The organism is Marinobacter sp. R17, from assembly GCF_003789045.1.
GTDB classification, from domain to species: Bacteria; Pseudomonadota; Gammaproteobacteria; order Pseudomonadales; family Oleiphilaceae; genus Marinobacter_A; species Marinobacter_A mangrovi.
In genome coordinates this window covers 230,064-283,942 of the sequence record NZ_RHGZ01000002.1, presented here as the reverse complement: position 1 = coordinate 283,942, position 53,879 = coordinate 230,064, and the positions used below count along the sequence as shown (strand labels likewise).

The 53,879-nt window shown below is 61.1% G+C and carries 40 protein-coding genes, 4 tRNA genes and 2 pseudogenes (1 of these 46 only partly in view); 9 read left to right on the top strand and 37 right to left on the bottom strand.

Annotated elements, in window-relative coordinates; all coding sequences use genetic code 11:
- The 4 genes and pseudogenes from EB809_RS03280 to zwf form a co-directional block, all read right to left on the bottom strand.
- Positions 1–400, bottom strand: a pseudogene (locus tag EB809_RS03280) (group II intron reverse transcriptase/maturase); the annotation flags it as partial.
- A 502-nt stretch (positions 401–902) separates the two neighbouring features.
- Positions 903–1,556, bottom strand: a complete 654-nt coding sequence (locus tag EB809_RS03270; RefSeq protein ID WP_123633367.1) for a bifunctional 4-hydroxy-2-oxoglutarate aldolase/2-dehydro-3-deoxy-phosphogluconate aldolase — start codon at positions 1,554–1,556, stop codon at positions 903–905.
- Between the two features lie 29 nt (positions 1,557–1,585).
- Positions 1,586–2,305 (bottom strand): 6-phosphogluconolactonase, encoded by a 720-nt coding sequence (gene pgl, locus EB809_RS03265; RefSeq protein ID WP_123633366.1) that lies wholly within the window; start codon positions 2,303–2,305, stop codon positions 1,586–1,588.
- Positions 2,292–3,767, bottom strand: a complete 1,476-nt coding sequence (gene zwf / locus EB809_RS03260) for a glucose-6-phosphate dehydrogenase (RefSeq protein ID WP_123633365.1) — start codon at positions 3,765–3,767, stop codon at positions 2,292–2,294. Before zwf ends, pgl begins: the two co-directional genes overlap by 14 nt.
- 408 nt (positions 3,768–4,175) lie before the next feature.
- Between zwf and EB809_RS03255 the strand changes: the two genes are divergently transcribed.
- The 3 genes from EB809_RS03255 (at position 4,176) to pulA (ending at position 10,012) form a co-directional block, all read left to right on the top strand.
- On the top strand, positions 4,176–5,048 hold the full coding sequence (locus EB809_RS03255; RefSeq protein WP_123633364.1) for a MurR/RpiR family transcriptional regulator: 873 nt from the start codon (positions 4,176–4,178) through the stop codon (positions 5,046–5,048).
- Positions 5,049–5,339: 291 nt separating this feature from the next.
- The gene (lamB, locus tag EB809_RS03250; RefSeq protein WP_223807790.1) at positions 5,340–6,626 is read left to right on the top strand and encodes a maltoporin LamB; all 1,287 of its coding nucleotides are present in this window, start codon (positions 5,340–5,342) and stop codon (positions 6,624–6,626) included.
- A gap of 227 nt (positions 6,627–6,853) precedes the next feature.
- Positions 6,854–10,012 (top strand): pullulanase-type alpha-1,6-glucosidase, encoded by a 3,159-nt coding sequence (pulA, locus tag EB809_RS03245; RefSeq protein ID WP_123633363.1) that lies wholly within the window; start codon positions 6,854–6,856, stop codon positions 10,010–10,012.
- A gap of 82 nt (positions 10,013–10,094) precedes the next feature.
- Here the strand turns inward: pulA and EB809_RS03240 are convergent, their stop codons facing one another.
- The 10 genes from EB809_RS03240 to EB809_RS03195 form a co-directional block, all read right to left on the bottom strand.
- Positions 10,095–11,963 carry a SurA N-terminal domain-containing protein gene (locus EB809_RS03240; protein WP_123633362.1) on the bottom strand — a complete coding sequence of 623 codons (1,869 nt, stop codon included), beginning with the start codon at positions 11,961–11,963 and terminating at the stop codon, positions 10,095–10,097.
- 311 nt (positions 11,964–12,274) lie between these two features.
- Complete coding sequence (locus EB809_RS03235) at positions 12,275–12,547, bottom strand: HU family DNA-binding protein (RefSeq protein WP_123633361.1); 273 nt, start codon at positions 12,545–12,547, stop codon at positions 12,275–12,277.
- Positions 12,548–12,784: 237 nt separating this feature from the next.
- Positions 12,785–15,178: an endopeptidase La gene (lon, locus tag EB809_RS03230; RefSeq protein ID WP_407944040.1), complete on the bottom strand. Its 2,394-nt coding sequence runs from the start codon at positions 15,176–15,178 to the stop codon at positions 12,785–12,787.
- Positions 15,179–15,484: 306 nt separating this feature from the next.
- Positions 15,485–16,771 carry an ATP-dependent Clp protease ATP-binding subunit ClpX gene (gene clpX, locus EB809_RS03225; RefSeq protein WP_123633359.1) on the bottom strand — a complete coding sequence of 429 codons (1,287 nt, stop codon included), beginning with the start codon at positions 16,769–16,771 and terminating at the stop codon, positions 15,485–15,487.
- A 193-nt stretch (positions 16,772–16,964) separates the two neighbouring features.
- On the bottom strand, positions 16,965–17,600 hold the full coding sequence (clpP, locus tag EB809_RS03220) for an ATP-dependent Clp endopeptidase proteolytic subunit ClpP (RefSeq protein WP_123633358.1): 636 nt from the start codon (positions 17,598–17,600) through the stop codon (positions 16,965–16,967).
- Positions 17,601–17,854: 254 nt separating this feature from the next.
- Positions 17,855–19,168 carry a trigger factor gene (gene tig / locus EB809_RS03215; protein ID WP_123633357.1) on the bottom strand — a complete coding sequence of 438 codons (1,314 nt, stop codon included), beginning with the start codon at positions 19,166–19,168 and terminating at the stop codon, positions 17,855–17,857.
- A gap of 226 nt (positions 19,169–19,394) precedes the next feature.
- A tRNA-Leu gene (locus EB809_RS03210) sits at positions 19,395–19,479 on the bottom strand.
- A gap of 80 nt (positions 19,480–19,559) precedes the next feature.
- Positions 19,560–19,635, bottom strand: a tRNA-His gene (locus EB809_RS03205).
- 122 nt (positions 19,636–19,757) lie between these two features.
- Positions 19,758–19,834, bottom strand: a tRNA-Arg gene (locus EB809_RS03200).
- A 39-nt stretch (positions 19,835–19,873) separates the two neighbouring features.
- A tRNA-Pro gene (locus EB809_RS03195) sits at positions 19,874–19,950 on the bottom strand.
- A gap of 299 nt (positions 19,951–20,249) precedes the next feature.
- Between EB809_RS03195 and folD the strand changes: the two genes are divergently transcribed.
- Positions 20,250–21,110 (top strand): bifunctional methylenetetrahydrofolate dehydrogenase/methenyltetrahydrofolate cyclohydrolase FolD, encoded by an 861-nt coding sequence (gene folD / locus EB809_RS03190; protein ID WP_123633356.1) that lies wholly within the window; start codon positions 20,250–20,252, stop codon positions 21,108–21,110.
- Positions 21,111–21,197: 87 nt separating this feature from the next.
- On the opposite strand, the gene EB809_RS03185 is transcribed toward folD, so the two are convergent.
- The 3 genes from EB809_RS03185 to EB809_RS03175 all read right to left on the bottom strand — a co-directional run bounded on the left by EB809_RS03185 (position 21,198) and on the right by EB809_RS03175 (position 26,631).
- Positions 21,198–23,378 carry a malate synthase G gene (locus EB809_RS03185; RefSeq protein ID WP_123633355.1) on the bottom strand — a complete coding sequence of 727 codons (2,181 nt, stop codon included), beginning with the start codon at positions 23,376–23,378 and terminating at the stop codon, positions 21,198–21,200.
- 152 nt (positions 23,379–23,530) lie between these two features.
- Entirely contained in the window at positions 23,531–24,913 is a 1,383-nt protein-coding gene (gene cysS, locus EB809_RS03180; RefSeq protein ID WP_123633354.1) for a cysteine--tRNA ligase, read from the bottom strand.
- Between the two features lie 41 nt (positions 24,914–24,954).
- Complete coding sequence (locus EB809_RS03175) at positions 24,955–26,631, bottom strand: glutamine--tRNA ligase/YqeY domain fusion protein (protein WP_123633353.1); 1,677 nt, start codon at positions 26,629–26,631, stop codon at positions 24,955–24,957.
- A gap of 182 nt (positions 26,632–26,813) precedes the next feature.
- Between EB809_RS03175 and EB809_RS03170 the strand changes: the two genes are divergently transcribed.
- The gene (locus EB809_RS03170) at positions 26,814–27,323 is read left to right on the top strand and encodes a peptidylprolyl isomerase (RefSeq protein WP_123633352.1); all 510 of its coding nucleotides are present in this window, start codon (positions 26,814–26,816) and stop codon (positions 27,321–27,323) included.
- Positions 27,320–28,048: a UDP-2,3-diacylglucosamine diphosphatase gene (locus EB809_RS03165; protein WP_123633351.1), complete on the top strand. Its 729-nt coding sequence runs from the start codon at positions 27,320–27,322 to the stop codon at positions 28,046–28,048. Before EB809_RS03170 ends, EB809_RS03165 begins: the two co-directional genes overlap by 4 nt.
- A 78-nt stretch (positions 28,049–28,126) precedes the next feature.
- On the opposite strand, the gene EB809_RS03160 is transcribed toward EB809_RS03165, so the two are convergent.
- Positions 28,127–28,897, bottom strand: coding sequence for a ferredoxin--NADP reductase (locus EB809_RS03160; protein WP_123633350.1), 771 nt, complete (start codon positions 28,895–28,897; stop codon positions 28,127–28,129).
- Between the two features lie 131 nt (positions 28,898–29,028).
- On the opposite strand from EB809_RS03160, the gene EB809_RS03155 reads away from it, so the two are divergent.
- Positions 29,029–29,910: a LysR family transcriptional regulator gene (locus EB809_RS03155; RefSeq protein WP_123633349.1), complete on the top strand. Its 882-nt coding sequence runs from the start codon at positions 29,029–29,031 to the stop codon at positions 29,908–29,910.
- Between the two features lie 40 nt (positions 29,911–29,950).
- Here the strand turns inward: EB809_RS03155 and EB809_RS03150 are convergent, their stop codons facing one another.
- Positions 29,951–30,565, bottom strand: coding sequence for a tRNA-(ms[2]io[6]A)-hydroxylase (locus EB809_RS03150; protein ID WP_123633348.1), 615 nt, complete (start codon positions 30,563–30,565; stop codon positions 29,951–29,953).
- Between the two features lie 411 nt (positions 30,566–30,976).
- Here EB809_RS03150 and EB809_RS03145 point away from each other — a divergent pair, with 411 nt between their 5' ends.
- Both EB809_RS03145 and EB809_RS03140 read left to right on the top strand, forming a co-directional pair.
- On the top strand, positions 30,977–33,571 hold the full coding sequence (locus EB809_RS03145) for a bifunctional aconitate hydratase 2/2-methylisocitrate dehydratase (RefSeq protein ID WP_123633347.1): 2,595 nt from the start codon (positions 30,977–30,979) through the stop codon (positions 33,569–33,571).
- Between the two features lie 97 nt (positions 33,572–33,668).
- Entirely contained in the window at positions 33,669–34,130 is a 462-nt protein-coding gene (locus EB809_RS03140; RefSeq protein ID WP_123633346.1) for a YchJ family protein, read from the top strand.
- On the opposite strand, the gene EB809_RS21225 is transcribed toward EB809_RS03140, so the two are convergent.
- The 18 genes and pseudogenes from EB809_RS21225 to EB809_RS03055 all read right to left on the bottom strand — a co-directional run.
- The gene (locus EB809_RS21225) at positions 34,127–34,312 is read right to left on the bottom strand and encodes a hypothetical protein (RefSeq protein ID WP_317848695.1); all 186 of its coding nucleotides are present in this window, start codon (positions 34,310–34,312) and stop codon (positions 34,127–34,129) included. The genes EB809_RS03140 and EB809_RS21225 overlap by 4 nt on opposite strands.
- A 65-nt stretch (positions 34,313–34,377) precedes the next feature.
- A pseudogene (locus tag EB809_RS21220) lies at positions 34,378–34,890 on the bottom strand (phytanoyl-CoA dioxygenase family protein); the annotation flags it as partial.
- A 405-nt stretch (positions 34,891–35,295) separates the two neighbouring features.
- Entirely contained in the window at positions 35,296–36,735 is a 1,440-nt protein-coding gene (gene nuoN / locus EB809_RS03130; protein WP_411711039.1) for an NADH-quinone oxidoreductase subunit NuoN, read from the bottom strand.
- A complete protein-coding gene (nuoM, locus tag EB809_RS03125) occupies positions 36,732–38,279 on the bottom strand; it encodes an NADH-quinone oxidoreductase subunit M (protein ID WP_123633344.1) in 1,548 nt (515 codons plus the stop codon). Before nuoM ends, nuoN begins: the two co-directional genes overlap by 4 nt.
- 41 nt (positions 38,280–38,320) lie before the next feature.
- Entirely contained in the window at positions 38,321–40,177 is a 1,857-nt protein-coding gene (gene nuoL, locus EB809_RS03120; RefSeq protein ID WP_123633386.1) for an NADH-quinone oxidoreductase subunit L, read from the bottom strand.
- 8 nt (positions 40,178–40,185) lie between these two features.
- Entirely contained in the window at positions 40,186–40,494 is a 309-nt protein-coding gene (nuoK, locus tag EB809_RS03115) for an NADH-quinone oxidoreductase subunit NuoK (RefSeq protein WP_123633343.1), read from the bottom strand.
- Positions 40,494–41,018, bottom strand: a complete 525-nt coding sequence (gene nuoJ / locus EB809_RS03110; protein WP_123633342.1) for an NADH-quinone oxidoreductase subunit J — start codon at positions 41,016–41,018, stop codon at positions 40,494–40,496. The genes nuoK and nuoJ overlap by 1 nt, the downstream gene beginning before the upstream one ends.
- 35 nt (positions 41,019–41,053) lie before the next feature.
- Complete coding sequence (nuoI, locus tag EB809_RS03105) at positions 41,054–41,593, bottom strand: NADH-quinone oxidoreductase subunit NuoI (RefSeq protein WP_123633341.1); 540 nt, start codon at positions 41,591–41,593, stop codon at positions 41,054–41,056.
- Positions 41,594–41,607: 14 nt separating this feature from the next.
- Positions 41,608–42,588: an NADH-quinone oxidoreductase subunit NuoH gene (gene nuoH, locus EB809_RS03100; protein WP_123633340.1), complete on the bottom strand. Its 981-nt coding sequence runs from the start codon at positions 42,586–42,588 to the stop codon at positions 41,608–41,610.
- Positions 42,585–45,350 (bottom strand): NADH-quinone oxidoreductase subunit NuoG, encoded by a 2,766-nt coding sequence (gene nuoG / locus EB809_RS03095; RefSeq protein WP_123633339.1) that lies wholly within the window; start codon positions 45,348–45,350, stop codon positions 42,585–42,587. Before nuoG ends, nuoH begins: the two co-directional genes overlap by 4 nt.
- A gap of 4 nt (positions 45,351–45,354) precedes the next feature.
- On the bottom strand, positions 45,355–46,725 hold the full coding sequence (gene nuoF / locus EB809_RS03090) for an NADH-quinone oxidoreductase subunit NuoF (protein ID WP_123633338.1): 1,371 nt from the start codon (positions 46,723–46,725) through the stop codon (positions 45,355–45,357).
- Positions 46,722–47,222 carry an NADH-quinone oxidoreductase subunit NuoE gene (gene nuoE, locus EB809_RS03085; RefSeq protein ID WP_123633337.1) on the bottom strand — a complete coding sequence of 167 codons (501 nt, stop codon included), beginning with the start codon at positions 47,220–47,222 and terminating at the stop codon, positions 46,722–46,724. The genes nuoF and nuoE overlap by 4 nt, the downstream gene beginning before the upstream one ends.
- A gap of 20 nt (positions 47,223–47,242) precedes the next feature.
- Positions 47,243–49,027, bottom strand: a complete 1,785-nt coding sequence (gene nuoC, locus EB809_RS03080) for an NADH-quinone oxidoreductase subunit C/D (RefSeq protein WP_123633336.1) — start codon at positions 49,025–49,027, stop codon at positions 47,243–47,245.
- A gap of 41 nt (positions 49,028–49,068) precedes the next feature.
- Positions 49,069–49,749 carry a NuoB/complex I 20 kDa subunit family protein gene (locus tag EB809_RS03075; protein WP_123633335.1) on the bottom strand — a complete coding sequence of 227 codons (681 nt, stop codon included), beginning with the start codon at positions 49,747–49,749 and terminating at the stop codon, positions 49,069–49,071.
- A 50-nt stretch (positions 49,750–49,799) separates the two neighbouring features.
- A complete protein-coding gene (gene ndhC, locus EB809_RS03070) occupies positions 49,800–50,204 on the bottom strand; it encodes an NADH-quinone oxidoreductase subunit A (protein ID WP_123633334.1) in 405 nt (134 codons plus the stop codon).
- A 249-nt stretch (positions 50,205–50,453) separates the two neighbouring features.
- Entirely contained in the window at positions 50,454–51,443 is a 990-nt protein-coding gene (locus EB809_RS03065) for a zinc-dependent alcohol dehydrogenase family protein (protein WP_223807796.1), read from the bottom strand.
- 29 nt (positions 51,444–51,472) lie between these two features.
- Positions 51,473–52,219 (bottom strand): sulfite exporter TauE/SafE family protein, encoded by a 747-nt coding sequence (locus tag EB809_RS03060; protein WP_123633332.1) that lies wholly within the window; start codon positions 52,217–52,219, stop codon positions 51,473–51,475.
- A 7-nt stretch (positions 52,220–52,226) separates the two neighbouring features.
- On the bottom strand, positions 52,227–53,879 hold the 3' portion of the coding sequence (locus tag EB809_RS03055; RefSeq protein WP_123633331.1) for a TRAP transporter permease. The gene runs 510 nt beyond the window's last position; only the last 1,653 of its 2,163 coding nucleotides appear in the window; its start codon lies off the right edge, out of view — the gene reads right to left on this strand; the stop codon is at positions 52,227–52,229.

Below are 53,879 nucleotides of genomic sequence, written 5' to 3'. Positions count from 1 at the left end.
GGCCCGGACGGAAGCCGTAGCTGTGCTCGCTGAAGGTGGGATCGATCAGAGGTTGCAGCACCTGCAGTAGTGCTTGCTGGATCAGACGGTCGGTCACGGTGGGAATACCCAGTTCCCGTTCACGGCCGTCCGCTTTCGGGATACCGACCCGGCGGACCGGTTGTGGCCGGTAGGCGCCGTCCAGCAACTGCTGACGGAGTTCTGGCCAGGCCCATTGCAGGTGTTCGGCGGTCTGGGCAATGTCCAGACCGTCGATACCCGCCGCTCCCTTGTTGGCCTTCACGCGCTTCCATGCCCGTTGCATATTCTCTCGTGCGAACGCCTGCTCCAGCAGGCTTCGCCCTGCGCCCTCCGGTTCTCGTCGCGGGAGCCCGGTTTCATCGCTGGTTACGGTCGGCAAGGCTTCACCTCTTCGTTCGCAACCCGCCCCGCCGGTGCGGGCATCTGATGCATGACAGGGTTCATCGACAAGGCGTTTGACGCTCCTTCTCGTTCGGCCCTTCGTTCCATACCGGAACTACTATGGCCTCTGCTGACTTCTCGCTCCGCGTTGCCACGTCACCCTTTCAGGCACAAGGCGAGATCTCCCCGGGTAAGAACACACTCCTTCACCGCACAACCGCCGGATATACGTCACCTCGCCTTGGCCACAAGAGCTTCGCGGCTTCTTGCCCGCTCGCCCTGCTCGGCAGCGCCTCGTATCCGATTCTTGTTCATCGGCTCACGGTTTACGCTCCACGCTTCCTCCCCACGGTCGGTCGCCCTTCCGCAGTTGCGCTTCACTTCGCTCGCTGTGGCCAGCTCACGGGAGGATTTGCACCTCCAGGAGTGCGCCCGTGCCGGGCGCACAAAAAAAGGGCGCCCGAAGGCGCCCAACCCAACTACTCTTTACAACCACCCAGTCACTTCAGCAGAGCCAGACTCTCCCGGGAGATTTCGGTCACTCGTTCCCAGTCACCGGCCTCGATCGCGTCTTTCGGTGTCAGCCAGCTACCGCCAACGGCTGCGACGTTGCTCAGCGCCAGGTAGTCCTTGGCTGTATCCTTACCGATACCGCCGGTGGGACAGAACACTACGTCCGGGAACGGACCGGAGAAGGCCTTCAGGGCCGCCTTGCCACCGGACGCTTCGGCCGGGAAGAATTTGAAGTGACGGAAACCGCGCTGATAACCCATCATCATCTCAGAGAGGGTCGACACGCCCGGCAGTAACGGCGCCTTGGCGGTAATCGCGTAATCCAGCAGCGCCTCAGTCAGACCCGGCGTAATCACGAATTGCGCACCCGCTTCCTCAACCTGCTTGTATTGCTCAACCGTGGTCACGGTACCCGCACCCACCCACACATCGGGCAGCTCGGCGCGCAGCTCACGAATGGCGTCGAGACCATAGGGCGTACGCAAGGTGATTTCGAGGATGTTGATGCCGCCGGCCACCAGCGCCTTACCCAGCGGCAGCGCGTCTTCCGGCTTGTTAATAGCAATCACCGGTACCAGCGGGCAGGCTGCCAGCAGCGCCTGAACCTGTTGCCGATGAGCTTCTGTCAATAATGAAGGCATTGCAGATCGTCTCTCTGTATACGGGGAATTCAGGGGCTCCAGAACAGATTGAGCCCCAGGCTGAGGAATAACCGGATCGGCATCTCGCGCACGGCAGCCATGTCGTCCATGGCCGCGCGCAGGGTGTCCATCTTGTCCTCGCCTTTCAGGTGAAGGGCTATCCAGCCCGCGTTCTCCAGGGCCCGCCGGGTCAGCGACAGGCGCGCCTGGGACTGGGAGGCCGGATGCAACGCCATACAACGGTCTGGCTGACTGACATCCAGCGCCCGATCAATTTCAGGCGCATCCGGGAACAGGGAAGCCGTGTGGCCATCGCTCCCCATCCCCAGCACCAGCACGTCCAGTGGCCAGGCCAGTTCGGACAGGGCCTGCTCGGCCAGCGGCTGACCCGCATTGGCGCTTTCATGCGCCTGCTTCATGCCGATAAAGCGGGCCTTGGCAGCGGCGCCCTGCAGGAAATGCTCACGCAGCAGGCGCTCATTGCTGTCGCTGGATTCGAACGGCACCCACCGCTCGTCGGCCAGGGTGACGTCCACCCGCGACCAATCCAGCGGTTTGTCCCGCAGCCTTTCAAAAAACGGCTTGGGCGTACTGCCACCAGACAGGGCTATGCTGGCCCGGTCGCGACTCGCCAGCGCCTGTTCGAGCCTTTCGGCAACCGCATCTGCCAGCTTGCCCGCCACCTCTTCGGCACTCTCTCCAATGACGGGATTCACGGTGGACGGCCAATCGATATCAGGCATCTTCATACCAGCTCCTGCCGTCACGGGTGATCAGGGCAATGGAAGCGACCGGCCCCCAGGTTCCAGCCGCGTAGCGCTTGGGCGGCGACGCGTGCTCTTCCCAGTTGGAGATGACCTGGTCCACCCAGCGCCACGCGTACTCCACTTCGTCTCGACGCACGAAGAGGTACTGGTTCCCCTTCATGGTTTCCCACAGCAGTCGCTCGTAGGCGTCGGGGATGCGGGCCTGCTTGAAGGCTTCGGAGAACGTCAGCTCCAGCGGGCCCTGGCGCAGGCGCATGCCTTTGTCCAGCCCCTGATCCTTGGTCAGGATCTGCAGTGACATCCCCTCATCCGGCTGCAGACGGATAATGAGCTTGTTATTGGCCAGATGCTTCTGGTCCGGGTCAAAGATGTAATGCGGCGCCGGCTTGAAGTGGATGATGATCTGCGAAAGCTTCTCCGGCATCCGTTTGCCGGTCCGGATGTAGAACGGAACCCCGGACCAGCGCCAGTTCGAGATTTCCGCCTTCAGGGCCACAAAGGTCTCGGTGGTGCTGCCACGCACTGCATCTTCTTCTTCGAGATAACCCGGCACCGGTTTGCCCGCTGCCGTACCGGCCGTGTACTGGCCACGAACCAGGTGGGTTTCCACCAGATCCGGCGTAATCGGACGCAGCGCCTTGAGCACTTTGACCTTCTCATCCCGGATACTGTCCGCAGACAGGTCCGACGGCGGATCCATGGCGATCAGGCACAGCAGTTGAAGCAGGTGGTTCTGGATCATGTCCCGCATCTGACCGGCCTGATCGAAATAGCCCCAGCGGCCTTCGATGCCGACACTTTCCGCCACGGTGATTTCGACGTGGGAGATGTGGTCCTGGTTCCACTGCGAGGCAAACAGGTTGTTGGCGAAACGCAGGGCGATCAGGTTCTGGACGGTTTCCTTACCCAGGTAATGGTCGATCCGGAACAGCTGGTTTTCGTTGAAGACTTCGGCCAGTTGATCGTTGATCTCATAGGACGACTCCAGGTCGTGACCGATCGGCTTTTCGACGACCACGCGAGTGGCCGCGTCAATGCAGTCGGTCTCCCTCAGGTTGCGGGCAATCATCCCGTACAGGGCGGGCGGTGTGGCCATATAGACAATCAGTGCCCCGCCACCGGACTCACGCCACTGACGCAGGCCGACGTAATCATCGGCGGTGCCGAAATCCAGCTTGAGATAGTCGATGCGCGAGAGAATGCGAGTCATGACCTTCTCGTCCATCTCGGCCGGCTTCACGTGCTCCTTGAGCTTGGCACGCAGCTGCTCACGGGCGCCATCGGTGTCCAGATCCTGCCGCGCCAGGGCGAGAATGCGTGTCTTGGGCGCCAGCAGACCGGCCGCTTCCAGTTGGTAGAGCGCAGGAAACAGTTTACGCTGCGCCAAATCCCCCAGCGCGCCGAACATGATCAGGTCACACTGGTTCTCGTTTTTCCGGCTCATTCTTGTGACAGTCCTTCAACCTGGTTTCTGAGGGATTCCGCGGCTGATTAATCGCAGACGACACCGTTACTTTCAGACGGTAGCGTTGCTCGGGCGCCGCTATGTAGTAATTTTGACAAAATAATCGCATTAAAAAGGACGGATTCCAAGATTTTTTCGGATCTTTTGACTACTTTACTACACATGAGGCCGGTTAAAACCGGTATAATTCGCGCCCTTAACGGTCGCAAAGGCCCGGGACAGACTCCATCTGTCGGGGCGAGAGAGCAACGACCGGCGCAGCTCATGCTGAGCCAGCGATCAGCGGTTCGGAATGGCACGCACGATGAATGGCAACGCAGTACCGCGGAGCATCGTCGATTAATAACGCACTTTCAGTGAAGCAGAGTGATAGCGGGATAGCCAAACATGACGACAACAAACGAGACAGCCACGCCCAATCTGCTGGAACAGATCCAGGGCAAACTGGACACCCTGAACAAGTCCGAGCGCAAGGTCGCCGAAGCCATCCTGCGTGACCCCACCGCCGCCACTCGCTACAGCATTGCCGCCCTGGCCCGGGCCGCAGACGTCAGCGAACCGACCGTGAACCGGTTCTGCCGCGGCTTTTCCACGTCCGGCTTCCCGGATTTCAAGATTCAACTGGCCCAGAGCATCGCAACCGGAACCCCGTACGTCAGTCAGAACGTGAGGCCGGACGATGACGTCGCCACCTTCTCCGACAAGATCGTGCTGAGCACCATCGCCAGCCTCGACAAGGCTCGACAGGTGCTGAACCCGGTCGCCCTGGGTGCCGCCATCGATTACCTGATCCAGGCCAAGCAGATCAATTTTTTCGGCATGGGCGGCTCGGCCCCCGTTGCCCTGGATGCGCAACACAAGTTTTTCCGCTTCAATATTCCGGTCATCGCCTATGACGATGCGCTGATGCAGCGGATGGTCGCTGCCGGCAGCCATACCGGGGACGTGATCGTGGTGATTTCCTATACCGGCCGCACCCGGGAGCTGGTCGATATTGCCGAAGCGGCCCGCAGCAACGGGGCCACCGTCATCGGCATCACGGCGCCGGACTCTCCTCTGTCCCGCGCCTGCACGGTAGCACTGGAAGTCACGGCCCCGGAGGATACGGAGGTCTATATGCCCATGACCTCGCGCATCATCCACCTGATGATCATCGACATCCTGGCCACCGGCGTGACCCTCAAACGCGGTGCCGACTTCCAGAGCCACCTGAAGAAGATCAAGGACAGCCTCAAGCCGACGCGCTTCAGCGCCGAGTAAGCAGCCCGAAAGCGGCGGCCGCCCCCGGTCGTCGCTGCCCCATCCAACGCTACGCCCCTCCTCCCCCCTGACACTCCCCCCCTAATTCTCCGCCCCCGGATGATGCGGCACCGTTGTGCATTACGGAGTATGAATACGGGTTTCCCGATATATGGGCCGGAAGCCGACCAAGCGTGCCCTACCGCGCGCTTCAGGCGGGTTCCGTTGCCTGGCCTGTCGGCCGCTGACCCGGCCGTCACGACGGTGACGGGACCCTGGCGCTCAAACAAGACAAAAATGCACAGGATACAAATGATGCAAAACAACAAGAGAGCAATCTTCAGACTGACTCCGATTGCCGCAGCCATCGCATCCGCTGCGCTGGCCACACCCGCTGCCGCTGTCGACTTCACTGGGTATGCCCGCGCGGGCGCTTCCACCAATCTCCAGAGCGGCGGCGAGCAGACCTGTTTCGGTAGCGGTGCAGCCGGGCACTATGTGGGTCGTCTGGCCGATGAGTGCGACACCTACGCCGAAATCGGGCTGGGCGACGAACTCTATAACGAAGACGGAAAAACCTTCCGTTTTGATTCCATGGTGTCTTACGGCGCCGACAATCAGGGCAACGACTTCCAAAGCTATAGCTACAATGAATCCGGCGGCGGCTATGACGGCGGTAACACTTCACTCCGCCAGCTGTATATCTCCGGCAACAACGTGATCGAGTCGCTGCCCGGCGCCACTTTGTGGGCGGGTAAACGCTACTACCAGCGCCACGACGTCCATCATCTGGACTTCTATTACCTGAACGACTCCGGTTACGGCGGTGGTGTCGAGAACATCCAGGCCGGTGCCGGCAAGCTGTCCCTGGCGTTCATCAACCACGACAACCCGGACGGCGACGAATTCGTCCAGAACAACAAGCTGGATGTGCGATACGCATTCCCGGTTGGTTCCAGCACCCTCATGCTGGCAGGCATCTACGGCATGGCCGACCTGACCGACCAGCAGGAAGACGCTGGCTTCAACGACGAGAACGGTTATTTCCTGACCGCGGAACTCTCCACCGGCATCATGGGTGGGTTCAACAAGTTCGTCCTGCAGTATGGCGCCGATTCCATGGGCTTCGCGGCCTTTGAAGCCGGCGGTGGTGGCCGTGTCGACAACGAAAATGATTCGAACGGAAGCTACATGGACAGCAGTTGGCGCATCCTGGATCACGGTGTGATTACCCTGGGCGGCAACTGGGAAATGGGCTACTCCGCCCTCTATCAGCAAGGCTCCGCGTCCAACAGCAATCAGGACGATGCCGAGCGCACCAGCATTGTCATCCGTCCGACCTACAAGTGGTCACCGGTTCTGAGCACGGCGGTTGAAGTCGGTTACGACGACGCCCAGTTCATCGGTGAGGACGAGTCCTCCAACCTGCAGAAGGTCGCCATTGCCCAGCAGTGGTCCGCCGGTGGCAACTACTGGGCCCGCCCGGTGATCCGTGCCTACGCCGCCACCTTCTTCGGTGACCGCGCCGAAGCAGCCCGTGCTGGCGAGGGCGTTGACGGTGACATCCAACTGGGCGTCCAGATGGAAGCCTGGTGGTAATACCCGCCTGACACCCGGCCGGCCCTTCCTTCCCGGCCGGGAACTCGGTAGCCGAAAACCTCCGCACCTTCGGGCCCGGAGGTTTTTTCTTGCCCTCCACCCCCCCGTTACGCCCCGCCTTCTACGCCGCAATGAATCGTCCTCCAGAGGATGTGGAGAGACACTACAACCGGCGACCATTTCCTTGCGCAGTACCAAAAACAACAACCGTACAAGGAATGCTTCTCATGAATCAGCGCAAAACCCTTCCGCTGGTCCTGGCCTTCGCCCTTGCGGCGGGTCTGACCGGCTGCAAGACCGATCAGGGCAATGACGGGTCGTCCGACGGCGACACCACCGAGCCCCTGATCGACCCCGGTGCCAACGAGGCAGTGCTCTACTACAAACGACCCGACGCCACCTACGACGGCTGGGGACTGCATCTGTGGAACACCGACAGCTGCTCCGGCGTTGCAAACCCGACCGAGTGGACCAGCGCTCATGTCGCGGATGGTGTCAGCGACACTTACGGCGCCTACTACCTGATCGACCTGACCGACGAGGCCGGGTGCATCAACTTCATCATGCACAACGGAGACAGCAAGGACCTTGGTGGCAACGACATGATCTGGCATCTGGACGAGCTGGGCCGCCGGGTCTTTACCCTCAGCGGCTCCGGTGAGATCTACACCAGCCCGGTCAGCAGCGACATCACCATCGACGGCGCCAGTGCCCACTGGGTCGATCGGCAAACCCTGGTCTGGGACGATGCCGGGAACGCCGCTCGGGTCGAGTTGCGTTACGACACCGATGCCGGTATCCACGTCAGCGACGGCGCACTCGTTGGCGGGCAGTCGGTCGAACTCACCGCCGGCACGCTATCCAGCGATGCAGCGGAGGCCTTTCCCCACCTGGCCGATTGGCCGGCCTACTCGGTGCCCCTGGACGCCGGCTCTCGCAAAGCAGCGTTAAGGGGCCAACTGGTCGCGGCGGCCTACAACAGCAATGACGAGCTGATGAGCGCCACGAAGGTGCAGATTCCCGGTGTGCTGGATGACCTGTATCGCTACGACGGACCGCTCGGGGCCACCGTCACCGGCAGCGGAGTCACGTTCCGGGTCTGGGCTCCGACCGCCCAATCCGTGCGCCTGCACGTCTTCGACAACGCGAAAACCGCGCTCACCGGCTACCCCGTCGATATGACAAAGGACGACGCTCATCCCGGTGTCTGGGAATACTCCGGACCACTCTCGCTGGACCGCCAGTATTACCAGTATGAGGTCACGGCCTATCATCCGGAGACCGGCAACGTCGAAGACGCCTTTGCCACGGACCCATACGCCCTGAGTCTCTCCACCAATGGCCAGTACGCGCAGGTAGTGGACCTGGACGACGCCGACCTCAAACCCAGCGGCTGGGACAGCCTGACCCCGCCCGCCGTCGACCAACCGGAAGACGTTGTGGTGTACGAAACCCACATCCGCGATTTCAGCGCCGGCGACAGTTCGGTACCGGCGGACGATCGTGGTAAGTACGCCGCCTTCAGCGACAGCGGCGGTGCCGGCGTGCAGCACCTGCAGCAACTCGCCGCGGCTGGGGTCACCCACATTCATCTGCTGCCCACGTTCGACTTTGCCACGGTCAATGAAGATCCGTCGCAGGTGGTCGATATCGACGACGATTTCAGTCGCCTGTGTGACCTGTCCGACGCCGCGGCGACCGAGTGGGCGGACCAATGCAGTGCCGGCAGCATCCGCTCAGTGCTTGAATCCTTCGACCCGACCACCGGCAATGCCCAGGCTCTCTATGACACCCTGCGCGGGCTGGACAGCTTCAACTGGGGCTACGATCCGGCGCACTACACCGTGCCGGAAGGCAGCTACGCCTCAGACGCCGAAGGCGTTCCCCGCATCCTGGAATTCCGTCAGATGGTCAAGGCATTGACCGACATGGGATTCAACGTGGTGATGGACGTGGTCTACAACCACACCAACGCTTCGGGCATGGCCGATAAGTCGGTACTCGATAAACTGGTGCCCGGCTATTACCACCGCCTGGATCCGCAGACCGGCGCCGTGGAACAGTCCTCCTGCTGCGAGAACACCGCGTCTGAACACGCGATGATGGAAAAGCTGATGACCGACTCCCTGGTCACCTGGGCCGACGCCTATGACATCTCGGGCTTCCGCTTCGACCTGATGGGCCATCACATGCTGCGCAACATGACGCACGCGTTGGCAGCCGTTCAAGCCGTCGACCCGGACACCTATTTCTACGGAGAGGGGTGGAACTTTGGCGAAGTGGCCGACAATGCCCGCGGCGTGAACGCGATCCAGGCCAATCTCGGTGGTTCCGGCATCGGCTCCTTCAACGATCGCCTGCGGGATGCCGTGCGAGGCGGCGGTCCGTTCGACGGGGGCGATGCCCTGCGTCAGAACCAGGGGTTCGCCAACGGCCTGTACACCCTGCCCAACGAGATGAACAGCGGTTCCGACGACGAGAAGCAGACCCTGCTCTCGACCCTCGACTGGATCCGTGTGGGCATTACCGGTGGTCTCAAGGACTTCAGCTTCGAGACGGCGTCCGGCGACGTCCGCACCGGCGCGGACATCGACTATAACGGTCAGGCAGCCGGCTACACCGAGGATCCACAGGAACTGGTGAACTACGTGTCCAAGCACGACAACCAGACGCTTTGGGACAACAACCAGTACAAGATCGCCACCTCGGTCTCCAGTCACGACCGCGCCAGCATGCAGGTGATTGGCCTGGCGGTGCCGCTGCTGAGTCAGGGCATTCCCTTCATGCAGATGGGCGCGGATATCCTGCGTTCCAAATCCATGCAACGGGACAGCTACGACTCGGGCGACTGGTTCAATGCGGTGGACTTCAGCTATCAGGACACTGCCTGGAATCGCGGTCTGCCCCGGGAGGACAAAGACGGCGACAACTGGGACCTGATCGGTGACATCATCGCCAATCCCAACGCCGAACCCACGCAGGCGGACATTGCCTATGCCCGTGACGCCGTGGCCGACCTGCTGCGTATCCGGCGGGATTCACCGCTGTTCCATCTAACCACCGGCGCCGACGTCAAGCAGCGCCTGTCGTTCCACAACACCGGGCCGGACCAGATTCCCGGCCTGCTGGCCTTCAGTCTGGACGACGGCACTGGCGCGGGCGCCGATCTGGACAGCGCACGGGACGCACTGATGGTCATCATCAATGCTTCGCCCGATGCACAGACCCTGTCCACATCCCTGTCCGGCTTTTCGCTGCACACCGAACTCAACGGCGATGTCGCTGCCACCTTCTCGGGCGGTGACTTCAACGTGCCGGCGCTGTCGGTCGCCGTCTTCGAGCAGGTCCAGTCGGGCGCCCAGGGTGCTGGCGTCCCTGTGAACTGATCGCCTTCCCATCCATACTGCGCAGACACAAAAAAGGCAGGGCCTAGGCCCTGCCTTTTTCATGGTTTGAAACCCACCCGGATCAGGGGCGCTCCACCTCGGCACTGTCACGCAGTGACTGCACGTAGGCGGCGTATTCACGCTGGCCACGCTGGTTGTTCAGGTACTGGGTCAGGGCCTTGATCTGGTCCTCCTTGCCCTCGACCTTGCCGTCGGTAACCTTGTTCAACTCGATGACCACGGCACGCTGGGCACCGTTCACCCAGTCGTAGGTGCTGCTGTCATCACTGGCCGGGCGCGGCATGCTGAAGGCGGACCGGATCACGTCAAACTCAACGTCGCCGGCATTACGGCTGACCGCATCGTGGCTTTGCCATTCACCGTTCACCGCAGCGGCTACGTCACCGGGCGCATCGCCCTGCTTAAGACGCTCAACCAACGCCTTGCTCTTGTCGGCCAGTGCTTCGCTGATCCGTTTGGCGCGCAGCTGATCGTGTATACGATCCTTGACCGCATCCAGCGACAGCTGCTCTTCCGGATGGTGCTTACGCACATGTGCGACCACCGACGTACTCTTGTCCACGTCGATGACTTCGGTGTTGAACTCGCCGCTGAGTACGTCGTCGCTGAACAGCTGGCGCAGCAGGCCTTCGTGATCGAACGGTGCCTTGTTGCCCTTACGCTTCACATCGTCGCGAGTCTGGATGGTCAGGTTCAGGTCCTTGGCCGGACCTTCCAGGCTGGGATCGGAATAGGAAATGTCCGCCAGTTTGGTCCGAATTTCGGAGAAGGTCTTACCCGCTTTCTGGCGAGCCAGTTCCTGGCGCAGGTCGTCCTTCATCTCATCAAACGAGGGCGCTTCCGTCTTGCGGACGCCGGTCAGCTTGATGATGTGGTAACCGTACTGGGTCTTGACCGGATCGGAGATCTCGCCGTCTTTCAGGCTGAACAGTGCCTTCTCGAACGCGCTGTCGTAGACGCCTTTGCCGGCGTATCCCAGATCGCCGCCCTGCTGGGCGGATGCCGGATCCGCCGAGTATTCCTTGGCCAGCTTGGCGAAGTCGGCTCCGTCGGCCAGCTTCTTCTCGACTTCCTGCGCCGTTTTCTGGGCGTCATCCCCATCCTCGATCAGGATGTGGGAGGCCCGGCGCTGCTCTTCGCCACCGAGGTCCTGCTTGCGCTGCTCATAGAGATCGCGCACCGCGTCCTCGCTGATGTCTTCCTGCTTGGCCAGGTCATCAATGGACAGGGTGATGTAGGACACATCGACGCTTTCCGGCTGAACAAAATCCGCCTTGTGCTCGTCGTAATACGTGGCGATATCGTCGTCGCTGATCTTGACGTCATCCGCGACGGCCGACGCCGGAATGCGCAGGGTCTGGAAGGTCCGGGTCTGAGACTGGATACGCAGGATGTCCTTCGCGGTCTGGGCATTGACGATGGCACTCTGGGAGATGCCGGCACGGATCTGGTTGATCGCAAACTGCCGACGCAGCGCCTGACGGAATTCCGCGACGCCCATGCCCATGTTGCGCACCGCCGCCACGAAGGCGTTACGATTGAACTCGCCATCGACCTGGAACTGCGGCATGGAGGTGATCAGGCTGTCGACATCCTGCTCGGACAGGGCCAGACCCTGATCCTCCGCATCCTGGGTCAGCACGGTGCGCTGAATCAACCCTTCCAGGACCTGCTGGCGGATCTGGTCCTCGTTGATCAGTGACGGATCGGGATTGTCCATCTGGGCCAGCTGCTGCTGACGCTGCATTTGCACGGTGCGGGTAAATTCTCGTTCGGTGATGTCCTTGCCATTGACGGTGGCGACTTCGGGCTCCCCCGAAAATCCGCCAATGATGGCGCGCACGCCAAACATGGACAGACCGATTACCAGCAGCACGATGATGACCTTGGCAATCGTGCTCTGGGCATTGTTCCGGATATCTTGAAGCATGTTCCTCCCAGACGTCAGCTCGGACCGGCAGCCTCGGTGTGACTATCGATGTTACTACCGGGTGTCCGCGTCAGGCCTCGTTCTTGTGTTCGTCGGGGTACCAGCGGCTGCCATGGACTCATGAAAGAGGCTGACGTGAGCAGCACACTGAACGTAAAAAGGCGCACCCGACAAGGGATGCGCCTCGAAATCTGTGGGGCAGTTATTCAGTAGATTTCAGCATGATCAGGTATGTTGGACTTACCGGGACCGGATGCCTTGAAGAAACTACCCCGGCAATGCCACCAGGACATTGCCGCTTAAGCCACTTCTTACTTGACGGCGTCTTTCAGGGCCTTGCCAGCCTTGAAGCCAGGAACCTTGGAGGCCGGGATCTTGATCTCGGCGCCGGTCTGCGGGTTACGACCAGTGCGAGCAGCGCGCTCCTTGACAGAGAAGGTACCAAAGCCGATCAGAGTGACTTGATCGCCTTTTTTCAGAGCGTCAGTGATGGAGTTAACCATGGCATCCAGGGCACGTCCTGCACCGGCCTTGGAAATGTCAGCTGACTCTGCGATTGCATCGATAAGTTCGGACTTGTTCACACTAAACCCCTTCGATTTCAGGTTGAAGATGTTATAGGTTGGTTTGTTTTTTTCGGAGCTTCCCGACTATCGCACAAGCGGTCGGAGAATTCCATTCTTCGGTTTTCTTATTCCTTTCGTTCATCGGGTGTCGATCGGAATACTTGCAAAAACCCCGGGAGCCCTTGGTACAGGCTGCTTCAGGACGAAACAGTTATACCAACGGGCTCTCAGGGCTGTCAACAACGGCCTCGCCGTTTAATGTGTATTTATGCGTTCGCCGGATTCGCCTTCCTCATCCCGCGATTTGGCCGGTGTCGCCTTGTCGGACAGGTCGCCGGCATCCGGCGTCGGCTGATAGGCCAGCGCCACATCCAGGACCTGATCGATCCAGGTCACCGGACGGATATCCAGAGACTCCTTGATGTTCTCGGGTATCTCTTTGAGATCCCGAACATTTTCCTCAGGGATAATGACCGTCTTGATGCCGCCGCGGTGCGCCGCAAGCAGCTTTTCCTTGAGTCCGCCGATGGCCAGCACGCGACCACGCAGGGTGATCTCACCGGTCATGGCGACGTCCGCCCGCACCGGAATGCCAGTCAAGGCAGAGACCAGGCCGGTGCACATGCCGATACCGGCACTGGGGCCATCTTTCGGTGTGGCGCCCTCGGGAACGTGGATGTGCAGGTCGTGATGCTCGTAGAAATCATCCTTGATACCGAGGCCAGCTGCTCGGCTGCGGACAACGGTCAGGGCCGCCTGAATCGACTCCTGCATGACGTCGCCCAGCGACCCGGTCTTGACCACCTTGCCCTTACCTTTGGTCAGGGCACATTCGATGGTCAGCAGTTCGCCGCCCACCTGGGTCCAGGCCAGACCGGTCACCTGACCCACCTGGTTGGATTCTTCCGCCAGGCCGTACTTGAACCTGCGTACACCGGAATAGTGCTCAAGCAGTTCGGGCGTCAGCTCGACCGTTTCGGTGTTGCCGGCTTCCACGTGCTCGCGCACCACCTTGCGGCAGATCTTCGCGATCTCACGCTCCAGGCTCCGCACACCCGCCTCGCGCGTGTAATAGCGGATCAGGTCGCGCAGGGTGTCATCGGAGACGTCCAGTTCGTTCTTGCGCAGACCATTGGCCTTGAGCTGCTTGGGCAGCAGGTGCTGCCGCGCAATGTTGACCTTCTCATCTTCGGTGTAACCCGGGATGCGGATGATCTCCATCCGGTCCAGCAGGGCCGGCGGAATGTCCATGGAGTTGGACGTGCAGACGAACATGACGTCCGACAGGTCGTAATCCACTTCCAGGTAATGATCGTTGAAGGTGTGGTTCTGCTCGGGATCCAGCACTTCCAGCAGCGCCGAAGCCGGATCGCCACGATGGTCCATGCCCATCTTGTCGATCTCGTCGAACAGGAACAGCGGGTTTTTCACCCCGACCTTCGACAGCTTCTGCAACAGCTTGCCCGGCAGCGCGCCGATATAGGTTTTACGGTGACCGCGGATCTCCGCCTCGTCACGCACGCCACCCAGCGCCATCCGCGTGTATTTGCGGTTGGTCGCCCGGGCGATGGACTGGCCCAGCGACGTTTTACCCACGCCCGGAGGACCGACCAGGCACAGCACGGGCCCCTTGATTTTCTTCACCCGGTTCTGGACCGCCAGGTATTCCAGGATCCGCTTCTTGACCTCATCCAGGCCGTAGTGATCCTGGTCCAGGATGTCGCGCGCTTTTTCCAGGTCGTGACGCACGCGGCTGCGCTTCTTCCAGGGGATCGCCAGCATCCAGTCGATGTAGCCCCGCACAACGGTGGCTTCCGCCGACATGGGCGACATCATCTTGAGCTTGTTGAGTTCCGCTTCGGTTTTCTTGCGGGCTTCTTCCGGCAGGCCGGCTTCCTCAAGCTTCTGCTCCAGCTCTTCGAAGTCGCCGCCGCCCTCACCGAGCTGCCCCATCTCTTTCTGGATGGCCTTCATCTGCTCGTTGAGGTAGTACTCCCGCTGGCTGCGCTCCATCTGCTTCTTGACGCGACCGCGGATCCGCTTCTCGACCTCGATCAGATCGATTTCGCCGTCCAGGCGACCCAGCAGCAGTTCAACGCGCTGACGTACGTCCAGGGTCTCCAGCAGCTCCTGCTTCTCGTGGATCTTGAGCTCCAGGTGAGCGGCCATCGTATCCGCCAGGCGCTCCAGATCGTCGATGCCGGTCAGGGAGTTGGTGACCTCCGACGGCACTTTCTTGGACAGCTTGACGTACTTCTCAAACTCCTCGGACAGCGTCTTGACCAGAACGGACTCTTCACGCTCCGGCAGGGTGTCTTCCTCCAGTAGCGCGCCTCGCGCGGTCAGGAAATCACCTTCCTCAATGGACTCCAGCCTCGCCCGGGCATTGCCCTCGACCAGGACCTTGACGGTGCCATCCGGCAGTTTCAGCATCTGCAGAACCGTGGCCAGGGTACCCATGTTGTAGACGTCTTCCGCGCCCGGGTCGTCTGTACCCGCATCCCGCTGGGCCACCAGCAGGATTTCCTTGCTCCCCTCCATGGCAGCTTCCAGGGCCTGGATGGATTTTTCCCGGCCAACGAAGAGCGGCACGACCATGTGTGGAAAGACCACCACGTCCCGCAGCGGAAGCATTGGATAATCGTTCATGGGGGTTTCAGGTAGTGATGTCATAGAGAATCCTCTGACTGACGCGTCTTGAAACACGTGGCATACGGACAGGTGCAAGCGTCAACGCCCTGCCCGACTTGGAATCGGATTGCCGGCCGACCCGCCTTGTTTCCATGATGCCATAGAAAGAAGGCCGTCAGCTTCCATTGAATTAATGATTGGGGGCTTTTTCCGCGATTACAATGGCCGACTGCGCCGGTTTTGGCCCGGAGTGGTTTTTCTGTCGCGGAAACAGAAAAAGGGGCGCAAGCGCCCCTTTTTCTGGATCACGTTTAAGGCGAACCGTCAGTCTTCCGGCACCGCTTTCGCATGATCGTTATTGGCGTAGATCTTGAACGGCTCGGAGTCACCGCTGATCACGCTCTCGTCGATCACCACCTTGCAGACATCGTGCTCAGACGGGATCTGGTACATGGTGTCCAGCAATGTCGCCTCGAGGATCGAACGCAGACCACGTGCACCCGTCTTGCGCTCCATGGCCTTGCGGGCTACGGCGCGCAGCGCGTCTTCGCGGAAGTCGAGCTCGACGTCTTCCATATCGAAGAGCTTCTGGTACTGCTTGGTCAACGCGTTCTTCGGCTCGGTGAGGATCTGGACCAAGGCGTCTTCGTCCAGCTCCGTGAGCGTGGCTACCACCGGCAGACGACCGACGAACTCGGGAATCAGGCCGTATTTGACCAGATCTTCGGTTTCCACATCCTTGATGATGTCGCCGGTGCTCTTGCGGTCGTCCTCGCTGACCACCGACGCGGAGAAACCGATGCTGCTGCGTTCGGAGCGTTCACGAATCACTTTGTCCAAACCGGCAAACGCACCGCCACAGATGAACAGGATGTTACCGGTATCCACTTGCAGGAACTCCTGCTGCGGATGCTTGCGACCGCCCTGGGGTGGCACGGAAGCCACCGTACCTTCAATCAGTTTCAGCAGCGCCTGCTGGACACCCTCACCGGAGACGTCACGGGTGATGGACGGATTGTCCGATTTGCGCGAAATCTTGTCGATTTCATCGATGTAGACGATGCCACGCTGGGCCTTGTCTACATCGTAATCGCACTTCTGGAGCAGCTTCTGGATGATGTTCTCGACATCCTCACCGACATAGCCCGCTTCGGTCAGCGTGGTGGCATCGGCGATGGTAAACGGAACATTCAGCATGCGCGCCAGGGTTTCCGCCAACAGGGTCTTACCACTGCCGGTCGGGCCGATCAGCAGGATGTTACTCTTGCCGAGCTCGACTTCCGACGCCTTGCCCTCGCCGTAGCGAAGACGCTTGTAGTGGTTGTAAACCGCTACAGACAACACGATCTTGGCACGGTCCTGGCCAATGACATACTGATCCAGTGTGTCGCGGATTTCGGCGGGACTGGGCAGGCGGTCGCTCTGTTCTTCCTGTGCGTTCTCCTGGATTTCTTCCCGGATGATGTCATTGCACAGGTCGACACACTCGTCGCAGATGAAAACCGAGGGCCCTGCAATGAGCTTGCGGACTTCATGCTGGCTCTTTCCGCAAAACGAGCAGTAGAGCAACTTGCCGTTATCGTCGCCCCTGCCGTTTCTGTCATCTGCCATTGAAATACCTCTGTCTTGGCTTTCGTGTTCACTGTCGGCTCGGAATTCTGCATTCCGCTACCAACTTACGCCCGCGAGACGTCATGCGATCACGGTAGTACGTTTCTGATTGCTACTGGATTCGGCGCCTGCTGGCCAGTCCGGACAGCGCTGCCAGCCGGACCTGCCGCGGTTTCAAACCACCGAATCAGTATTATTTATTCGACACGCGTTTATCAAGTACGGCGTCGATCAGACCATAGTCTTTCGCCTGCTGCGGATCCATGAAGTTATCACGGTCCGTGTCGCGGGCGATGGTTTCCAGATCCTGCCCCGTGTGATGAGCCAACAGCCGGTTCAGGGTCTCGCGAATCTTGAGAATCTCACGGGTGTGGATCTCGATATCCGTCGCCTGGCCCTGATAGCCCCCCAGCGGCTGGTGAATCATGACCCGGGAGTTGGGCAGACAGGCTCGCTTGCCTTCAGCGCCGCCCGCCAGCAGGAAGGCACCCATGCTGGCCGCCTGGCCGACACAGAGTGTCGCCACATCCGGCTTGATAAACTGCATGGTGTCATAGATGGACATGCCAGCGGTGACGGAACCGCCCGGGCTGTTGATGTACAGGTGCACATCCTTGTCGGGGTTTTCGGATTCCAGGAACAGCAATTGCGCGACAATCAGGTTCGCCATGTGGTCCTCGACCGGACCCACCATGAAGATGACACGCTCCTTGAGCAGCCGGGAATAAATGTCGAAAGAGCGCTCACCACGGGCAGTCTGCTCAATGACAATCGGGACAAGACCGGAATTGGTCACCATGGTCGGGCCGTTATACGGTTGTTGCGTCATGATGTGCCTGAACTCCTTAGCTAAATGAACGATCCAGCGGATGATATGGGGATCACCCTACCGGAAGTCAACTGAGCGCGCCTTGATTTGGCCTCAGCATGCCTTTTGAAGATCCGGGACGGTGCTGTCCTGTCGCCCCGACAATTGACCGCCCCAGATAAAAACAGCCGGAAATTCCGGCTGTTCCGTAATGCAGCGTAGCGGTTCCGGGGCGCGATGTCCGCCCCGAAACGGTCGCTTTTCGAAACGAAGCGTTAACCCTGCTGCGGTTGGCCAGCAGCAACGGCTTCTTCGTACTTCATCTTCTTCTCTTTCACCTTGGCCTGGGCCAGCACATGGCCAACAACCGCGTCTTCCAGTACCACAGACTCGATCTGTGCTTTCTGCTGCGGGTTGCTGTTGTAGTGCGCGATCACCTCATCCGGTGATTCGTAAGTGGATGCGATCTCCTGGATCTTCTCGTCGATTTTGTCGGCATCGGCTTTGATGTCGTTCTGACGAATCAGTTCCTGGAACAGCAGGCCGGTCTTGACGCGGCGCTTGGCCTGATCCGTAAACAGTTCAGCCGGCAGCTGCTGCGGATCCATCTGCATCTGGCCGCCAAAGCGCTGGACGGCGTCCTGACGCAGACGGTCGATTTCCTGGTCGATCAACGCCTGGGGAATTTCGAAGTCATTGCCTTCGACCAGACCTTCAACGACGTCGTTCTTGACCTTGTTGGAGACGGCCTGCTTCAGCTCACGCTCCATGTTCTTCTTCACGTCCGCGCGGAAGCCTTCTTCGTCTTCGGCGTTCACACCGAACTTCTCGAAGAATTCCTGGTTCAGTTCCGGCAGGATCGGCTCTTCTACGGTGTGGATCGTGATCTCGAACTTGGCCGCTTTGCCGGCCAGCTCTTCGTTCTGGTAATCCTCAGGGAAGGTCACTTCGATTTCCAGCTCTTCACCGGCCTTGCCGCCGATGATGCCTTCTTCAAAGCCCGGGATCATCTGACCGGAACCCAGAGTCAGCTTGTGGCCTTCAGCGGAACCGCCTTCGAAAGCTTCACCGTCGATGTAACCTTTAAAGTCGATGGTCACAACGTCCTTCTTCTTGGACTTGCGCTTGACGGACTTCATATCGGCCTGCTGGCGACGCAGGGTATCGATCATCTTGTCGACGTCTTTGTCAGCCACTTCGGCTTTCGGCTTTTCAACTTCGATCGTGCCCAGATCCGCCAGTTCGATTTCCGGCAGCACTTCGAAAATAGCCACGAATTCGAGGTCTTTGCCCTCTTCCATGACTTTCGGTTCGAAACGCGGCCAGCCAGCCGGGTTCACTTCCTTCTCTTCCAGCGCCTTGACGTAGCTGTCGCGCATGACTTCGCTGACCACTTCCTGGCGAACACCCGCTCCAAAACGACGTTTGACGACGCTCAAAGGCACCTTACCCGGACGGAAGCCGTTCAGGCGAACGGTGCGCGCGGTTTCCTGCAGACGCTTCTGAACAGCCTGATCAATTTCCTGAGCGGGCACACCAATCGTCATTCGACGCTCGATGTTGGACGTCGTTTCTACAGACACTTGCATGGAAGTTCCTCGAATTACCGGTTCAATAAGTTAATGGACACAGGTTGAGTCGAACGCGAAATCCAGAACGGACGCAGATAATTCCACTCAGGCCTGCGAAAACTAAACAGCCATTTTATCATGCTTTTGGTCGCCGAGAGAACGTCTGGCGCACGGACTTTGCACATTCGTGAATGGACTGACCGCAAGCGGGTCACAGGATCATCTTATTAAGGAAGGAAGAGGATGGTGCGAGAGGAGAGACTCGAACTCTCACGGGTTGCCCCACTGGAACCTAAATCCAGCGCGTCTACCAGTTCCGCCACTCTCGCCAGTCGATCACCGATCTTTTGATGGCAGTGTGTTGCCAACGTCGGATCCAGTCAACGGGGAATCAAACAGCCGGGAAAAGTGGGGTGGACGAAGGGGTTCGAACCCTCGACCGCAGGAGTCACAATCCTGAGCTCTACCAACTGAGCTACGTCCACCACATTGTCACTCGAGCCTTCAGACGACATCGAGCGCCTTCAACAGGATAAGCTGGCGCTTATTCCCAACTTTGCTGGGGGCCTGGCTCGCGCTCCCGAGGAGCCCTCACCCGCCGGGGTTATGGCGCGCCCGGTAGGACTTGAACCTACGACCCACGGCTTAGAAGGCCGTTGCTCTATCCAGCTGAGCTACGGGCGCTTGACCTTTCGCCCACCTGAATGACCAGGTTCCAAGGGATGGTCGGGGTAGAGAGATTCGAACTCCCGACATCCTGCTCCCAAAGCAGGCGCGCTACCAGACTGCGCTATACCCCGTTCCTGACGACCTGAACAACAGATGCCTCAGCAAAGTTGGCGCGAATGATACCGGCGGTTCCGGGGTCCGTCAACACGGATTTCAGATTAGTTGCCAATCGACCGGGCCGCGTTGGCCGAAAGCCCGAACCATGAGACAATACCGCGCTCTTTTCCCGGACAGCGCCCCTCGGTCGAAACGACCGACCGTCGGAAAGCGTCGGCCTGCTCCCGCAGACTGACCCGACTGCCGTGCCTGTCCCGTGATCACTCGCTCAGGCAGGGCTGCTGCCCCGCCTACAAACCAGATTATACATGTAATGACAGCAGAACTGATTGATGGAAAGAAAATCGCCGCCCAGGTTCGAGAGGACGTTGCGCTGGGTGTGCAGACCCGGATCGACCAGGGCCTGAGAGCCCCGGGGCTGGCCGTGGTCCTGGTCGGCGAGGATCCCGCCTCGCAGGTGTACGTGGGCAACAAGCGCAAGGCCTGCGACAAAGCCGGCATCCTCTCCCTGTCCTATGACCTGCCGGCTGACACCAGCCAGGAAGCCCTGGAAGCGCTCATTGACGAGCTCAACGAAAACCCTGCCATCGACGGCATCCTGGTACAGCTTCCGCTCCCCGAGCCGCTGGACGCCGACCCCATCCTGCTGAAGATTCGCCCGGACAAGGATGTGGACGGATTTCACCCCTATAACGTGGGCCGCCTCGTCCAGCGCCTGCCGGAACTGCGTCCCTGTACGCCGGCCGGCATCATCACCCTGCTGGATTCCATCAAGACACCTTACAAAGGCCAGCACGCCGTCATCGTAGGCGCGTCCAATATCGTCGGCCGTCCCATGGCGATGGAGTTGCTGCTGCGCGGGGCGACCGTGACGGTCGCCCACCGCTTTACGGACGACCTGGCCCGCTTCGTCGGCGAGGCGGATATTCTGATCGCCGCGGCAGGCAAGCCCGGCCTGATCAAGGGCGACTGGATCAAGCCAGGCGCCACGGTGATCGACGTGGGCATCAACCGCACCGAGGACGGCAAGCTGATTGGCGACGTGGAATTTGCGAAAGCCGCCGAACGTGCCGCCTACATTACGCCGGTACCCGGCGGTGTTGGCCCGATGACGATTGCCACCCTGCTTCAGAACACCTTGTATGCCGCCAACGAGCTGCACAAGGATCAGTAACATCGGGTTGACGTAGCGGCTTATCCGACGCTACCGAGCAGATACAAAAAACCCCGCACAAGGCGGGGTTTTTTATGGGCCGTTCGCTTACTGACCGTACTTGGCTTTCGCCTTCAGACGGTAGGCATGCAGAAGTGGCTCAGTGTAGCCATTCGGCTGCTCACGACCTTTCAGGACCAGATCGACGGCCGCCTGGAAGGCCACGCTGTCATCGAAGTCCGGCGCCATGTTGCGGTAGGACGGATCACCGGCGTTCTGGCGATCGACCACAGCGGCCATGCGCTTCATGGTTTCCATCACCTGCTCTTCGGTGCAGATACCGTGGTACAGCCAGTTGCAGATGTGCTGCGAGGAAATCCGCAGTGTCGCACGGTCTTCCATCAGACCCACGTCATTGATGTCCGGCACCTTGGAGCAACCGACACCCTGGTCGATCCAGCGAACCACGTAACCCAGGATGCCCTGGGCGTTGTTGTCCAGTTCCTGCTGGATGTCGTCTGCTGACAGGGACTTCGGATCCTTCAGCAGCGGAACGGTCAGGATATCTTCCAGCTTCGCGCGCTCGCGCTTGGCCAGCTGATCCTGAACGTCGGCCACGTTGACCTGATGGTAATGGAGCGCGTGCAGGGTCGCGGCCGTCGGTGACGGAACCCACGCGGTGTTGGCACCCGCCTTCGGATGGCCGATCTTGGCCTCCATCATGGCCGCCATCATGTCCGGCATGGCCCACATGCCCTTACCGATCTGGGCAACGCCTTTCAGGCCCGCTTCCAGACCCACATCGACGTTCCACTGCTCGTAAGCCTGGATCCAGGCGGCGCCCTTGATGTCGCCCTTGCGGATCACCGGGCCGGCTTCCATGGAGGTATGGATTTCGTCACCGGTACGGTCTAGGAAGCCGGTGTTGATAAACACACAGCGCTCTTTGGCGGCTTCAATACAGGACTTCAGATTGACCGTCGTGCGGCGCTCCTCGTCCATGATGCCGACTTTCAGGGTGAAGCGCGGCAGACCCAGCGCATCTTCAACACGACCGAAGAATTCGTTGGTAAAGGCCACTTCTTCCGGACCGTGCATCTTCGGTTTAACAATGTAGACGCTGCCCGTGGTGGAGTTCTGGAGCGGTCCATTACCTTTCAGGTCGTGGATCGCGATCAGGGAGGTGACCAGGCCGTCCATCAGGCCTTCCGGAATCTCGTTGCCGTCCTTGTCCAGGATGGCGTTAATGGTCATCAGGTGGCCGACGTTACGGATGAACATCAGGCTGCGACCTTTGAGACTCAGATCCGAGCCATCGGCGGCGGTGTAGTCACGATCACCGTGCATCTTACGGGTAACCTGCTGGCCGCCCTTCTCGAAGGTTTCCTGCAGGTCGCCCTTCATCAGGCCCAGCCAGTTGCGATAGACAACCGTCTTGTCGTCGGCATCCACGGCGGCAATGGAGTCTTCACAGTCCATGATGGTGGTGAGGGCCGACTCGACCAACACGTCTTTCACGTGCGCGCCGTCGTCCTTGCCGATCGGATGGGAGGCATCGATCTGGATTTCAAAGTGCATGCCATTCTTGACCAGCAGGATGCCAGTCGGCTCGCCGGCAGCGCCGGTGTAACCAACAAAGCCGGACTCGTCTTTCAGGCCGGTGGTGTCGCCGTTCTGCAGCTTGACCACCAGCTTGCCGCCTTCGACGGTGTACTTGGCCGCATCTTTATGGCTGCCGCTGGCCAGCGGTGCAGAGCTGTCCAGCACGTTGCGGGCGTACTCGATGACTTTCGCGCCGCGCACCGGGTTGTAGCCACGACCTTTTTCAGCGCCGTCGTCTTCCGACAGCACGTCGGTGCCGTAGAGCGCGTCGTACAGGCTACCCCAACGGGCGTTGGCGGCATTCAGTGCGAAACGCGCATTCATCACCGGAACCACCAGCTGCGGGCCGGCCATGGTGGCAATTTCCGGATCGACGTTCGACGTCGTGATCTTGAAGTCCGCCGGCTCGTCAGCCAGGTAACCGATCTCTTTCAGGAACGATTGGTACTCGTCCATGTTGATCGGCTGCCCCTTGCGCTCGGTGTACCAGGCATCCATCTTCGCCTGGATATCGTCACGCTTGGCCAGCAGCGCCTTGTTACGCGGCGCCAGCTCGTGAATGATGGTGTCAAATTCTGCCCAGAATTTGTCAGCATCAACACCGGTGCCGGGAATCGCTTCGTTGTTCACAAAGTCGTACAAGACTTTCGCGACCTTCAGGCCGCCGACTTGAACGCGTTCTGTCATCGTTATCGCCTCAGTGGTTTCTGTGTGCCGGGGTATGGGCGCGACTTCTTTGAGGCCGCTTCGCCCAACCTACTTTCTTGACGGCGGCCGACGCCCTGTCCGGCCACCCGTTATCTTTGAGCGCGCTAGTGTAAGGGATAATACGGACAAATTCATGCCCGACGCCAACTCGTCCCTTCGCGCGAATCATCGAGAATCACGCCCTGCTCCGCCAGGGTATCCCGAATCCGGTCCGCCTCGGCGAAATCCCGGTTGCGGCGGGCTTCGGCGCGGGCCTCGATCTGCTGCTCGATCTCTTCAGCGCTCGGGCCTTTGCCCGATCCTGACTGGAAATAGGCCTCCGGATCCTGCTGGAGCAGCCCGAGCACGCCGCCGAGCCGGACCAGGACCGCCGCCAGGCGCAAGGCCTCAGCCTCTTCGCCATCACGCCTCAGCCGGTTGATCTCGGAAGCCAGCGCGTGCAATACGGTATTCGCGCCGGCGGTATTGAAGTCATCATCCATGGCCGCCTGGAATCGCGCGTCGTAATCCGTTTCCGGAACATCGGCCGCAGGATTTAGACCGCGCAGGGCCTGATAAAGCCGCGTCAACGTGCTTGATGCCTCTGCCAGATTTTCCTCGGAATAGTCGACCTGACTGCGGTAATGGCTCGATACCAGGAAGTAGCGCACCACCTCCGCCGGGTATTTCTCAAGGATCTCACGGATCGTGAAGAAGTTACCCAGGGATTTGGACATCTTCTCTTTATTGACCCGCACCGCACCGGCATGCATCCAGTAATTCACGAACGGCTGTCCCGTGGCCGCCTCGGACTGGGCGATCTCATTTTCATGGTGCGGGAACAGCAGATCCGGGCCGCCGCCATGAATATCGAACGTGTTGCCCAGGCAGCAGGTGGACATGGCCGAACACTCGATGTGCCAGCCGGGACGGCCATCGCCCCAGGGTGACGGCCAGCTCACTTCGCCGGACTTGGCCGCTTTCCAAAGGGCGAAGTCCGCCGGACTGCGCTTGACTTCAGACACGTCTACGCGCGCGCCGGCAATCAGATCGTCCAGCTTTTTCTTGGACAGCTTGCCATAGCCATTGAACTGCTCCACCGCAAAATACACGTCGCCATTGTCGGCGGCGTAGGCAAAGCCTTTTTCGATCAGGGTCTGGATCATGCGCAGCATGTCGTCCATGTGACCGGTCGCCCGCGGCTCCTGATCCGGCGCAATCACGCCCAGCGCCCGCTCATCTTCATGCATGGCTTCGATCATGCGTTCGGTCAGTGCGGTGAAGGCCTCACCGTTTTCGTCCGCCCGGCGCAGAATCTTGTCATCCACATCGGTGATGTTGCGCACGTAGGTGACGTCGTAACCACTGTGGCGCAGATACCGGGTGATCACATCGAACGCCACCAGCACCCGGGCGTGCCCCAGATGGCAGAAGTCGTAAACCGTCATGCCACAGACGTACATGCGAACCTTGCCCGGTTCCAGCGTCTTCAGGGGTTCCTTTCTCTGTGTCAGGGTGTTGTAGAGTTGAATCACGGTATTCGGGTCCAAAAATGTGGGTTCAGTACGATCACGGTTTACTTGTTGGCTTTCGCCCAGGAATCACGCAGGGTCACGGTCCGGTTGAATGCCGGACGCCCGTCACGGGAACGCTGCCCGTCCAGGAAGAAATACCCTTCACGCTCGAACTGGTAGGGAATATCGCTACGCGGTTCCGCCAGGCTCTTTTCAACGCGCACGTTTTCCTTGACGACCAGGTTCTCGTTATTGATGTGCGTCACGAAATCCACGTCTTTGTCACTGTCCGGCGCCTCGTGGTTGAACAGACGATCGTACAGATAGACATCCGCCTCGATGCTGTCTTCGGCGGAGACCCAGTGGATCACACCGTTGGGCTTATAGCCGTCCGGGTTCACGCCCAATGTGGCCGGGTCGTATTCGCAGCGCAGCTCAACGATCTCGCCACTGTCGTCGCGGACGATCTCGCGACAGGTCATCACATAACCGCCGCGTAGGCGGACCGCCTGATCCGGCGCCAACCGCTTCCACTTGCGCGGCGGCTCCTCGGAGAAATCCTCGCGGTCGATGTAAAGGGTGCGCGTCCACGGTGCCTCACGGGTGCCCATGTCCGGATCCTGCGGATGCACCGGCAGGGTCAGGGTTTCGGACTGGCCTTCCGGGTAGTTGGTCAGTGTCACCTTGAGCGGGCGCATCACGCACATGGCTCGCGGGGCGCGGGCGTTCAGGTCTTCGCGGATGGCGTGCTCCAGCATGCCCATGTCCACGATGCCGCCGGCTTTGTTCACACCGATCATGTCGCAGAAATTGCGCAGGGACCGGGGGGTGTAACCGCGACGACGCATACCGGAAATGGTCGGCATGCGCGGGTCGTCCCAGGATTCCACAAAGCCTTCGTCCACCAGGCGCTTGAGTTTGCGCTTGCTGGTGATCGTGTAGTTGAGGTTCAGTCGGGCAAACTCGATCTGACGCGGCTTGCACGGCGCAGAAATATTATCGATCACCCAGTCGTACAGCGGGCGATGGTCCTCAAATTCCAGCGTACACAGTGAGTGGGTCACCCCTTCCATCGCGTCGGAAATCGGATGGGTGAAGTCGTACATCGGATAGATGCACCACTTGTCACCGGTCTGGTGGTGCGACGCAAAGCGAATGCGGTAGAGGATCGGATCACGCAGGTTGATGTTCGGCGACGCCATATCGATCTTGGCGCGCAGTACCAGCGAGCCGCCGTCGTGCTTGCCTTCACGCATCTCGCGGAACAGACGCAGGTTCTCCTCCACCGGACGGTCGCGATACGGGCTGTTGCGCCCCGGTTCGGTCAGCGTACCGCGATACTCGGCCATCTCATCCGCGCTCAGGGCGCAGACGTAGGCCAGCCCCTTCTCGATCAGTTCCACCGCAAAGTCGTAGATGGCATCGAAGTAATCGGACGCGTAACGGACCTCCCCGGCCCACTCGCAACCCAGCCAGCTCACGTCCCGGGTAATCGCGTCGATGTATTCCTGGGATTCCTTTTCCGGGTTGGTATCGTCGAAGCGCAGGGTACAGTCGCCGTCGAACGTTTCGGCAATGCCGAAATTGAGGCAAATGGACTTGGCGTGGCCGATGTGCAGATATCCATTGGGCTCCGGCGGGAACCGGGTTACCACCTTGCCCTGATGCTGACCGCTGGCAATGCTTTCCTCGATCAGGTTCTGGATAAAGTTATTGGCTTTTCGGGATTCTGCGCTCATAGATACTCTGAATTGGTGGTCGATGGAAAACCGCTATTATACGCATAGATGAGGCCGTATCTCATGCATCCGGCGGCGCGAGCGCGTACAATTTACCTTAACTTTTTTTGACGATCCGGTTTCCGGGGAGCAGCGTGCCCGGAAATGAACGTTTTAACGCGAGACCAACACAGGAACCCCCGATGATTCTGCTGAAAACCAACCACGGTGACATCAAGATCGAGCTGGACCACGACAAAGCCCCGAAAACCGCCGCCAACTTTGAACAGTATGTGCGCGACGGCTTTTACGACGGCCTGATCTTCCACCGTGTCATCGGCAACTTCATGGTTCAGGGCGGCGGCTTTGAACCCGGCATGGTGCCCCGCAAGACCCGCGAGCCGATCAAGAATGAAGCCAACAACGGCCTGAGCAACATGATCGGCGCCGTCGCCATGGCACGGACCATGGATCCACATTCCGCCACCGCCCAGTTCTTTATTAATGTCGAAAACAACGGCTTCCTGGATCACACCGCGGAAACCGCCGAGGGTTGGGGTTACTGCGTGTTCGGCAAAGTGGTTGAAGGCATGGATACCGTCAACAACATTCGCGGCGTCCGCACCACCATGCGCCAGGGCCATCAGGACGTGCCGGCTGAAGACGTGGTGATCGAGTCTGCCGAAGTTCTGGAGGACGGAGGCGCGGCGTGACCACGCTCTTTATATCGGACCTTCACCTGGAAGAAGAGCGTCGGGACATCACCGACGCCTTTCTTGGCTTCCTGAAAGACAAAGCGGTCCACGCCGAGACGCTGTACATCCTGGGCGACTTCTTCGAGGCCTGGATCGGCGACGACGAGCACACGCCGCTGCAGGACGAAGTGGCGGCCGCCCTCAAGTCATTGACCGACCAGGGCGTCGATTTATTCCTGATGCATGGCAACCGGGATTTCCTGATCGGCGAGGACTACTGCAACCGGGTCGGCGGCACCCTGCTTGACGACCCGACGGTGGTCGACCTCTACGGCACGCCCACCCTGCTCATGCACGGCGACAGCCTGTGCACCGCCGACGTCGAGTACCAGAAGTTCCGCGCCAACATGCGCAACCCTCAGTGGCAGGCGATGTTCCTGAAGCGCCCCCTGGCGGACCGTCAGGTGGTCGCCCGGCAATTGCGGGAAATGAGCATGGCGAAGAATCAGGGCAAGAAAGAAGACATCATGGATGTCACGAAAGATGAAGTGGTCCGGGTAATGGAGGAGCATGGCGTGCAACGCCTGATCCACGGCCATACCCACCGCCCTGCCATCCACGATCTGGAAGCCAACGGCAAACCGGCCCAGCGTTTTGTACTGGGCGACTGGGATTCCCATGTGTGGTGGATCGAAGTTGGCCCGGATCAGGCGCCGGAACTCAAGAAGGAAGCCTTCCGCTGATTCCGCCTCTCATGCAGGCACAAAAAAGGGACCGCCAAGGTCCCTTTTTTGTTGAGCCAGGCCAGAGTCATTCGCGCATTAGCGCTCCACGAAGGCCCGCTCGATCACATAGTGACCTAGGTCACCGTGACGTGCCTCCTCAAAGCCCTGGGCGTCGAGAATCGCGCAGGTGTCCTTGAGCATGCTCGGACTGCCGCAGATCATGAAGCGGTCGTCTTCCTTATTGAAGGCCGGCAGCCCCAGATCGGACATCAGCTTGCCGCTTTCCATCAGGTCCGTCAGACGACCCTGGTTGCGGAATTCCTCGCGGGTCACGGTTGGGTAGTAAAGCAGCTTGCCCTGGACCATTTCGCCGAAGTATTCGTTCTCCGGCAGACCGCTGATTTCGTCCTGGTAGGCCAGCTCGGACACGTGGCGCACACCGTGGGTCAGGATCACCTTGTCAAAGCGTTCGTACACTTCCGGATCCTTGATAATGCTCAGGAACGGCGCCAGACCGGTACCGGTGCTGATCAGGTACAGGTTGCGGCCCGGCAGCAGGTGATCGACCACCAGCGTCCCCGTCGGCTTTCGGCTCACCAGGATTTCGTCACCCACCTGAATTTTCTGCAGCTTCGAAGTCAGCGGGCCGTCCTGCACCTTGATGGAGAAAAACTCCAGCTCTTCCTCGTAGTTGGCGCTGGCGATGCTATAGGCACGCATCAGGGGTTTCCCCTCCTGCTCCAGACCAATCATGATGAAATGACCGTTCTTGAAGCGGAAACCGGGATCCCGGCTGGTCGTAAAGCTGAACAGCGTGTCGTTCCAGTGGCGAACGCTGGTGACAGTTTCGCGATTCATATTGCTCATAACGATCTATTCCTGAAGCAGCTGTATCTGTGTTGGGCGTTTGTACGCCTGAAAGTTGAGCACAGCTTACCGCAGGAGTAACCTATCGACAAAATGGGATATTTTCATAACCTTATTCGGAAATACCGATAATGAGATACACCTTCCGCCAACTGGAAGTTTTTCTGGCGGCTGCCAACACCCAGAACATCACGCGAGCCGCGGAATCACTGGCCATGTCACAGTCCGCAGCCAGCAGTGCGCTCAAGGAACTGGAGTCCCAGTTCGACATCCAGCTGTTCGACCGTATCGGAAAACGCTTACAGCTGAATGAGTTGGGCCGACTGTTCCGACCTCAGGTAGAGGCGTTGCTGGCCCGAGGCCGGGAGCTGGAACTGGCGCTGGACCAGCACACCGAAGTCGGCGCCCTGAAAGTCGGCGCCACGCTCACCATCGGCAACTACCTGGCCGTCGGCGTCATGGCCCGCTACATGCGCGCCCAGCCGCACGCCAAGGTATCGCTGGAAGTGGCCAACACCAGCACGGTCGCGCGTCGGGTGAAAGATTTCGAGCTGGACATCGGGCTGATCGAGGGCGAGCTGCAATCGGACGATCTGGAGGTCATTCCCTGGCGCTCTGATGAACTGGTGGTGTTCTGCTCGCCGGAACACCCGCTCGCTGATCGGGCAACACTGACGGACGAGGATCTGGTCCAGGCGACCTGGGTCATGCGGGAACTCGGCTCCGGTACGCGTCAGACCTTCGAGCGCGGCATGCACGGCATCCTGCCGGATCTCAATATCCTGCTGGAGCTGGAACATACCGAAGCGATCAAACGGGCGGTGGAAGCCAACCTGGGCATCGGCTGCCTGTCACGGGTCTGCCTGGCGGACGCCTTCCGGCGCGGCAGTCTGGTGCCGCTGAGCGTGCCGGACTATCGCAAATTCGACCGCCAGTTCTACTTCATCCTGCACCGGCAGAAATACCGCAGTGCGGGGATCGGCCGCTGGATGAAGCTGTGCCGGGAGCTTTAACAATCGCCGAATGAAGTGCGCCGGTACGATTCCCTTCAGTCTATAGAGGAGACGTTACCGGCCCGCTGTGGAAGCGGAATACGCTGTCCGGTCGTTCGATCAGGTCCTTCTCTATATTGAGGAAGGTTTCCACACGATCGCTGATGGATGTCCCGGCCGCCTTCTCCGCCAGCGTCAGATAATCCCGGTAATGCCGCGCTTCGGACTTGAGCAGACTGGTGTAGAAGTCTGCCAGCGTCTCATCCAGGTGCGGCGCCAGCGCAGCAAACCGTTCGCAGGACCGGGCCTCAATAATGGCGCCAACAATCAGGACATCGACCAGCCGTCCCGGATCATCGCTGCGGACTTCCTTGCGCAGTTCGGCCGCGTAACGAGCGGGCGTCAGGTGATCGTAGGTCACGCCCCGTTTTTTCATGATCGAGAGCACCTGCTCGAAGTGGCGCAGCTCTTCACGGGCCAAACGCGACATCTTGTGCAGCAGGTCGGGGTTGTCCACATAGCGATACATCAGGCTGAGCGCCGTCGACGCCGCCTTTTTCTCGCAGTGGGCGTGGTCGATCAGCAAAAGTTCCTGATTTTCCAGCGCATCCCCGATCCAGGTGTCCGGGGTGCGACAGGGAAGGAAGGCGTGAATGTCGTCGAGAGCGGATTGCATAATTCCATTATCTGGCTGTGTTCGCGGCGCATTATACACAAGCCCATGGAGTCGCATGACAAACTCATCCACATGAGTCCATCTTAACTTTGTCAGTGATTTCCGATAGAATTCCGTGCCTGTAACCGGAGTCCTGTGGGGCTAGCTCACTCATCCGTTGCCTCTCGCGGGTCGCCCTGACCCAATGATCGGCGCGCCCTGAAACGAGTGAATTAGCCGGACGGGACACTGCCTGGACATCAGAGTCGATGCCCGGGCCACCAATAACCCCCTGCGATTCAACAGGAGCCACTGAATAAGTAACTTGCCCTTCCCCGCATTCATCGTGCGCCGCCCGGAAGGAACCGTAATCTATTTATTCAGTGCCTCCTTTGTACACAGCAGGGTCTCCAAACTGATGAGGGTCTTACCGTGTTAGAAGAGTATCGTAAACACGTTGAAGAGCGCGCGGCACTGGGCATTCCTCCCAAGCCCCTGAACGCCGAGCAAACGGCTGCACTGGTTGAGCTGCTGAAAAACCCGCCGGCCGGTGAAGAAGAGGAACTGGTTTACCTGCTGGAAAACCGCATTCCGCCGGGCGTTGACGAAGCCGCCTACGTTAAGGCCGCTTTCCTGACCGCCATCGTCAAGGACGAAGCGTCCTCTCCCCTGATCGACAAGAACAAGGCCGTCGAGCTGCTGGGCATGATGCAGGGTGGCTACAACATCGCCACGCTGGTCGAGCTGCTGGACAACGCGGAACTGGCCGAGCTGGCCGGTAAGCAGCTGAAGAAAACCCTGCTGATGTTCGACGCCTTCAACGACGTCAAGGAAAAGATGGACGCCGGCAACGCCGTCGCCAAGTCCGTCATCGAATCCTGGGCCAATGCCGAGTGGTTCACCAACAAGAAGAAGGTTCCCGAGAGCACCAAGATGGTGGTCTTCAAGGTGACCGGTGAAACCAACACCGACGACCTGTCCCCGGCTCCGGATGCCTGGTCCCGCCCGGATATCCCGCTGCACGCCCGCGCCATGTACAAGATGGAGCGCGATGGCCTGAAGCCGGAAGAGCCCGGCGTGACCGGTCCGATCAAGCAGATCGAAGAGATCCAGTCCAAGGGTCTGCCGGTTGCCTTCGTGGGTGACGTGGTAGGTACCGGTTCCTCCCGTAAGTCCGGCACCAACTCCGTGCTGTGGTACTTCGGCGAAGATATGCCTGGCGTACCGAACAAGCGCGCCGGTGGTGTGTGTATCGGTAACAAGGTGGCTCCGATCTTCTTTAACACCATGGAAGACGCGGGTGCCCTGGTATTCGAGGCTCCGGTCGACAACATGAATATGGGCGACGTCATCGACATTCGCCCGTACGAAGGCAAGATCCTGAACGAAGCCGGTGAGACCATCTCCGAGTTCGATTTCAAGTCCGAAGTGATCCTGGACGAAGTTCAGGCCGGCGGTCGTATCCCGCTGATCATCGGTCGTGGCCTGACCAACAAGGCCCGCGAAGCACTGGGTCTGGGCGCCACCGACGTGTTCCGTCTGCCGAAAGATCCGGAAGCCGGCACCAAGGGCTTCACCCTGGCCCAGAAGATGGTCGGCAAGGCCTGCGGCCTGGAAGAAGGCAAAGGCGTTCGCCCGGGCACTTACTGCGAGCCGGAAATGACCACCGTCGGTTCCCAGGACACCACCGGCCCGATGACCCGGGACGAGCTGAAAGACCTGGCCTGCCTGGGCTTCCAGTCTGACCTGGTCATGCAGTCCTTCTGCCACACAGCGGCCTATCCGAAGCCGGTCGACGTGGAAATGCAGCACACCATGCCGGACTTCATCCAGACCCGTGGCGGCGTCGCCCTGCGTCCGGGTGACGGCATCATCCACTCCTGGCTGAACCGCATGCTGCTGCCGGACACCGTCGGTACCGGTGGTGACTCCCACACCCGTTTCCCGATGGGCATCTCCTTCCCGGCCGGTTCCGGTCTGGTGGCGTTTGCCGCGGCGACCGGTGTGATGCCGCTGGATATGCCGGAATCCGTTCTGGTGCGCTTCAAGGGCGACATGCAGCCGGGTATCACCCTGCGTGACCTGGTCCACGCCATTCCGCTGTACGGCATCAAGCAAGGCATGCTGACCGTTGAGAAGAAGGGCAAGATCAACGAATTCTCCGGTCGCATCCTGGAAATCGAAGGCCTGGAGCACCTGACCGTCGAGCAGGCGTTCGAGCTGTCTGACGCCTCTGCCGAGCGTTCTGCGGCCGGTTGTACCATCAACCTGTCCGAAGATTCCGTGGCTGAGTACCTGCGCTCCAACATCGTGATGCTGCGCTGGATGATTGCCGAAGGTTATGGCGATCCGCGCACCCTGGAGCGTCGTGCCCAGAAGATGGAAGAGTGGCTGGCCAACCCGAGCCTGATGCGTGCCGACAAGGACGCCGAGTACTCTCACGTCATCGAGATCGACCTGGCCGACATCAAGGAGCCGATCGTCTGCTGCCCGAACGACCCGGACGATGCCAAGTTCCTGTCCGAAGTCGCCGGCGACAAGGTGGACGAAGTGTTCATCGGTTCCTGCATGACCAACATCGGTCACTTCCGCGCTGCGGGTAAGCTGCTGGAGCAACACAAGGGCGCGTTGAGCACCCGCCTGTGGATGTCTCCGCCGACCAAGATGGACCAGGAGCAGCTGATGGAAGAAGGCTACTTCAACACCTACGGCACCGCCGGTGTCCGCACCGAGATGCCGGGCTGCTCCCTGTGCATGGGTAACCAGGCACGGGTCGCACCGAAGTCCACGGTCCTGTCCACCTCCACCCGTAACTTCCCGAACCGTCTCGGTGATGGTGCCAACGTGTACCTGACCTCTGCCGAGCTGGCCGCGGTTGGTGCGGTACTGGGCAAACTCCCGTCTCCGGCGGAGTACATGGAGTACGCCAAGGACCTGAACAGCATGTCGAAAGAGATCTATCGCTATCTCAACTTCGACCAGATGGAGAACTACACCAAGAAGGCCTCAGAAGCCACTGTGGCCTGAGCCTTCGGGTAGACTCCATTGGGCCTAGCCCAGAGAAAACGCCAGCTCCCTGAGCTGGCGTTTTTTTTCGTTTCCAGTTTCATCGGGAGAATTCGATATGGATCAGGACCAAACCTGCCCTTGCGGAAGCGGTATCGCCTATGGCGATTGTTGCGGACCACTGCATACCGGTGCACCGGTTTCTTCCCCGGAAGCGCTCATGCGGTCCCGGTTCAGTGCTTTTGTCCTTAAGGACGTGCCTTACCTTCTCACGTCCTGGCATCCGGAAACGCGGCCAAATGACCTGGATTTGTCGGACGCACCCGACTGGACCAGCCTGCAGATTTTCAGCAGCGACCAGTCGGGTCACGAGGGCTCCGTGCACTTCCGCGCAGTCTTCCGGGAACAGGGCCAGTGGGGCTACCTGGAAGAAACGTCCAGGTTCTACCAGCAGGACGGTCACTGGTTCTATCACAGCGGCAAACCGGAACAGGGACTCCTCAAACCGGGTCGCAACGACCGCTGCCCCTGTGGGAGCGGCCGTAAATTCAAAGCCTGCTGCCTGAACCGAACGGGCTAGTGAAGCGGGCTGACGCCCTGGTTGGCGAGCTCTGGAAAATCGTCGTGCATGGTCAGGCTCTCACACTGCTCCCGGGATGCCAGGAATTCCGGGCGCGCCTGGGGCGCGGCATAGGGCTCACCCAGCGTGTTCTCGATGCTGTTATAGACAAAGAACAGGTTCGAACGAGGCCAGGGAGACATGTTCTGTTGGACGCGTGCAACGTGTTGCACTCGAACAGCAACAGGGATCCAGCCGGCCCCTTCGGCGCCTGGATGCCGCCCTGATCGGCAAGCTTGGCCAGCGAGTCCCGATCCGGCACGCCAAGACGTTGCGCTTTCAGCGAATCCTTCCAGTTCGTGTCGGGCGTTTCGCCGACGCAGGGCACGAACCAGCGGTGCGAGCCGGGAATCAACATCAGCGGACCATTGAATTCATTATTGTCCGTCAGCATCAGGGACGCACTGACGGCCCGCATTCTCGGCATTCCGTCCTCGGCATGCCAGGTCTCGAAGTCCGAGTGCCAGTCGAACCCACTGCCCTAGAACCCGAACTTGTCGTTGATCCGGGACTGGTGGATATAAACCTCGCTGCCCAGCAATTGGCGCACCATGCCCAAGATGCGCGGATCCCGGGTCAGACGGTCAAAATGATCGGAGAGCTGATGCATCCCGAACACGGAGCGGATGTCGCCTGAGTTGGGATCGGTGATGACCTGTTCCGACTCCATCAGCTTCTTGTCCTTGGCCATGGCCTTCAGCTCATCGAAAAACGGGTTCATCTGTTCCTGAGAGAAGAAACCACTGAACCAGATGAAACCATCGCGCTCATAGCGCGATAGTGCCACCTCATCCAGCGGACCTTCCCAGCGCCATTGGTTGCGCGAATGCACAATGGGATCGGTGCGAACGAACGGCGCCTTCTTTTCTTTCAAGCGTGAAGGAAATGGATCTTTTGAGTTTGTCATAGCGGATTAACCTCGATTTTCCTGCATAGCAAGGAAATGTCAGCCGATCCGGAGCGACATCAGGTAAACCACAACCCGTAACGCAAAATCAGGCAGACACCCGACGGTATCCGGAGCTGTGTCGGCTCTGCGTGTTGGGGCCTTTCGACCCAATACCACCAGACGTGAGGACGCGGGCAGAGGACATCAAGGATCGCCAATGTAGACACACCGTCGCCATCAGGCCAGGGACAGCAAAGACATCCAGTGAACCACGGGGGCCGGATAGACCCCCATCAGGATCATCAGCACCGCCAGCAGCAATACGACCAGCCCCCCGGCCCGGAGCCCCCAGTCATTAGGGGCATCCCGCCGCTGCATACCGGGTTCCATCAGGTAGAGGGTGATGGTGACCCGCAGGTAGTAATACAGACCGATGGCGCTGCCCAGCACGATACCGGCCACCAGCCACCAGCGTTGCGCTTCCACGCCCAGGGCGATGATGTAGAACTTGCCGATAAAGCCGGCGGTAAACGGGATGCCAGCCAGGGAGAGCATGGCGACCGTGAGCACCGCCGCCAGATAGGGCCGGCGCCAGAACAGACCGCGATAGTGGTGCAACGCCGAGGCATCGTCGCCACCGTAAGGGCTCGACAGCAGAGTCACGACCCCGAAGGCGCCCAACGTGGTGACCAGGTAAGTGACCAGGTAAATGCCACCGGTTTCCACCGCCAGCTTGTCCGCCACCACGATCGCTACCAACAGATAGCCAAAATGGGCGATGGAGGAATACCCCAGCAGGCGTTTGATGTTGGCCTGGAGCAGTGCCAGCACATTACCGGCCAGCATGGTCAGTAACGCCAGGCCCGCCAACAGCGTCTGGGCCTGGGCACCGTGAAACGCCGGGATCGCTTCGACGATCCGCAACAGTACGATAAACGCCGCCACTTTACTCGCCGTGGCCAGGAACGTCACCGCCGGTCCCGGGCCGCCCTGATAGACGTCCGGCGTCCAGAGATGGAACGGAATAATCGACAACTTAAAACACAGGCCCACCAGCACCAGCCCCACGCCCGCAAGTGCCCAAGGCCCGACACCGCCGCTCATCCCTTCGACCAGGCCCGGAATATCCAGGTGCCCCGTCTGCGCATACAGCAGTGCCATCCCGAACAACAGGAAGGCGGTGGCAGTGGCCGACAACACCAGGTACTTGATCCCGGCTTCCAGAGAATTGCGGTCGCGGAAAGTGTACGCCAGCATCCCATAGAGCGGCATGGACAGCAGTTCCAGACCGAAGAACAGCGTGGCGAGATGGTCCGCGGCGGTCAGCACCATGCCGCCGGCAGCCGCACACAGCAGCAACAGGTAGAACTCTTCCCGGGCACCCGGATAGCCGTCCAGATAGGCGTGACTGAAGGTGGCACAGGCCAGTGACGACACCAGCACCATGCCCATCCCCAGTATCGTCACGCCATCAAAAACCAGCATGGGCGTGCGCACCGTCCCGAGTTCGCCAAACAGGAATAGCGACAGCAACGCGATATTCAACCCGACGGCCGAGACCAGGACCGTCACCGCGTGCTGGCGGCGCCAGGCAATGCCGAGCATCACAGTGATCGCCGTGGCGCACACCAGGATGACGGGGGTCAATGCCATCATGTCGGTCTTTGTCAGCATCAGCGAGCCTCCGCCAGAGATTGAATGGCTGCGCCCACGGCGCCGGAGGTAAACAGCTGGTGAACTTCATTGGTCACGGCCAGGGTCGTATCCACCAGCAGCTGCGGATAAAACCCGAAGAAAAGAACCAGGGCCACCAGAGTCAGCATCATGGAGTATTCCCGCCAGTCGAGCCCGGAGAAATGCACCTCACCTTGTGGCGGCCCGAAGTGGACGCGCTGCATGATCAGTAACGAGTAGAGCACCGCCAGCACCATGCTGACACTGGCCAGCACGGTCACGATCGGCGCTACCGGGAACGTGCCGAAAAGCACCAGGAATTCACCGATGAAATTGGCCGTGCCCGGCATGCCCAGCGAGGCGGCCACAAAGCAGAGCGTAAACACCGGCAGTTTGTCGATGCGCCCCCAGAGGCCGCCCATCAAGCGTAAATCGCGGGTATGCACCCGTTCATAGAGCTGACCACTGAGTATGAACAGGCCGGCGGCCGAGAACGCGTGGGCGACCATCAACACGATGACCCCCTGCAAGGCGATGGATGTGCCGGCGTAGATGCCGATCAGAACAAAGCCCATGTGGGAGATGCTGGTATAGGCGATCAACCGTTTGACGTCCTGCTGACCGGCCGCCAGCAGCGCCCCGTAGAAGATACCGATCACCCCGAGCGCCATCGCCACCGGGGCGAACGCCTGTGAGGCCTCCGGGAACAGCGGCAGGCAGAAGCGCAGCATCCCGTAGGCCGCCGTCTTCAGCAGAATCCCCGCCAGATCCACGCTGCCTGCCGTTGGCGCCTGGGCGTGAGCGTCCGGCAACCAGCCGTGCAGCGGCACCACCGGCAGCTTCACCGCGAACGCGATAAAGAAACCCAGCATCAGCCAGTAGGCGAACGTCTCGGACATGGGCGTGCCCAGCAACTCCAGGTAGCTGAAGGTGTAGACGCCGCTGCTGGCGTGATGGGCAAAGACCAGCGCCAGGATAGCCACCAGCATCAATAACCCGCTGGCCTGGGTGTAGATGAAGAACTTGGTCGCCGTCCGGATCCGGGTCTTGCCGGCGGAGCCGCTGTGTCCCCACAGGGCGATCAGGAAGTACATGGGGACCAGCATCATTTCCCAGAAACAGAAGAACAGGAACAGGTCGATGGACAGGAACACACCCACCACCCCGCCGAGGATAAAGAGCAGGTTCAGGTGAAAGAAACCGACCCGGTTGGAGATCTCCTTCCAGGAGCAGATCACCGCCAGCGCCCCCAGCAAGCCGGTCAGCGCAATCAGGATCAGCGACAGGCCGTCCATCGCCAGGTGAATATCGATGCCGAAGCGCGGTATCCACGGCACATGCCATTCAATCGCCCAGCGCACGGCCTCGGGGCTGCCAGTCTTGGGCAACTGGTAATCGCCCTGCCACCAGAGCACCAGCGTGGTGATCAGCACCAACAGCATGGTGGCCAGCGCAATCCAACGCGGCACCTTGTCGCCCCAGCGCTCGGCACGCCAGCAGAACAGCCCCCCGATAAACGGGATCAGGATCAGCCAGACGAGAATCATAGTGCCTTGTGCTCCTGCATCAGTGTCATCCCTTCAGCCATTCAGTACCCCATCGCCAGCGCAAGCAGCACCAGAGCGGCCCCGAGCACCATGGAGGTGGCGTAGGTCCGCAGCCGGCCGGTCTGGGTTCTGACCAACACCGCATTACAAACCCGCACCAGCGCGGCGAGGATCATGAAAAGCGCGTCGATCAAGTCGCCTCGCAGCCATCGCACCAGGACCTTATAAGGGCGGACCAACAACCGGTCGAACAGCGCATCGAATCCCCAGGCGTTGTGCCAGAGGTGCCACAACCAGGCCCCCGGGCCGCGGGCGACGACCCGGCCCAGCCATGCCCGCCGGAACAGGAACAGCCAGCCGGCAATCAATACCCCACCCATCGCCGTGGCGGACGCCATCAGCTCCAGCGCCGTATGCCCCGACTCGGTGGCTTCGCCCGGTCCCGCCGGCAAGACGTCCGAAAGCGGCGGCGTGATCCCCGCCCCGATAAAGGTCGACAGCACCATCAAGACGAGCAGCGGCAGGCCGTGCTGGATGCCCTTGCCCGGATCCGCGTGCCGGGCCTTGTCGCTGCCCGGTTCGCCGTGGAAGGTCCCAACGATCAGGCGCAGGGTGTAGAACGAGGTCAGCAACGCGCCCACGAGCCCGGCTGCCAACAAACCGCTTTGCTTCGCCGCTAAGGCCTCCCAGAGGATCTCGTCCTTGCTGTAGAAACCGGCGGTCACCAGGGGCAGCGCGGCCAGGGCCGCCCCGCCGATCACGAACCCGGCATAGGCCAATGGCAGCTTGCGCCACAACCCACCCAGTCGGGCCATCTCCTGCTCGTGGTGGCAGCTGATGATGACTGCGCCGGCCGACAGGAACAGCAGCGCCTTGAAGAAGGCGTGGATCATCAGGTGGAAAATGGCGGCACTGTAGGCGCCCACGCCCAACGCCAGGAACATGTAGCCGATTTGGCTCATGGTGGAATAGGCCAGGATGCGCTTGATGTCGGTTTGGGCCAGCGCCGCAAAACCCGCGATCAGCAACGTCAGCGCGCCGATCAGCCCGACGATGTACTGCGCCGTGGGGGCCAGGTCGTAGAGCCCGTGCATGCGGGCGATCAGGTACACCCCGGCGGTGACCATGGTGGCAGCATGGATCAGCGCCGAGACCGGTGTGGGACCGGCCATGGCGTCGGCCAGCCAGGTGTGGAGCGGCAGCTGGGCGGATTTGCCGAGCGCCCCACCCAGCAGCAGCAAGGCGGCGGCTTCGACGACCGGATTGCCCTTCTGCCAGAGTGCCGGCGCTTTATCGAGAATCGTGGCGATGTCCAGCGTGCCCAGCTCGGTGAACAGCAGGAACAAGCCGATGGCGAGGAAGATGTCCCCGATCCGGGTCACAACGAAAGCCTTGAACGCCGCCATGCCGTTCTCTGTGTGCTCGTAGTAGTAACCAATCAGCAGGTAGCTGCACAGGCCCACGCCTTCCCAGCCCAGGAACAGCAGCAACAGGTTGTCCCCCAGCACCAGCAGCACCATGCTGAAGACAAACAGGTTCATGTAGGCGAAGAAGCGGGTGATGCCCTCCTCGCCACGCATATACCAGGCTGCGAACAGATGGATCAGGAAGCCGACGCCGGTGATCACACCCAGCATGGTGATCGAGAGGCCGTCCAGCATCAGGCCGATGGTGGGTCGGAAATGGTCCACCGCGACCCAGGTCCACAGTGTCAGCCGCTGGGGCGTCTGGTCACCGGACATGAAATCGATGACGATGAACACGGTCACCAGGGCCGCGAGGCCAACACTGGTGTAACCCACCGCCGCGCTGGCCCGCTCGCCCAGATGGCGATAGCCCAGCGCCAGGATCAGGCAGCCGGCCAGGGGAAACAGGAATGTCAGGGGCAACAGGGTCAGGGCCATTGTCATCCTCGCATCCCGCTGGCTTTATCGGTGTCGAGCGTCTTGAAGCGATGGTAGAGCTGGATCAATAACGCCAGCGCCACACTGGCTTCCGCCGCTGCCAGGGTGATCACCAGCAGGAACATGGCCTGCCCTTCCGGCTGCCCCCAGGCGGTGCCCGCCACGATGAACGCCAAACCGGCGGCGTTGAGCATTACCTCCAGACTCATCAACACGAAGACCATATTGCGGCGGAACATCAACCCCGCGAGGCCCAGCGCAAACAGCACCGCCGCCAGGGCCAGCCCGTGTTCCATGGGAATGCCGTTCATCAATTCCCTCCCTTTTTGTCGTCCCGGCGGTCGCGCGGCAGTCGGCCCACGTGCGATGCGGTCACCAGACCGGCCAACAGCAACATCGCTGCCAGCTCCACCACCAGCAGCCACGGCCCGAACAGGGTGCGGCCCACGGCTTTGGCGGTCAGCATGTCACCGCTGATCATCCGCCCGCCATCGCCGGCCGACAGGGCGACCAGCAACGTGCCCAGCAAGACCAGCGACAGGATCGCCGGCAGGATCCAGGTCCGTGCCTGCAGCCACAGCCGTTCCTGTTCCGCCGCGCCCTGCCCCAGGTTCAGGATCATCACCACGAACACGAACAGCACCATGATCGCCCCGGCATAGACGATGATTTCCAAAGCCCCGGCAAAAGGCGCGCCCAGCGCGAAGAACACGATGGCCACGGCAATCAGCGAGACAATCAGGTTCAGCAGCGAATGCACGGCATTGGTGCCGGTAATCACCCCCAGCGTGGCAATCACCGCCACCAGTCCGCTGAGGTAAAAGGCCAACTCCATAGGTCCGTCCTCTGGCTGGCGCGCTGCCCGGAATTTCAGGGCAGCAGCGTCTTCACGTCGATCGGTTCGTCTTCGTTCTGGGCCTTGCCCTTGTCCTTGCCGGCAATCGACAGACCCGCCACCTTGTAGAAGTGGTAGTCGTGGTCCTTGCCGGGCCCGCTGATCAGCAGGTCTTCCTTCTCGTAGACCAGCTCCTGTCGCTCGTACTCGGCCATCTCGAAATCCGGTGTGAGCTGGATCGCCGACGTCGGACAGGCCTCCTCACACATGCCGCAGAAAATGCAGCGGGAAAAGTTGATGCGGAAAAATTCCGGGTACCAGCGACCGTCATCTTTCTCGCCTTTCTGCAGCGAGATGCAGTCTACCGGGCAGGCCACAGCGCACAGGTTGCAGGCCACGCAACGTTCCTCGCCGTCCGGGTCCCGGGTCAGTACGATACGCCCCCGGTACCGCGGCGGCAGCGGCACCGGCTCCTCCGGATAGTTCAGGGTTTCGCGCTTACGAAACGAATGCATAAAGACAATGCCGATGGTCCGCAGTTGGGACCAGGTACCGGTGAACAGCCATTTCAGCATGTCGAACCTCCTTCTCAGCCCGGTGCGTCCAACAGGATCACCGCACCGGTGACCAAGAGATTGATCAGTGTCAGCGGCAGGCAGACTTTCCAGCCGAAGCTCATGACCCGGTCATACCGGGGCCGTGGCAGAGAGGCCCGCAAAAGCACGAACAGCATCAGGAAAAACGCGGTCTTGAGCGCAAACCAGACGATCGGCGGCAACCACGGGCCCTGCCAGCCGCCAAAGAACAGCGTCACGATCAACGCCGATACCAGCACCATGCCGACGTATTCGCCGATGAAGAACATACCGAACTTCATGCTGGAGAACTCGATGTGGTAGCCATCCGCCAGCTCCTGCTCGGCTTCCGGCTGGTCGAAGGGATGACGGTGCGTCACCGCAATACCGGCGACCAGGAACGTACAGAAGCCGAAGAACTGCGGCACGATAAACCACAGCCCTTCCTGGGCCTGGACGATCTCCCGCATGTTGAACGACCCGGTGATGCCCACCACGCCCATCAGCGCCAGCCCCATGAACACTTCATAGGACAGGGTCTGGGCCGACGCCCGCATGGCGCCCAGCAAGGCGTACTTGTTGCCGCTCGCCCAGCCGCCGAACAGCACCGCGTAGACGTTGATACCGGCCATGGCGAAGAAGAACAGCAACCCGATGTTCAAATCGGCAATGCCCCAGCCCGGCGTGATCGGGATGATCATGAATGACAGCAGCAGTGACGCCATGGCAATCGCCGGAGCGAGCATGAACAGCTTGCGGTCGGCAAACGGCGGGATCCAGTCCTCCTTGAAAAAGATCTTGATCATGTCCGCGATCAGCTGCAGCGAGCCGAAGGGGCCGACCCGATTGGGCCCGTAGCGATCCTGCCAGAGCCCCAGCAAGCGGCGCTCCACCACCGTCATCACCGCACCGAGAAGGACGGCGGCCAGCAGGATGACGATCGCCTGGAACATGGCATAGAGAATGTCGATGACCTGGGGTGTCAGCCAGCTCATGGGCGCACCTCCCCGGTCAGACCCTTATCATCCCGGGGCGTATCACCGCTGGCCGCGAGACTCACTGGCATACCGCTTCGCAGGGCCGCGTCCGCACCGGCCGGGATGAACAGCAAGCCGGACGGACAGCCCGCCTCCGTGCGCACCGGAAACACCCACTGCCCGTCATCGGTGATCACCCGGACACCGCCGCCATCGGCAATATTCAGTGCACCGGCATCCTCTGGCGACAGCACCGCCACGGCCTGACCGGCGCGCGCCTGGATGGGTTCGGCGCGCGCCGAGGTTTCCTCGCCACCAAACAACCGCGGCAGGATCACCAATCGCCATTCATCGTCCGAACGCCGATAGGCCTGCGGGATATTGCTGGAATAGACGTAGCGGCCGGGTACCGGTTCCAGCAGGCGTATGCCGGGATCCCCGGCCCGCAGGTGACCGCCCACTTCATCGGTGAACTTGTTCCAGGCCTGGGGCGAATTCCAGCCGGGCGCCCAGGCGAAGGCGACGGACTGGCGCGGACGGTCAAAGCCGTTATAGCCCTCCATGGAAAAGGCAAACGGTGTATCCGGGTCCTGCGGCGTGCGCGGCTCGGACACGTTAATGTTGGCGCGCATCGCCGTGCGGCCGCTGTAACGATGAGGCTCGCGGGCCAGCTTCACACCCTGCACCCGGTAATCGGCACCCGGTGCAGCTCCCACCATGCCGGCCAGGGCCGGATGTCGCCACGCGCAGTCCCGGGTCACTTGATCCAGGGTGATGTCCGAAATCGACTCACGACGCCGACCGGCAGCCAGTGCGTGCAACCAGCGCCAGCTCTCGCGGATGCGGGTCTCCGGGCGGATATAGCCCGGGTCGTAGACCTGGAAGAAGCGCTGCGCCCGACCTTCCAGACTGACCAAGGTCCCGTCGGCTTCGGCAAAACTGGCCGCCGGCAACGCCAACGTAGCGCGCTCCAACGTCGGGGTTCGCTGATGGTCCAGTACCACCACGGTTCTGGCCCGGGACAGCGCGTGCTGGACCCGCCTGGCCGGCAGCCGTTCGTACAGGTCATTCTCAAGGATCACCAATGCGTCGGCCTGCTCCGCCTCCAACTGCTCAAGCGCCCATTCCAGGGTCTGCCCGCCCATCATCTGAAGGCCGGTGCTGTTGGCCTCACGCCGGACCAGTGCCAAGCCGCCCATACGAGCTCGACGCGACAGCGCCCGGGCGATATTGCCAGCGGCGTCCAGAATGGCGGTGGAATTCAGGGACCCGCCGCTGACCACCAGCGGCCGGGTTGCCGCCAGCAGGGCTTCGGCCATGCGATTCGCCGCTTCAGCGAGCGGTGCCTCCAGCCCGGGAACCTCCGGTGCCGAGGCGTCGATCCGGTGCGCGACCGCGTGACCCAAACGCGCAATGTCGTCTGGAGCCAGTCGCAGACGGTTCTCCGCAATGCCATCCAGCCCGGTGGCCACGGGATAAGCGACGAAAAGCGGATAGCGGCTGTCCTGCCCCAGCGTTTTCACCGCTTCGGCGTTCCAGGTGGGGATGCCACGATCTTCCGCCAGCGCCTCGCGACGCCCCAGGACGGCCTGGCGCACCGATAACCCCAGGCGCGCAGCACTCTGGATCAGGTCTTCCCCCAGCACCAGGACGGCATCGTGTTCTTCGATGTCCCGCAGATTTGGTGTCGGCAGGCCGCAGGTGCGGTTCAGGTCCGCCATCAGCTCGAGGCAGGCCAGTTCATCGGCGGCAATCCCGGTGGAGAAATTACCCTCGCCCACCAGATCCCGCAGTTGGTGGTTGCTCTCCAGGCTGGCGCGGGGTGAGCCGATGCCAATAACCCGATACGCGTCCCTGAGCGCATCGCTGCCCCGGTCGAGCGCTGCGTTCACATCCAGGGTGACCGGTTCAGCTTCCGGCTCTGCCCGCCACTCGGGCTGGGTCGGGCGGTCCTTGCGATTGACATAGCCGTAGCCAAAGCGACCGCGATCACACAGGAAGAAGCGGTTCACCTCGCCGTGGTAGCGATTTTCGATCCGGCGGATCTCGCCGTAGCGCTCGCCCGGACTGATGTTGCAGCCCACCGCGCACTGGTGGCAGATACCCGGCGCAAACTGCAGATCCCACTTGCGAGTGTAACGGTCGCTGTGGGTCTGGTCGGTAAACACGCCGGTGGGACACACTTCGGTGAGGTTGCCGGAGAACTCACTCTCCAGCGTGCCTTCCTGGTAGCGGCCAAAGTAGACGTTGTTGTTGGCGCCAAACGCGCCCAGGTCGGTCCCGCCGGCGTAGTCGTTGTAGAAACGCACACAGCGGTAACAGGTGATACAGCGATTCATCTCGTGGGCGATGAACGGACCCAGGTACTGGTTGCGATGGGTCCGCTTGCGGAAGCGATAGCGGCGCCGGTCGTGGCCGGTCATCACCGTCATGTCCTGCAGGTGGCAATGGCCGCCCTCTTCGCAGACCGGGCAATCGTGGGGGTGATTGATCATCAGCCACTCGACGACACTGGCCCGGAACTCCCGGGCTTCTTCGTCATCGATCGAGATACGCGCGTCGTCCTGCACCGGCGCCATGCAGGACATCACCAGCATGCCCTTATCGTCATCGGCGTCCTTGAACTGCTTGACCGCACACTGGCGGCAGGCCCCGACACTGCCCATGGCCGGGTGCCAGCAGAAATACGGAATATCGAGGCCCAGCGACAGGCAGGCGTGCAGCAGATTGTCGGCCCCATCGACACTGTAGGAACGGCCATCCACGTGGATCGTTGCCATGGCGCTACACCTCCCCGACCGGAATCGGATCGGCATGGGCCGGCCCGGTCTCGTGACGCACGCCGCGCTCGAACTCGTCGCGGAAATACTGTAACGCACTGGACAGCGGCATGGCGGCGCCCGGTGCGTGGGCGCAGAAGGTTCGACCGGGGCCCAGGTCGGTGGCGAGCTTGTCCAGCATCTCGATATCCCCCTGCTCGCCTTCGCCCCGCTCCAGTGCCTGCAGTATCTTCACCGTCCACGGCAGGCCATCCCGGCATGGCGTACACCAGCCGCAGGATTCCCGCGCGAAAAACGCCTCCAGGTTGCGCATCAGGGAGACGATGCTTTGCTGGTCGGTGACCACCGTCAGCAGGCCCGTACCCATGCGACTGCCCGCCTTGCCGATGGAATCGAAATCCAGCGGCAGATCCAGGTGTTCCGGCAGCAGGAAGCCGGTACTGCCCCCTCCGGGCAGCCAGGCCTTGAGCTGCTCACCGCCCCGGATTCCGCCGGCCCGGTCGAGTAACTCGGTGCCGGATGTCCCGATGGGCAGTTCCCAGAGACCGGTTCGTTTGGCTCGACCTGAGACACCGTAGAGCTTGGTGCCCCCGTCATTGCTGAGCTGGCCGGACAGCCCCTGGTACCACTCCGCACCGTGGCGCAACACGGCAGGCACGTTGCACAGCGTCTCGACGTTGTTCACCACCGTGGGCTTGCCCCAGGCGCCGGACTGACCCGGGAACGGAGGCTTGGCACGAGGATTGGCGCGTTGGCCCTCCAGCGAGTTGATCAGCGCGGTTTCCTCGCCGCAGATGTAGCGCCCGGCGCCGGTGTGCAGCGCAATGTCGAAATCAAAGCCGCTGCCGGCAATATCGGCACCCAGCCAACCGGCGTCGCGAGCCTCTTTTAGCGCACGGGTGATGTGATTCGCCGCCTCGATGTATTCCCCGCGCAGGAAGATGTAGCCGTAACGGGCATTGTTGGCGTAGGCGGCGAGGATCATGCCCTCGATCAGCAGGTGCGGCGTCTGCTCCATCAGCAGGCGATCCTTGAAGGTGCCCGGTTCCATCTCGTCGGCGTTGCAGACGATATAACCCCGTGGCATCCCGTCGCCCTGCAGGGTCAGGCTCCATTTCACGCCGGCGGAGAACCCCGCGCCGCCCCGACCGCGCACGTTGGCCGTCTTCATGGCATCGATGACCTGCGCGCCCGTCTGCTCATTGAGCGTGTGACGCACGGCGGCGTAACCATCCTTGTCTTCGTATTCCTTCAGGAAAACGGGCGTTCCATCGTCGTGCAGTCGCCAGGTCAGCGGATGGGTCTCTTCGCGACGCTCGTCGGCGTCCTGGCGAAGCTGGCAGCGGTAGCGCAGGCGTGACAAGGCATCCGTCATGCGTAGCCCTCCAACAAGGTGTCCAGATCGTCCGGATGAACCGGCCCGAAGGTGTCGTCGTCGATCATCACCGCCGGCCCCCGATCACAGGCGCCCAGACAGCACACGGGCAGCAGCGTGAACCGGCCGTCCGAGGTGGTCTGGCCAAAATCAATGCCGAGCTTGTCGGTAAAGGCATCGCGCAGCGCCTCGTAGTCCGTGAGAAAGCAGGAGCTGCTGTCGCACACCAGGATCACATGGCGCCCCACCGGTTGCCGGAAGATCAGACTGTAGAAGGTGGCCACCCCTTCGACACTGGCGGGACTGATGCCCAGCAGATCGGCGATCACGGCAATGGCGCCGTCCGGCACCCAGCCATGGCGACGCTGCACGATCTTCAGGGCCTCGATGCAGGCCGCCTGGGGCTGCTCGTAGTGATCCCACTCATGCAGGATGGCCTCGCGATCTGCCGCTTCGATGACAAAGCCGTCGCTGGCAATGGTTTGTGCTGTCTCCATGGGCCGGTTCTCCGCTTCTCTCATCGATCCACGTCCGCCATGACAAAGTCGATGCTGCCCAGGTGGGCAATCAGGTCCGGCACAAAACCCTGGCGCATGAGGGCCGGAATCTGTTGCAGGTGCGGGAAGCTCGGTGTGCGGATACGCGTGCGATAACTGGTGGTGTTGCCGTCGCTGGTGAGGTAGTAGCTGTTGATGCCCTTGGTCGCCTCCACCATCTGGCAGGACTCGTTCGGCTTGAGCACCGGCCCCCAGGACACCTGCAGGAAATGGGTGATCAGCGTTTCGATGTGCTGAAGCATTTTCTCCCGGGGCGGCGGTGTGGTCAGCGGATGGTCCGCCTTGTAGTCGCCCGGCGGCATGTTGTCGACGCACTGCTGGATGATGCGCACGCTCTGGCGCATCTCTTCGATGCGCAACTGGCCCCGGTCGAACACATCGCCGCGGGTGCCCAGCGGCACCTCGAAATCAAACTGGTCGTAGCCGGAATACGGCCGCTGCTTGCGCAGGTCGAAGTTGCAGCCCGTTGCCCGCAGGTTGGGACCGGTCACGCCCCACTCCAGGGCTTCTCCGGTACTGAAGGCCGCAATATCCCGGGTGCGCTCGCGGACAATGGCGTTCTCCATCATGGCCCGCTGGTATTCCCGCAGGCGCTTGGGCATCCAGTCCAGGAATTCCTGCACCAGCGTCGGCCAGCCTTTGGGCAGGTCCTGTGAGACGCCGCCGATGCGATACCAGGCCGGATGCATACGGAAACCGGTAATGCCCTCAATCACCTTGTAAGCCCGCTGCCGATCACTGAACGTGAAGAAGACCGGCGTCATGGCGCCCAGGTCCTGCAGGTAAGTGCCCAGGAACAACAGGTGGCTGGTGATGCGGAACATTTCCGCCATCATCACCCGGATCACCCTCACCCGGTCCGGCACCTCGATGCCGGCCAGCTTCTCCACGGCCAGCACGTAGGGCAGGTTATTCATGACGCCGCCGGTGTAATCGATCCGGTCGGTGTAGGGAATGAAGCTGTGCCAGGACTGGCGCTCGGCCATTTTCTCGGCACCGCGGTGGTGGTAGCCGATGTCCGGCACGCAATCGACGATTTCCTCGCCGTCCAGTTGCAGGACGATACGGAACGCGCCATGAGCCGACGGATGGTTCGGCCCCAGGTTGAGGAACATGAACTCGCTACCGGACCGCTCCCGCTGCATGCCCCAAGCTTCCGGGTCAAACTGCAGGGCCTTCTGCTCCGTGTCCTGCCCTTCGACGGTGAGTGTATACGGATCGAATTCGGTGGCCCGGGCGGGATAGTCCTTGCGCAGCGGGTGGCCAGTCCAGGTCGGCGGCATCAGGATGCGGACCAGCCGCGGGTGGCCGTCGAAGTCGATCCCGAACATGTCCCAGACTTCGCGCTCATACCAGTTGGCGTTGCGGAATACGGACACGCAGCTGGGCAGTGACAGATCACCCTCGTCGATGGCGACCTTGAGCATCAGATCCCGATTCCGGTCGATCGACACCAGATGATAGAACACCGTGAAGTCGGCCGGCGGCAACCCCACCCGCTGGCTGCGCAGGCGCTCGTCGATGGCCGAGAGGTCGAACAGCATGGTGAAGCCTTCCGGCAGGCCCTTGAGAAACGCCAGGGCATCCAGCAACCGTTCCCGGGGCAACCACACCACGGGCATACCGGTGAGGGTCGCCTGTTCGACCATCACCTGTGCCCCCAGATGTTTGCCCAGGGCCTCCAGGACCGGGTCCTGCACCGAACGGTTGTGCGCTTCGCCCTGCGTTGGGCTGGCCACGCTCATCGACATACGCCTCCTTGGGGAGGTAGTTGGATTTCCGGGCCCTACAGGCTGCCGGGACTGCGCAATTCGGTCGCCTGGATCCGGCGATCGCGATGCTTCTCCCGCTGGGATGGCATCTTCGCCCGATAGACACCCTGGTCACCGACCACCCAGGACAGGGGGCGGCGCTCCTCCTGAATCGAGTCCTGCAGCAACTGCAACCCCTGCAGGAAGGCTTCGGGCCGTGGCGGACAGCCCGGCACATAGACGTCCACCGGCAGGAACTTGTCGACGCCCTGAACCACCGAATAAATATCGTACATGCCGCCGGAGTTGGCGCAGGACCCCATGGAGATCACCCACTTGGGCTCCAGCATCTGGTCGTAGAGCTGCTGGATCACCGGCGCCATCTTGATGAAGCAGGTCCCCGCGATCACCATGAAATCCGCCTGGCGCGGGGATGCCCGGATCACTTCGGACCCGAAACGGGCAATGTCATGAGGTGATGTGAAGGCCGTGGTCATTTCCACGTAGCAGCAGGATAGCCCGAAGTTGTAGGGCCAGAGGGAATTCTTGCGGCCCCAGTTGACGACCGAGTTGAGCACTTCATCCAGCTTGCCGGTAAAGACGTTGCGCTCGAGTTGCTGTTTGACCGGGTCATCCACCTGGCGACGATCCCCAAGGGGATAGCGGTCCGTTGCGGCCGCGGCTTCGTCGTCAGCCCGTGTCAGCGTATAGGTCATGCCCGCTCTCTCCTTTCCGATGGCTTCGGAAGTTCAGAAATCCGGATCGTTCAGCGTTCTTTGGGAACCCGGCGCCGGGGCGCCCAGTCCAGTGCGCCGACGCGGCTGTCGTACAACAGACCCGCCAGCAGTACGAAGATGAAGATGGCCGCGCCCCAGAAACCGACCCAGCCGACTTCCCGGATGGAGACCGCCCATGCAAACAGGAAAACGGCTTCGATATCAAAGATCACGAAAAGCATGGCCACCAGGTAGAACTTGACGGAAAACCGCTGGCGCGCCGATCCGGCACCGATGATGCCGGACTCGAATGGAAGGGATTTACTGCGTCCACGACTGCGACCGCCCAGCAACGCTGAAGCGATCATCATGAAGGCACACAGGCCGAACACAGCCAGGATGAAAAGACCAATGCCCCAGTATTCGGCGATTATTGCAGGCGTACTCTGCTCCATAATCTCCACCGGTCAGTCTGGATTCATACACCACCCCGCAACGCTCAATGAAAGCGGCAGAACGTTCAAAGGGTGAAGCACGACGTGGATAGCCGACTGAATTTGCGGCTGTTATGTACTCAGACTAGCAGTCTGTCTGCCGCCTTGCGAATCCAGAAAAGTGATACGAGCAAAGCGACTTGATCCGGGGGATGCGCCCCCTCCCCCGGCGGAACGGACCGGATTCGCGAAAGATTCTGGTCAGTGCCCTCAGGCTGTGCGCAGCAGCAGGATCTTTCCGGTCGCCTCCCCCGCTTCCAGCTTGCGATGAGCCTCACCAACCTCGCTGAAGGTAAAGCGCTGCGGATCGAGCAGCGGCCGCACCGCATTCTTCCGGATCAGATCGCTCATGGCCGCAGCCATGCGAGGCTGGTCGTCCATTCCGATACCGTGCAGCAACGGAATCGACCGGAACACCACATGCAGGCTCAGGCTCTTGGCGTGTAACTGCGACAGATCGTGGGTCGACCGGGTGTTGATGGACGTCAGCCGCCTGGCGATGCCGGTCGCCTCGATGGAGCGATCCAGGTTCTCGCCACCGACGGTATCGAACACCAGGTCGAAGCCCTGGCCGCCAGTCAGCCGCTGGACGTAATCGGCCACGGGCTCATCCCGATAGAAGATGATGTCGTCCGCCCCCAGCTTCCGCGCCAGGTCCGCCTTTTCCTGAGTGGAAACCGTCGTCGCTACCCGCGCCCCGAGATACTTGGCGATCTGGATGGCCACGTGACCGACGCCGCCGGTGCCGGCGTGGATCAGCACATGCTCGCCGGATTGCAGGCCGGAGCGATCGGACAGCGCGCTCCAGGCGGTGAGGAACACCAGCGGTAAGGCGGCACATTCCTCCAGCGGCAGCGCCATGTCCGGCGTCCGCTTGGCCAGCACCCGCTCGTCGGCAACCATGTAGTCCGCCAACGCGCCCTGCCAGCCCTTGACGCCGCCCGCGCAGCCGAAGACCTCATCTCCCGGTGCAAATCGGGTAACACCGGAGCCCACCTTGTCCACCACCCCGGCCACATCGCCATTGAGGATCGCCGGCATGGCGGGCCCCGACTTCACGAAGCCGGAGCGGATCTTGGTTTCGATGGGATTGAGGCTGGAGGCCACCACGCGGATACGGACCTGATTGGGCCCCGGTTCCGGGGTGTCGACATCGCGCTCGACAAAGACGTCCGGGCCGCCAAACTCTTCAATCACCATCGCTTTCACGTTCAGACCTCCTCAATCCATCAATACACAATCAGCCGAACCAGAATCGCCGCCACCATCAGCAACGTCAACCACTTGACCCACTGGGCGCCGCGCGGCCCCATGTTGACCCGCACCGCAATCTGCGCGCCGGTCACGTTCCCCAGAGCCAGCAGGAGCCCGGTTCCCCAGCGCACCTGGCCACTCCAGGCGAACACCAGCAGGGCCGGCAGCGTATACAACAGCACGATCGCCACCTTGATGACGTTGACCTGCCGCAAATCGATTTTCAGCATCCGGTAGAGCACGACGATGAACAGCGCGCCCACGCCCACCTGGATGAAGCCGCCGTACAGGCCGATCAGAAACATGGCGGCATAGACCACCGGCGTCAGCCGGCTCGGAGTCAATGGGCGGGTATCCAGCTTGGGCTGTGGCAACAGCATGAACACGGATGCCCCGATCATCGCCGCCACCAATACCGCCTCGAACACGGCATCGGACACACCGGTCGCCAACCAGGCGCCCAGTAGTGAACCGATGATGGCCGGCACCGCCAGCCGCAGACTCACCGCCCAGTTGCCCTGCCCGCTGCGCCGGAATCCCCGCACCGCCGAAACACTCTGCAGGGTAATGGCCACCCGGTTGGTGCCATTGGCCACCTGCGGCGGCAGCCCCAGGAACATCAGCAGTGGCAGGGTCAGCATCGAGCCGCCGGCCGAGAGGACGTTGATAAATCCGGCGACGCCGCCCAGCAGCACCAGGGCCATAATGTCAGGCAAGGTCATGGTGCCATCAGGTTCCTAATGCCACAGCCGGGGTGCCACGCCCCTTGCGACCACTCCACACCAGCAACGCCAGGAAGATCACCAGGCCAGCGGTGTCGAGCACCAGGCTGTCGTGGGGCCAGAGCATCAGGCCGCCAATGGGAAACATCAACAGCCGCAACCACCAACTGAGCCGGTGCTCCAGGAAGCCTTCCAGGCCGGCGATAATGGCGTATATCCCGAACAGACCGAACAGGAACACCCGCAGCATCTCCCAGATATCGCCGGAAATCAGCGGCGAGTACGCGAACAGCAGCGGCACGATGTACAGCCCCTTGGCAATCTTCCAGGCAGTAAAACCGGTGCGCATCTGGGAAGTGCCGGCAATGGCGGCCGCCGCGAACGCGGTCAGGCAGACCGGCGGTGTGACGTTGGAATCCTGCGACAGCCAGAAGATGATCATGTGGGCCGAAACCAGGGCCATGGTCGTCGCATGCGGAGACAGCGCCTGCTCCATCAGTTGGGAGCTAAAGGTGTCCGGCACGGCTTCGAGCATGCTCTTCGCGGTCGCCATATCCATCGGCGCGTTGAGCAGGTTGAACTGGTCCGGCGTGGCCAGCATGAAAATCGACCGCGCCTGCTCCGGCAGGTTGCCGCTGACCATAAGGTCCAGCAGCTGGCTCTGGGCAATCAATCCGTAGATCGCCGGCGCCGAGAGGGTTGCCAGCACGATGTAGGCCGCGGTCACCGGCAGCCCCATCCCCAGGATCAGCGAGGCCAATGCCACCAGGATCAGGGTGATCAGCAGGCTGCCACCGGCCCAGTTGGTGATCATCAGCGAGAACGTATTGCCGATGCCCGTGGTGGAGACCACGTTCACGATCAGGCCGACGGTAATCAGCAGGATGGCGGTGGTCACGATGTTCCGCGAGCCCTGGGCCATGGCGTCCAGGATATCCCGGGGCATCATCGGCTTCTTCGACAGCCAGGAGGCCACAATCACCGACAGGATCGCGATACCGGCCGCATAGGTGGGCGTAAAGCCGTAAACCAATGCCGCCACCAGGACCACCAGCGGCAGCAGATAGTGCCAGCCGTCCTTCATGACTTCCTTGAGCGTCGGCAGGTCATCGTCCTGTTCCAGCTTGACCGCGTGACTGCGCTTCGCTTCCACCCGCACGAACATGGCGACAGACAGGAAGTACATGAAGGCCGGCAGGGCCGCGACCGCCACAATCGTCAGGTAGGACACCTGCGTGTAGGAGGCCATGATAAACGCGCCCGCCCCCATCACCGGTGGCATCAACTGCCCGCCGGTGGAGGCCGCGGCTTCGACCCCGGCGGCAAATCGCGCCGGGAAGCCCGCCTTGCGCATCAGCGGAATGGTAATCACGCCGGTGGAGACGGTGTTGGCCACGCTGGAACCGGATACCGAGCCCATCAGGCCGGAGGCAAAGACCGCCACAAAGCCCGGCCCACCAATAAAACGCCCGGCGGCACAGCGGGCCAGCTCGACAATGAAATCGCCGGCGCCGGACTTCACCAGAAAGGCGCCGAACAGGATGAACATGAACACGTAGGTCCAGGAAATCCGGGCAATGGAGCCCAGCATGCCCTGCCCGCCCATGTAGGAGCGGAACAGCACCGTCTCCCAACTCAGGCCCGGAAAGTTGAAGATCCC

Coding starts and splice junctions, on each gene's coding strand:
- EB809_RS03270 (WP_123633367.1), bottom strand. CDS start 1,556: ATGCCTTCATTATTGACAGAAGCTCATCGGCAACAGGTTCAGGCGCTG.
- pgl (WP_123633366.1), bottom strand. CDS start 2,305: ATGAAGATGCCTGATATCGATTGGCCGTCCACCGTGAATCCCGTCATT.
- zwf (WP_123633365.1), bottom strand. CDS start 3,767: ATGAGCCGGAAAAACGAGAACCAGTGTGACCTGATCATGTTCGGCGCG.
- EB809_RS03255 (WP_123633364.1), top strand. CDS start 4,176: ATGACGACAACAAACGAGACAGCCACGCCCAATCTGCTGGAACAGATC.
- lamB (WP_223807790.1), top strand. CDS start 5,340: ATGATGCAAAACAACAAGAGAGCAATCTTCAGACTGACTCCGATTGCC.
- pulA (WP_123633363.1), top strand. CDS start 6,854: ATGAATCAGCGCAAAACCCTTCCGCTGGTCCTGGCCTTCGCCCTTGCG.
- EB809_RS03240 (WP_123633362.1), bottom strand. CDS start 11,963: ATGCTTCAAGATATCCGGAACAATGCCCAGAGCACGATTGCCAAGGTC.
- lon (WP_407944040.1), bottom strand. CDS start 15,178: ATGAACGATTATCCAATGCTTCCGCTGCGGGACGTGGTGGTCTTTCCA.
- clpX (WP_123633359.1), bottom strand. CDS start 16,771: ATGGCAGATGACAGAAACGGCAGGGGCGACGATAACGGCAAGTTGCTC.
- clpP (WP_123633358.1), bottom strand. CDS start 17,600: ATGACGCAACAACCGTATAACGGCCCGACCATGGTGACCAATTCCGGT.
- tig (WP_123633357.1), bottom strand. CDS start 19,168: ATGCAAGTGTCTGTAGAAACGACGTCCAACATCGAGCGTCGAATGACG.
- folD (WP_123633356.1), top strand. CDS start 20,250: ATGACAGCAGAACTGATTGATGGAAAGAAAATCGCCGCCCAGGTTCGA.
- EB809_RS03185 (WP_123633355.1), bottom strand. CDS start 23,378: ATGACAGAACGCGTTCAAGTCGGCGGCCTGAAGGTCGCGAAAGTCTTG.
- EB809_RS03175 (WP_123633353.1), bottom strand. CDS start 26,631: ATGAGCGCAGAATCCCGAAAAGCCAATAACTTTATCCAGAACCTGATC.
- EB809_RS03170 (WP_123633352.1), top strand. CDS start 26,814: ATGATTCTGCTGAAAACCAACCACGGTGACATCAAGATCGAGCTGGAC.
- EB809_RS03160 (WP_123633350.1), bottom strand. CDS start 28,897: ATGAGCAATATGAATCGCGAAACTGTCACCAGCGTTCGCCACTGGAAC.
- EB809_RS03155 (WP_123633349.1), top strand. CDS start 29,029: ATGAGATACACCTTCCGCCAACTGGAAGTTTTTCTGGCGGCTGCCAAC.
- EB809_RS03150 (WP_123633348.1), bottom strand. CDS start 30,565: ATGCAATCCGCTCTCGACGACATTCACGCCTTCCTTCCCTGTCGCACC.
- EB809_RS03140 (WP_123633346.1), top strand. CDS start 33,669: ATGGATCAGGACCAAACCTGCCCTTGCGGAAGCGGTATCGCCTATGGC.
- EB809_RS21225 (WP_317848695.1), bottom strand. CDS start 34,312: ATGTCTCCCTGGCCTCGTTCGAACCTGTTCTTTGTCTATAACAGCATC.
- nuoM (WP_123633344.1), bottom strand. CDS start 38,279: ATGATTCTCGTCTGGCTGATCCTGATCCCGTTTATCGGGGGGCTGTTC.
- nuoK (WP_123633343.1), bottom strand. CDS start 40,494: ATGAACGGCATTCCCATGGAACACGGGCTGGCCCTGGCGGCGGTGCTG.
- nuoJ (WP_123633342.1), bottom strand. CDS start 41,018: ATGGAGTTGGCCTTTTACCTCAGCGGACTGGTGGCGGTGATTGCCACG.
- nuoI (WP_123633341.1), bottom strand. CDS start 41,593: ATGCTGAAATGGCTGTTCACCGGTACCTGGTCCCAACTGCGGACCATC.
- nuoH (WP_123633340.1), bottom strand. CDS start 42,588: ATGAGCTGGCTGACACCCCAGGTCATCGACATTCTCTATGCCATGTTC.
- nuoG (WP_123633339.1), bottom strand. CDS start 45,350: ATGGCAACGATCCACGTGGATGGCCGTTCCTACAGTGTCGATGGGGCC.
- nuoF (WP_123633338.1), bottom strand. CDS start 46,725: ATGACGGATGCCTTGTCACGCCTGCGCTACCGCTGCCAGCTTCGCCAG.
- nuoE (WP_123633337.1), bottom strand. CDS start 47,222: ATGGAGACAGCACAAACCATTGCCAGCGACGGCTTTGTCATCGAAGCG.
- nuoC (WP_123633336.1), bottom strand. CDS start 49,027: ATGAGCGTGGCCAGCCCAACGCAGGGCGAAGCGCACAACCGTTCGGTG.
- EB809_RS03075 (WP_123633335.1), bottom strand. CDS start 49,749: ATGACCTATACGCTGACACGGGCTGACGACGAAGCCGCGGCCGCAACG.
- ndhC (WP_123633334.1), bottom strand. CDS start 50,204: ATGGAGCAGAGTACGCCTGCAATAATCGCCGAATACTGGGGCATTGGT.
- EB809_RS03065 (WP_223807796.1), bottom strand. CDS start 51,443: ATGGTGATTGAAGAGTTTGGCGGCCCGGACGTCTTTGTCGAGCGCGAT.
- EB809_RS03060 (WP_123633332.1), bottom strand. CDS start 52,219: ATGACCTTGCCTGACATTATGGCCCTGGTGCTGCTGGGCGGCGTCGCC.